This window comes from Streptomyces sp. NPDC093261, assembly GCF_044753645.1.
In the GTDB taxonomy this organism is placed as follows: domain Bacteria; phylum Actinomycetota; class Actinomycetes; order Streptomycetales; family Streptomycetaceae; genus Streptomyces.
The window spans coordinates 514,113-568,485 of sequence record NZ_JBIVNO010000003.1; the positions used below are offsets into that span (position 1 = coordinate 514,113).

Genomic DNA, 54,373 nt, shown 5'->3' on the forward strand with positions numbered 1-54,373 from the left:
AGGATGCCCTGCGCATGGGCCGCCGTCACGAGCCGCCGCACGTCACACACGTCGAGACCCGGGTTCGACGGGGTCTCGATCCACAGCAGCTTCGCGCCCTTGAGGACATCGAGCTGGGCGTCGTCACCGGTCGGCGCGGTGCGCACCTCGATGCCGTACGCGGTCAGCTGCTCGCCCACCAGCGGCAGGACCTGGTAGCCGTCCTCGGGCAGCACCACCGTGTCGCCGGCGCGCAGCTGGGAGAAGAGAACCGCCGAGATCGCGGCCATGCCGGAGGCGAAGGTGAGCGCCTCGACGCCCTCCTCGCCGGGTGCCTCCAGCTCGCCGATGGCGCGCTCCAGATGCGTCCAGGTGGGGTTCTCGTCCCGGCCGTAGGTGTACGGGCCGGTCGGCTCGCCTGGCAGGTGGAAGTGCGCGGCGAAGACCGGGCCCGGCAGGGTCGGCTCGTGCTTGACGGGCTCGGGCAGCCCCGCCCGCACCGCCCGTGTGCCGTCCCCGATCCCCGGACCGGACGTGCCCGCGTCCTGTGTGGTCATGCTGCCCGTCCCTCCGTCTGCTCGCGCACCGCGGCGAGCAGGCCGGGGCTCGCCGCCTCCACCATCTCAAGACACTCCTCGAACCCGTCCATCCCCCCGAAGTACGGGTCGGGCACATCGAGGGCGCCGTCGGCAGCCGGGTCGTAGGAGCGCAGGAGCCTGATCTTGGCAGCGTCCTCAGGTGTGGGGGCGAGACGCCGCAGGGCCTTCAGATGGCCCGAGTCCAGGGCGATCACCAGATCGAGCCGGGAGAACCAGGAGGGCTCAAACCGGCGCGCGGTGTGCTCGCTGCCGTAGCCGTTCTCCTCCAGGACGGCGACGGTGCGCGGGTCCGCCCCCTCCCCCTCGTGCCAGCCGCCCGTGCCCGCGCTGTCGACGTCGACCAGGTCGTCGAGCCCTGCCTCCTCCACGCGGGCGCGGAAGACGGACTCCGCCATCGGTGAGCGGCAGATGTTGCCGGTACAGACGAAACAGATGCGATAGGTCATGCGGCTCTCTCAGTCCTCGTCATCGGGCAGCAGGAGGTGCAGCGCCCAGGAGACGATCGAGATGATCAGACCACCCAGCACGGCGGTCCAGAAGCCCTCGACATGGAAACCCAGATCCAGTTTGCCCGCCACCCACGAGGTGAGCAGGAGCATCAGGGCGTTGACGACCAGGGTTATCAGGCCGAGCGTCAGGATGAACAGGGGGAAGGTCAGTACCTTCACAATCGGCTTGACCAGGAAGTTGACCAGTCCGAAGATCAGCGCGACAACGATCAGCGTGCCGACCTTCTTGCCGGTGCTGGAGCCCGTCAGGGTGATCTTGTTGAGAACCCAGACGGCAACGGCCAGGGCCCCCGCGTTGGCGATCGTCTTGACTACGAAATTCTTCATGTGTCTGATCGTGGCAGACGGGATCAGAAGCGAGTAGCGAGCAAGGGCGGGCAGGAGCGATGAAGGCTTTCCGGCTGGACGAACTGGAGGCGGAGCGCGCTGCCAACGACGGCGCCTATCTGCAGTTCCTGCGGGAGCGGAACATGTCGGTCGGCCTGTACGCGCTCGACGCGGGCGACCTCGACCCGCAGAAGCCGCACCCGCAGGACGAGGTGTACTTCGTCGTCAGCGGCCGCGCCTCGATCACCGTGGGCCTGGAGACCACCCAGATCGCACGCGGAAGCGTCATCTACGTGCCCGCCGGCGTCGCCCACAGGTTCCACCACATCACCGAGGATCTGAGGGTGCTGGTGGTGTTCTCTCCGCCGGAGAGCTGAGCCCCGTCTCGGGGTTCCCTCAGGGGACGATCAGGGGAGGACAAGGGGCGCGAGACCCGCGTTCGGCCTCCGAGCGGTCCTAGCATCGAAGCAGAACGGATGGACCCGGTTGGGGAGCCCCCGAACACGACGCGGGGCAACGGGCGGACAGACAAGGACAAGGGCGATGCGAGAGATCTTCGCGGGTTTGCCGTGGTGGGTGAAGTGGATCGCGGTGCCGGTCATCGCCCTGGTGGTCTTCGGCAGCGTGATAGCGACCGTCGTCGGATTCGTCATTCTGCTGCTGTTCAAGGTGCTGCTCTTCGTCGCCCTGGTGGGCGGGCTGATCTACGTCGTACGGAAGTTCATGTCGAGTTCGTCGTCACGCGGCGACTGGTGAGCCACCCGGAGCGCATCGAGTCGGGTGCGACTCCGGACGGCGGCACGGGGCGGGACCGGCGGTCGGCAAAGGTCCGCCGGTAACAGGAACCTGACGTTCCCTCGGGCGGGGGAAGTTTTCCCGGTGACGCCATCGACGGCCGGTGGGAGGCCGTTAAAGTCCGGAGCCCGGCGCGCGGCAGGACCCGCGCGCGGTGCATCCGCCTCCCGTGTTCTCCCACGGGAGGACCACTTCGTGCTCCGGGAGTGACCTTTGGCCACGGTTGGCACCGCACCCGCACACTCGACCGCCCCGCCCGCGCAGCGGCGCACCTCGCCGGCGGAGGAGGACCTGCCGCCCGCGCCGGCGCAGTCCACCACCCTGATCGGGTCGGTGCAGCGGGCGATGCGGCTGCTGGAAGCCGTCGCCGACCATGAGTACGGTGCCCCCGCCAAGCAGTTGGCCCGGGAGGTCGGCCTGGCGCTTCCCACGGCGTATCACCTTCTGCGCACCCTGACCCACGAGGGGTATCTGCGCCGGGAGAAGGGCCTGTTCTTCCTCGGGGAGGCCGCCGAGCGGCTGAGCGGCAGCGCGACCCAGCAGAAACGTCGCGGCATGGTGCACGACGCGCTCGCACAATGGCGTGATTCGATCGGTGCGCCCGTCTACTACGCGGTCTACCGCGAGGGTGAGATCGAGGTCCTCGGAGTTGCCGACAGTCCGGGCCTCCCGGCGGCCGAGGAGTGGGCCGACTTCCGGGAGACCGGGCACGCCCACGCGCTCGGTCAGTGCCTGTTGTCACAGCTCGACGAGGAGGCCCGGCGGAATCATCTCGACCGCTATCCGGTGCAGCCGATCACCCCGTACACGCTGCGTGACAACCGCAGCCTGCTGCGTCGTCTGGAGCACCTCGAAGGGACGGAACCGGTCGTCGAGCGCCAGGAGTACGCGCTCGGCACGGCCTGCGCCGCGGTGCCCCTCACCACCGGCGCGACCGCGGCCGCAGTGGCCCTCTCCCTGCCCTCCCACCAGGCCGACCGGCTGCTGCCGGCGGCCCGTCGGCTGCAGGCGGAGATCGGCAGGCTGACAGGGACACTCGCCCTCTCTATCAGCATCTGAAAACTCACTCCTTGTGATCTGCTGTGTACGTTCAGCAAACTTCCCCCAGGTGTCAGGGGATCATTCCTGGCCAGTCGACGGCTACTGACGGGGTAGACGATGCGCGAGTCGGTGCAGGCAGAGGTCATGATGAGCTTTCTCGTGTCCGAGGAGCTCTCCTTCCGCATTCCGGTGGAGCTGTGTTACGAGACCTGTGATCCCTATGCGGTGCGGTTGACCTTCCATCTGCCCGGCGACGCCCCCGTGACCTGGGCGTTCGGTCGCGAACTGCTGGTGGACGGGGTGGGCCGGCCGTGCGGCGACGGCGATGTGCACATCGCGCCCGCCGAGCCGGACACCTTCGGCGATGTGCTGATCCGGCTCCAGGTGGGCAGCGACCGGGCGCTGTTCCGGTCGGGCGCGGTGCCCCTGGTCGCGTTCCTCGATCGCACCGACAAACTGGTGCCCCTCGGGCAGGAGGGCTCCCTCGCCGACTTCGACGCCCATCTGGACGAGGCGCTGGACCGGATCCTGGCGGAGGAACAGAGCGCGGGCTGAGACCGCACGGCGCCGTAACGGTTCCTCACGCCGTGACGGTTCCTCGCGGACGGTACCGGCGCGGTGAGATGCCGTAACGCTTCTGCGGAGGTTCTCCGGGAAGTCTCAGTGCTTGCGGCGGCGCCCCCTCCCCCCGCGGGCCGGGACGGGAGCCGGGGCGGCGTCGGCCGTGCTCGAGCGGCGGTCCGCCGAAACGACGGCGGCCGCCAGGACCGTCGTCACCGGCACCGAGGCGACCAGCCCGATCGAGCCGACCAGCGTACGCACGATCTCCTCTGCGACCAGCTCGCTGCCCGCGACCGAGACCACGCTGCTCTGCGCGATCGAGAACAGCAGGAGCAGGGGCAGGGCCGCGCCCGCGTACGCCAGAACGAGCGTGTTGACGACCGAGGCGATGTGGTCGCGGCCGATGCGGATGCCCGCACGGTACAGACCGCGCCAGCCCATCGAGGGGTTGGCCTCGTGCAGCTCCCAGACCGCGGACGTCTGGGTGACGGTCACGTCGTCGAGGACGCCGAGGGAACCGATGATGACCCCGGCGAGCAGCAGACCGCTCATGTCGATGTGCGGGTACAGACCGTGGATCAGTCCGGTGTTGTCGTCCGTGTTGCCGGTCAGCGCGGCCCAGCCGATGAACTTCGAGCCGAGGAGGCCGATCAGCGACAGGGAGACGAGCGTGCCCAGTACCGCCACGGAGGTGCGGGCCGAGAGGCCGTGGCACATATAGAGGGCGATCAGCATGATGGCGCTCGACCCGACCACGGCCACGAGCAGAGGATTCGAGCCCTGGAGGATCGCGGGCAGGATGAAGAGGCTGAGCAGCAGGAAGCTGACGGCCAGCGCGACGAGGGCCATGACGCCGCGCATCCGGCCCACGACCACCACCGCCACGGCGAAGATGCCGGCGAGCAGGGCCATGGGGAACTTGCGGTCCACATCGGTCACGGAGTACTGGAGATCCTTGGGCGCGGAGGGCTCGTACGCGGCCACGACCTTCTCGCCCTCGTGCAACTGCCGTGACTGGTCCGGCTGGACGATCTCCGTGAACGTACGGCCCGTGTCCTTGCCCGTGTCGACACGGACGGTCGCCTTCTTGCAGGTGCCGGCCGCCGTCTGCGGGGTCGATGAGTCGCCGGTGAGGGAGGTGTCGCCGACCGGACCCCCACCCGAGGCGTTCACGGACTTGCAGTCCACCGCCACGACCCTGGTGACCGTGGCCTGCTGGGTCTGCCGGTCGAAGCCGACGCCGGAGCGCTTGTGCGAGGGAACACCCCCGGGCCACAGCACCACGAGACCGACGATGACCGCCGCGGTGAACGGGATGAGGATCGCGGCGATGACCCTGCGCAGATGGCGTGACACGGGGGCCGCGGGGCCGTGGCTGTGACTGTGGGAGTGGCCGTGTCCACCTACGGACCCATCGCCGTGGCCGGCGCCGGGCCCATGGCCATGGCCGTCTCCGGGGCTCTGTTTGTCGCCCGGGCCATGGTGGTGTGGCGGCTCGGACGGTGGGTGCGAGGGGTGATGCTGTGTAGGGGGCACCGCCCGATCATCGCAAGAACGGGTGAGGCCCACTGTTCAGCCCGCCTAATTAGACGCTAGCGTGAAGGGACTTTTGCACGCGCGGGAGCTCGGAGCACCGGGCTGAGAGGGCGCTGACCTCCGCAGACGCGATGTTTCACGTGGAACATCAGCGAGCGGAGACGGCTGCGCCGACCGCTGAACCTGTTACCGGGTAATGCCGGCGTAGGGAGTAGGTCTTATGACCGTCAAGGACGTACGCACGCCTGCCTCCGCTCAAGGGGAAGAGCCTCAGGAGGCCGGGAAGTCCATCGGCTGGCACAAGGCGTATATCGAAGGCTCGCGCCCCGATCTGCGGGTGCCCGTTCGTCAAGTGCATCTCACCAACGGGCAGTCGGTCAGCCTGTACGACACCTCCGGCCCGTACACCGATCCAGTCGCCGAGACCGACGTCCGCCGGGGACTTGCGCCGCTGCGGGAGAACTGGATCATCGCCCGCGGCGACACCGAGGAGTACGCGGGCCGCCCCGTCCGTCCCGAGGACGACGGGATCAGGCACACCTCGCCGCGCGGCGGCCTGCGCAATCTCGACGCGGTGTTCCCGGGGCGCCCGCGTCAGCCGCGCCGCGGGCGTGAGGGCAGCGCGGTGACGCAGCTCGCCTACGCGCGCCGCGGGGAGGTCACGCCGGAGATGGAGTTCGTGGCTCTCCGGGAGAACGTGTCGCCCGAGGTCGTCCGGGAGGAGATCGCGGCGGGCCGCGCGGTGCTGCCGGCCAACGTCAACCACCCGGAGATCGAGCCGATGATCATCGGCAAGCGGTTCCTGGTGAAGGTCAACGCCAATATCGGCAACTCCGCGGTCACCTCCTCCATCGAGGAGGAGGTCGAGAAGATGACCTGGGCGACCCGCTGGGGCGCCGACACGGTCATGGACCTGTCCACCGGCCGCAATATCCACACCACCCGTGAGTGGGTGTTGCGCAACTCCCCCGTACCGATCGGCACGGTGCCGCTCTATCAGGCGCTCGAGAAGGTCGACGGCAAGGCCGAGGAACTGACCTGGGAGATCTACAAGGACACGGTCATCGAGCAGGCCGAACAGGGTGTGGACTACATGACGGTCCACGCGGGCGTGCGCCTGGCGTATGTACCGCTGACGGCGAGCCGCAAGACCGGCATCGTCTCGCGCGGCGGTTCGATCATGGCGGCGTGGTGCCTCGCCCACCACAAGGAGTCGTTCCTGTACGAGAACTTCGAGGAACTCTGCGAGATCCTCGCGGCCTATGACGTCACCTACTCGCTGGGCGACGGTCTGCGGCCCGGTTCGATCGCGGACGCCAACGACGAGGCGCAGTTCGCGGAACTGCGCACCCTCGGGGAACTCGGCCGTGTCGCCAGGCGTTTCCACGTACAGACGATGATCGAGGGCCCGGGACACGTCCCGATGCACAAGATCAAGGAGAACATCGATCTGCAGCAGGAGATCTGCGATGAGGCTCCGTTCTATACGCTCGGTCCGCTGACCACGGACGTCGCGCCGGCCTACGACCACATCACCTCCGGCATCGGTGCCGCCATGATCGCCTGGTGGGGCACGGCCATGCTCTGCTACGTCACACCCAAGGAGCACCTGGGCCTACCCAACCGTGACGACGTCAAGACCGGCGTCATCACCTACAAGATCGCCGCCCACGCGGCCGATCTCGCCAAGGGGCACCCGGGCGCGCAGGAGTGGGACGACGCGCTGTCGGACGCGCGCTTCGAGTTCCGCTGGGAGGACCAGTTCAACCTGGCCCTCGATCCGGACACGGCTCGCGACTTCCACGACGAGACCCTCCCCGCAGAGCCCGCCAAGACGGCCCACTTCTGCTCGATGTGCGGTCCGAAGTTCTGCTCCATGAAGATCAGCCAGGACATCGCGGAGCGGTTCGGCGGTGCGGTGACTGAGGGGGCGACGGCGCAGGAGGTCGCCGAGGGGATGCTCCAGAAGTCGAAGGAGTTCGCGGCGGGCGGGAACCGGGTGTATCTGCCGATCGCGGAGTGACCTTCCCGGGCGTCCTGAGCCCGCACGGCCCGGTGCCGGGGCGGGCCCAGGCGGAGGTTCCGGCCCGCGCTCCTTGGTGAGAGGCGGGCCGGGCTACGACGGGGGTGGTTCGGAGCGTGTCCGCTCCGGGTGAGGGCTCGGAGGCGGCCGCGTCGCCGCTGCTGATCGACTCGGCCGGCGGGCTGCCGGCCGAGTCCGTTACTCCGGCTGGTGGTCCGGGCCCCCGAAGTCCGGGCTGGTGAAGTCCGGGCTGCTGAAGGTGGGGCGCGGGCCGGCGGCAGGACCGCTGTCGGGGCTGCTGAAGCCTGGGCGGTCGTAGCCGAGGTGCGGGATGCGGCTGGGGGTCGGTTCGGGTGCCTTCCGGTTCATCGCGGCCGTGCCCGGTTCGGCGAGGGCCTCGCGGAGGAACGGCAGGATGCCGCGCTCCAGCAGGGCCTCGTGCCAGGCCTCCCGTGCCCGGGTCACCTCCGTGATCAACTTGCTCTGGGCTTCCGCGTTCTGGGCCGATGAGCTGTTGCGCAGGGCGGTGAGCAGCAGACCGGTCGCGGCGACCAGGATCGCCGCCGCGGTCACCGCGCCGAAGACCCACCCGGTGGTCAGGAGGGTCCGGGCGAACGCCTGGTCGGGGTTGACCATCTTGAGGATGTAGCCCACGAGCAGGAAGATCGCCGCCGCGGCACCGGCGAGGAAGGGGGCGAGAACCGCGACCACGGCACCGGCTCCGGCGCTCGCCGCGGCCTCCCCCACTGCGGCGGCGAGCCCCTGGCCGTCCGCCTCCGGTTCCGTGGAGTCGCCGTCGTCGGTGTTTTCCTGGACGGGCGGGGCGGCCGGCGCCGGACGGCGCAGCTCCTCCCGCACCTTCACATAGTGCTGGTATTCGGCGGCTGCCGCCGCGGTGATGAGGGCGGTGGCGTTCAGCGCCATGGTGCGCAGCTGTTCGGAGTTCAGCCGCTGTCCGACAGCGGCCGGATCCGGGTGCTGTGGTGCGGAGCGCAGCGCCTCACCGAGGATCCGCTCGTAGTCCTGGCGGTCCTCGCTCAGCAGGTGCCGCGGAACGCTGTTCATGTGCATCCCCCGATGCTCCGTAGGGCTGGTGGCTCGGCATGCTGACGAGCCGTCGGGCAGAAACGGAGGGGAGCCTGCTACGGATAAGCCGATGGTAGAGCGGCGACGGCACACGGTGACAGGGGGTTTCCGGAAATTGCCCCACGGCCCGGGCACTCCTCGGACGGCCCCCGTCGGGGAATGCCTGCCCGCCGAACGCTCAGCTATCCAGGGGCAGTTGCTGGACCAGCAGCTTTCCGGCCATGGTCACGCCGCCGTCCATCGCGATCGCCAACCCCTCCGCGTAGACATGGGGACCTTCGACGACCGGACCCGCGTCGTCGTCGCCGTCCTCCGAGCCGACCTCGCCGAGCAGATACGGGATGGGGCTGTGGCCGTGGACGATCCGCCTGCCGCCGTAGGTCTCCAGCAGGGACCGCACGGCGTCGGCGCCGCCCTCGTCCCGAAAGGAGAAGCGCTTGGTGAACTTCCGGAAGAGATCCCACACCTCGTCCGCGTCATTGCGCGTGAGCGTCTCGCGGATGGTGTCGTTGACCGCTTCGATGGAGTCGCCGTAGTCGAGGTAGGCGGTGGTGTCCGAGTGGACCAGCAGGTGCCCGTCGACCTCCTCCACCGCGTCGAGACGGGCCATCCACTGGAGGTGGTGGTCCTGGAGGCGGTCCATGTCCGTCTTCTGGCCGCCGTTGAGCAGCCAGGCCGCCTGGAAGGTCGCGGTGCCCGCGCCCGAGTTGACGGGCGTGTCGCCGAACCGCTTGGCGCCGAGCAGCAGCAGCTCGTGGTTGCCCATGAGTGCCTTGCAGTAGCCACCGGCCGCGGCCGCCTCCGCGGACAGCCGCATCACCAGGTCGATCACCCCGATGCCGTCGGGACCGCGGTCGGTGAAGTCCCCGAGGAACCACAGCCGCGCCGTGCCCGCGCACCACTGGCCCTGGGCGTCGATGAGCCCCTTCTCCTGGAGAGCCGCCACGAGCTGGTCGAGATAGCCGTGGACGTCCCCGACCACGAACAGCGGTCCGGGCCCTTCGGCGGGGTGCGGGGCGGGCCCGTCCGCCGGGTCGGCGCTCACCTGGAGCGTGTCGTCGGGGGTGATGACCGGGAGGTCACGCTCGGTGGGCGTGTACGCGTCGGAGTAGCCGGGCGGGTATGCCTCGGGCGGTGTGACGGGTCCGGTGACCTCATCGGGGGGCGTGCTCTGTGTGTACGGACCGGTCTCGTGGACGTACGCGGGCACCCGGAAGTCGCGCAACGTCGCCGCTCGCTCCGCCTCGGGTCCCTGACCGGCCCCCTGAGTCATCGACCCCTCCACCATCGCGCCGCATCTGCACCGCATCGGACTGCCTGGTCGCAGCGGTCCGCGGGTGTCGTGGGCCCATCATAGGAATGCGGATCGCGCCATGTGATGACCCAGGGGTGGTGAATCGGGGAAGGACCCCGGCTCCCCGCGGCTTTCGCCCTGAATGGGCGGGGCTTTTCCCTGCTGCGACCAGGTACGTCTCCCGCCTGTGGGTGACGTGTGCGTCACCCGCCCGTGGGCGGTCCGTCACCCGTGGCATACCGACGGCTTACCCCTGCTCGGGCGACCGGGGCGGGCTGACCGTGGTCCGGGGCGGCCGGCGCTGGGACGAGGTGCGCACGATCAGCTCCGTCGGTATGACCTGCTCGACCGGCTGGTCCGACTCGATGCCCTCGATGGCGTCGATGAGGAGCTGGACCACTGCCGTGCCGATCCGGCGCGGCTTCAGGGACAGCGTGGTGACGGGCGGCTCGGTGTTCGCGTACACGGCGGATTCGCTGCAGCAGACGAGCAGCAGGTCCTCGGGGACGCGCAGCCCGTAGCGGCGGGCGGCGGCGAGCAGATCGGTGCCGTTCGGGTCGAAGAGTCCGTAGACCGCGTCGGGGCGGTCGGGGCGGGCCAGCAGCCGGTCGGCGGCGACGGCGCCCGCGCAGGGGTCGTGGGCGGGATAGGCCTCGTAGACCGGATCCTGCCCGACGCGCTCGCACCAGTTCAGGTAGGCGGTCGTGGACAGATGGGTGTAGGTGTCCGTCGTGGTGCCGGTCAGCAGTCCGATGCGCCGGGCGCCGGCGGCGGCCAGATGGTCGAGGATGCCGAGGACCGCGGCCTCGTGGTCGTTGTCCACCCAGGCGGTGACCGGGAGGGTGCCGGCGGGCCGGCCGTCGGAGACGACCGGTAACCCCTGGCGGACCAACTCGCTGACCACCGGATCCTGGTCGGACGGGTCGATGACGACCGTGCCGTCCAGGGCGACGTTCGACCACACGTCATGGCGTGAGGTGGCGGGCAGGATGACCAGGGCGTAGCCGCGGGCGAGCGCCGCGGAGGTGGCGGCCCGGGCCATCTCCGCGAAGTACGCGAACTCGGTGAAGGTGAAAGGTTCATCCCCGTACGTGGTCACGGTCAGGCCGATGAGGCCCGACTTGCCCGTGCGGAGGGTGCGGGCCGCGGCGGAGGGCCGGTAGCCCAGCCGGTCGGCGACCTCGCGGACATGGCGTCGGGTGGCGTCCGGCAGCCGGCCCTTGCCGTTGAGGGCGTCGGAGACGGTCGTGATGGAGACTCCGGCGGCGGCGGCCACGTCTCTGATGCCCGCCCGGCCCGGCCGGCTGCCTCGGCGGGTGGTCTCCGCCCGGCTCACCTGGTGCTTCCCTGCTGCTGTCATGGCGAGCCGATAGTAGGGCTCATGCGGTGGGGTAGTGCGGACGCATATGCACGGGTTGACAGGCACGTTTCTGCATGGCGAGGAGTGGGGAAAGGCCTTGGAATGTAAGGGGCTTGAACGATCCAAGGGCAGTACGTGACGCGTTGACACGCATGGGCCTGCCAAGGTGGCCATATTTCGAAGAGGTCTCAACTCACCTTCACGAGGGATGCGCGCCACGGCGTGAGCCACCGGCGCGTGCGGCAAAATGCGACGCGCCCCCCGATCTGTACGCCCTTCTGTGGTGATGTGAACGGTTTCGTACGGTGTCGCCGTCCCGGTTTTCGGGACGGCGCGGACGTCGAGCCGGTTGTCCACAACCCATTCGCAGCGGCGCCGAATCCTCATAAGGTGAGAAGCATTGGAAGCCGGTGGCGGTCATGAGCCGGTGCGTGCGCGAGGAGGATAGCGGTGAGCGAGACGAGCCCGAAGCTGCGTGCCGAGCTGGAGGGTATCCCCACCTACAAGCCCGGCAGGCCGGCCGCGTCCGGCGGCCCGACGGCCTACAAGCTGTCCTCGAACGAGAATCCCTACCCGCCCCTGCCGGGCGTGATGGAGAGCGTGGTCGAGGCGGCCGGGTCCTTCAACCGCTACCCCGACATGGCGTGCACGGGGCTGCTGTGCGAGTTGTCCGAGCGTTTCGGTGTGCCGCAGTCCCACCTCGCGACAGGCACCGGCTCGGTCGGTGTCGCCCAGCAACTCCTGCAGGCCACCAGCGGCCCGGGCGACGAGGTCATCTACGCCTGGCGGTCCTTCGAGGCGTACCCGATCATCACGCAGATCAGCGGCGCGACATCGGTCCAGGTGCCGCTGACCCAGGACGAGGTGCACGACCTCGACGCGATGGCGGACGCGATCACGGACCGGACCCGGCTGATCTTCGTCTGCAACCCCAACAACCCGACCGGCACGGTCGTGCGCCGGGCCGAGCTGGAGCGCTTCCTCGACCGGGTGCCGAGTGATGTCCTGGTGGTGCTCGACGAGGCGTACCGGGAGTTCATCCGCGACCCCCAGGTCCCGGACGGCGTGGTGCTGTACCGGGAGCGGCCGAACGTCTGCGTGCTGCGCACCTTCTCCAAGGCGTACGGCCTCGCCGGGCTGCGCGTCGGTTTCGCGATCGCCCATGAGCCGGTGGCGGCGGCGCTGCGCAAGACGGCGGTGCCCTTCGGGGTGAGTCAGCTGGCGCAGGTGGCGGCGATCGCGTCCCTGCGCGCGGAGGACGAACTGCTCGGCCGGGTCGGCTCGTTGGTGTGCGAGCGCACCCGCGTGGTCGACACACTGCGCGCCCAGGGCTGGACGGTCCCCGAGACCCAGGCGAACTTCGTGTGGCTGCGGCTGGGGGAGCGCACGGTCGACTTCGCGGCCGCCTGTGAGCAGGCCGGCGTGGTCGTCCGGCCGTTTCCGGGCGAAGGGGTGCGCGTGACGGTCGGCGAGTCCGAGGCGAACGACGTCTTCGTGAAGGTGGCGGAGAGCTTCCGCCGGGACCTCTAGCCTTTCGGGCATCACGCACCGACGGCTGGCGCGTGCCCCCGTGCCGTGAGAGGGCACGGAGGCGCGCGCCGCCGCGAGGCGGGCCTGTGTGGGACCGCCCTTTTGTCTGCATGTTTGGCATGTCCTCGACGTGATCAGAGGGACGTGGAGCATGGGTTCACGCGCCGTCCCGGCGCCGGGCGCCCGGCCAGCCCCTTAGGGACCCCCCACCCATCGGGCCTCGAACCCATATGCGTCATAATTGCTTGTGAATGTGAACGCGTTCACAAACCCCCTCGCCGGGGGTGGCCCAAACGGGGGCAAGCCGCCGTTTGCGACCACGGCAACGTAAGGAGAGACGACGTGGACCTGGCTTTGGCGCCGGAGACTCTGGCGCGATGGCAGTTCGGCATCACCACCGTCTACCACTTTCTGTTTGTCCCGCTGACGATCTCCCTCGCCGCGCTGACAGCCGGCCTCGAGACCGCCTGGGTGCGCACACAGAAGGAGAAGTACCTCCGGGCGACGAAGTTCTGGGGCAAGCTCTTCCTGATCAACATCGCGATGGGCGTGGTCACAGGCATCGTCCAGGAGTTCCAGTTCGGCATGAACTGGTCCGACTACTCCCGTTTCGTCGGTGACATCTTCGGGGCACCCCTCGCCTTCGAGGCCCTCATCGCCTTCTTCTTCGAGTCGACCTTCATCGGGCTGTGGATCTTCGGCTGGGACAAGCTGCCGAAGAAGCTCCATCTCGCCTGCATCTGGATGGTCTCCATCGGCACGATCCTCTCGGCGTACTTCATCCTCGCGGCCAACTCCTGGATGCAGCACCCCGTCGGCTACCGGATCAACAAGACGAAGGGGCGCGCCGAACTCACCGACTTCTGGCACGTCCTGACCCAGAACACCGCGCTCACTCAGGTCTTCCACACGTTGACCGCGTCTTTCCTCACGGGCGGCGCGTTCATGGTCGGGATCGCCGCCTACCACCTGGCCCGCAAGAAGCACGTCGCTGTGATGAAGACATCGCTGCGGCTGGGCCTGGTCACCGTGGTCATAGCCGGTCTGCTCACCGCGGTCAGCGGTGACCTGCTCGGCAAGGTGATGTTCAAGCAGCAGCCGATGAAGATGGCCGCCGCCGAGGCGCTCTGGGACGGCCAGGACGCCGCGCCGTTCTCGATCTTCGCCTACGGCGATGTGAGCAAGGGCCACAACAGCGTGGAGCTGTCCGTCCCCGGAGTGCTGTCCTTCCTCGCCAACGACGACTTCGGCTCGTATGTCCCCGGCATCAACGACACCAACAAGGCGGAGCAGCAGAAGTACGGCCCCGGCGACTACCGCCCGATCATCCCTGTCACCTTCTGGGGCTTCCGCTGGATGATCGGTTTCGGCATGTCGTCCTTCGCCCTCGGCCTGGTCGGACTCTGGCTCACCCGCAAGAAGTTCCTGCTCCCCTCGCATCTGCGGGTCGGTGAGGACGAGGTGCCGCATCTGGTCCTCTTCAGGAACAAGGCCCTCAGCCCGGTTCTCACCACATGGTTCTGGCGCATCGCGCTGTGGATGCTGGCCTTCCCGCTCATAGCCAACTCCTGGGGCTGGATCTTCACCGAGATGGGCCGCCAGCCGTGGGTCGTCTACGGCGTGCTGCGTACCCGTGACGCGGTCTCCCTCGGTGTCTCCCAGGGTGAGGTCATCACCTCGATGACCGTGTTCACGCTGCTCTACGCGATCCTCGCGGTCATCGAGGTCAAGCTGCTCGCGAAGTACGTCAAGGCCGGACCGCCGGAGCTCACCGAGTCCGATCTCAACCCGCCCACCAGAATCGGCGGCGACTCCCAGGACGCCGACAAGCCGATGGCCTTCTCGTACTAGGCCGAGGGAGCGCTCACATCATGCAACTTCACGACGTCTGGTTCGTCCTCATCGCGGTTCTCTGGACCGGCTACTTCTTCCTGGAGGGCTTCGACTTCGGGGTCGGCATCCTCACCAAGCTGCTGGCCCGCAGCCGGCCCGAGCGACGGGTGCTGATCAACACGATCGGTCCTGTCTGGGACGGCAACGAGGTGTGGCTGCTCAGCGCAGGCGGCGCGACCTTCGCCGCGTTCCCTGAGTGGTACGCGACCCTCTTCTCCGGTTTCTATCTTCCGCTGCTGATCATCCTGGTCTGTCTGATCGTGCGCGGTGTGGCCTTCGAGTACCGGGCCAAGCGGTCCGAGGAGAGCTGGCAGCGCAACTGGGAGACCGCGATCTTCTGGACCTCGTTGATCCCTGCGTTCCTGTGGGGTGTGGCCTTCGGCAACATCGTCCGAGGCGTGAAGATCGACCAGCACTTGGAGTACGTGGGCGGTTTCTGGGATCTGCTGAACCCCTTCGCGCTCCTCGGCGGACTGGTGACCCTGACCCTGTTCACCTTCCACGGAGCGGTGTTCACGACGCTCAAGACCGTCGGGGACATCCGGCAGCGGGCGCAGAGGCTGGCTCTGGGAGTCGGGCTGATGGCGGCCGTGGTGGCGCTGCTCTTCCTCGGCTGGGCTCAGATCGACCAGGGTGACAGCAAGAGCCTGGTCGCGCTGTGGGTGGCGGTCGCCGCTCTCGTCGGGGCGCTCCTGGCCAACCAGGCCAGGCGTGAGGGATGGGCGTTCGCGCTCTCCGGCCTCACCATCGTGGCGGCGGTCGCGATGCTCTTCCTGACGCTCTTCCCGAACGTCATGCCGTCCACGCTCGACCCCGCCTGGAGCCTGACGGTGAGCAACGCCTCGTCGAGCCCCTACACGCTGAAGATCATGACCTGGTGTGCGGGGATCGCCATGCCGATCGTTCTGCTCTACCAGGGCTGGACCTATTGGGTGTTCCGCAAGCGCATCGGAACGCAGCACATCGCCGATGCGGCCGCCGGAGCCGTGCACTGAGTCTGTGGGGTGGGGTGTTTCACGTGAAACACCCCACCCGGACCGAAGGGCATGTTTCACGTGAAACCGATCGATCATCGTCTCCTCCGATACGCCCGTGCCACCCGCCTCTTCCTGGTGGCGGTGGTCGGTCTGGGTGTTGTCGGGGCGTGCCTGGTCGTCGCCCAGGCGATGCTGATCGCCACGGTGGTGGTCGGCGCCTTCCAGCACCATGACTCGGTGGCCGTGCTGCGAATCCCGTTGCTGCTCCTGGTGGCCGTCGCGGTGGGCCGCGCACTGGTGTCGTGGCTCACCGAACTCGCCGCCCACCGGGCCAGTGCAGCCGTGAAGTCCGAACTGCGGGGGCGGTTGCTGGAGCGTGCGGGGGCGCTCGGTCCCGGATGGCTGAGCGCGCAGCGGACCGGCTCGCTGGTCGCTCTGGCCACGCGAGGAGTCGACGCCCTCGATGACTATTTCTCGCGCTATCTCCCTCAGTTGGGACTCGCGGTCGTGGTGCCGACGGCCGTGCTCGCACGGATCGTGACCGAGGACTGGGTGTCCGCGGCCATCATCGTCGGCACACTGCCGCTGATCCCGCTCTTCATGGTGTTCATCGGCTGGGCCACGCGTTCCCAGATGGACCGTCAGTGGCGCCTGCTCTCCCGGCTGTCCGGGCACTTCCTCGACGTGGTCGCCGGGCTCCCGACCCTGAAGGTGTTCGGCCGGGCCAAGGCGCAGGCCGAGTCCATCAAGAGGATCACCGGTGAGTACCGGCAGGCGACCATGCGGACCCTGCGGATCGCCTTTCTGTCGTCCTTCGCCCTCGAGCTGCTGGCCACGATCTCGGTCGCGCTCGTCGCGGTGACCATCGGCATGCGGCTCGTCCACGGCGACATGGACCTGTACATCGGGCTGGTCATCCTTGTGCTCGCACCGGAGGCGTATCTGCCCCTGCGGCAGGTCGGCACGCAGTACCACGCGGCGGCCGAGGGACTCTCCGCGGCCGAGGAGATCTTCACGGTGCTGGAGACACCGGTGCCGGCCTCGGGAACGCGCCGCCTCCCCCACGGGGAGATCGCCTTCGAGGGCCTGACCGTGCGCTACCCGGGGCGGTCGTCCGACGCCGTGTCCTCGATGTCCCTGACGGTCGCACCGGGAGAGACGGTCGCCCTCGTGGGACCCAGCGGCGCCGGCAAGTCGACACTGCTGAACGTTCTGCTCGGGTTTGTCCCGCCGACCCAGGGGCGTGTACGGGTCGGGGGAGTCGATCTCGCCGAGGCCGACCTGGAGGAGTGGCGCTCGCGGATCGCCTGGGTGCCGCAGCGGCCGCATCTGTATGCGGGGACCATCGCCGAGAACGTACGGCTGGCACGGCCCGACGCGGGGGACGCTGCGGTGCGCCGTGCGCTGGCCGACGCCGATGCGCTGGAGTTCGTGGACACACTGCCCGCGGGGATCGACACCCTGCTCGGCGAGGACGGCGCGGGGCTCTCCGCCGGTCAGCGGCAACGGCTGGCCCTGGCCCGGGCCTTCCTCGCCGACCGGCCGGTGCTGCTGCTCGACGAACCGACGGCGTCCCTGGACGGGGCGACCGAGGCGGAGGTCGTGGAGGCAGTGCGTCAGCTGGCAGCCGGGCGGACGGTGCTGCTGGTCGTGCACCGTCCGGCGTTGCTCGGCATCGCCGACCGGATCGTCCGCCTCGACGCGGACGAGCACCCCTCGAACGGTCCGCTGCGTTCCGGTGCCGTGCCGCTGCCCCGTCCCCGGATGCCGGAGACGCCCACGGCCCACGAGCAACAGCCGCCGGTCCCCTCACCGGCAGGGCGCGGGGGCGTGCTCGCACGCGTCCGTGCGATGGCCGGCCCCCACCGGGGGCGGCTGGTGCTCGCCCTGCTGCTGGGCAGCCTCGCGCTCGGAAGTGCCGTCGGTCTGATGGCCACCTCCGGCTGGCTGATCTCGCGTGCCTCTCAGCAGCCGCCGGTGCTGTATCTGATGGTCGCCGTGACGGCCACGCGGACGTTCGGCATCGGACGGGCCGTGTTCCGTTACGCGGAGCGGCTGGTGTCGCACGACGCCGTGCTGCGAATGCTGGCCGACACGCGAGTCGCGGTCTACCGCCGCCTGGAGCGTCTCGCACCGGCCGGGCTGCGCAGGAGCCGGCGCGGCGATCTGCTGTCGCGGCTCGTCGCCGACGTCGACGCCCTGCAGGACTACTGGCTGCGCTGGCTGTTGCCCGTGGGGGCCGCGCTCGTCGTCTCGGCGGGGTCGGTCGCCTTCACCGCCTGGCTGCTGCCGGAGGCCGGAGCGGTCCTCGCCGTGGGGCTGGTGGTGGCTGGAGTGGGCGTACCCCTGGTGACCGCCGCCGTGGCGCGTCGGGCGGAGCGCAGACTGGCGCCGGCCCGGGGCGTGCTGGCGACCCGGGTGACGGATCTGCTCACGGGAACCGCCGAGTTGGCGGTCGCGGGTGCGCTGCCCACGCGGACCGCCGAAGTGCGGCGGGCCGACGGGGTGCTCACGCGGATCGCATCCCGCGCCGCGACCGCCACCGCGCTGGGCGACGGGCTCACCGCGCTCGTCACCGGGCTGACCGTCGCGGCCGCGGCCCTCATGGGTGCGCAGGCCGTGGCCGGCGGACGCCTCGGCGGCGTCACCATGGCCGTGGTGGTGCTCACCCCGCTGGCCGCGTTCGAGGCGGTCCTGGGCCTCCCGCTCGCGGTGCAGCACCGGCAGCGGGTGCGCCGGAGCGCCGAGCGCGTCTACGAAGTGCTGGACACGCCGGAGCCCGTACGCGAGCCGGAACGGCCGTTGCCGCCGCCGTCGTCGCCCTTCCCGCTCGTCCTGGAGGGGCTGACCGCCCGCCATGAAGGGCAGCAGCGCGACGCGCTCACCGGACTCGGACTGACCCTCGAACAGGGCCGCAGGATCGCCGTGGTCGGCCCCTCCGGCGCGGGCAAGACGACGCTCGCGCAGGTGCTGCTGCGGTTCCTGGACCCGGTGGCCGGCACGTACACGCTGGGCGGCACGGACGCCCGCGCGCTGGACGGCGACGAGGTACGGCGCCTGGTCGGACTGTGTGCTCAGGACGCGCATCTCTTCGACAGCTCGGTACGGGAGAACCTGCTGCTCGCGCGGAAGGACGCGAGTGAGGGGCAGGTGCGTGACGCGCTGGCCCGGGCGCGGCTCCTGGACTGGGCCGATGGGCTGCCCGAGGGCCTCGACACGCTGATCGGCGAGCACGGCGCACGGTTGTCCGGCGGCCAGCGCCAGCGGCTGGCGCTCGCCCGTGCCCTGCTCGCCGAGTTCCCCGTCCTCGTCCTCGACGAGCCCGCGGAACACCTCGACCTGCCGACGGCGGACGCGCTCACCCGGGACCTGCTCGCCGCCACGGAGGGCCGTACGACGGTGCTGATCACCCATCGGCTGGCCGGTTTGGACGCGGTCGACGAGGTGATCGTGCTCGCGGACGGCGGGGTGGTCCAGCGCGGTCCGTACGAGGAACTGGCGGCGGTGGATGGACCGTTGCGTGTGATGGTGGAGCGGGAGGCCGAGGGGGATCTGCCGGGCGACCGGGAGGGACACCCGGGTCCGACGGCGCCCGTCTTCGCCGGCGCCTAGCAGCCGGCACCGGCACGGCACAGGGGTCGGCGCGGCGCACCCCCGGCCGGGGGACGCCGCTGGGCCATCCGTGGCCGCCCGTTCCGCCGGCCGTGGGACGTCAACAGGACTGCGGCCGGGACACGGGTCACGATCATTGACATGCCTTCATTTCTCCTTTCCTCCATGCTCGTTCCTCTTCTTCTGGGCACGGTCGCGGTGATCCCGGCCCGGTCCGCCACGGCAGGGGGTGGCAGCGGGGCGGCGGGCGACGGTATGGACACCGGTGCCAGTGCCAGGGTGGCGCGGCTGTACCAGGACGCGGCCGCGGTGACACGGCAGTACGACAGCGGGCGCCGGGAGGCGGACAAGCAGCGCGCCATAGCCGGGCGGGACGAGAAGCTCCTCGCCCGGGAGCACGGCCTGATAGCCGCCCTCCACCAGGATCTCGGCCGGATCGCCCGGGCCCAGTACCGCCAGAGCGGCGGACTCCCGTACACCGCGCAGACACTGCTCCCGGACAGCGCGAAGGAACTGATAGCGAGTCAGAGCACCCTCGCCCGGGTGGACCTCGCGGTCGCGAACGCGGTCATCCGCAGCCGCCTGACGGAGTCCGGTCTGGCGGCGGAGCGGGCACGGGCATCGGCTCAGTGGCGGGCCCTGCAGAAGCGGAACGGGGAACTGGCCGCGCGACAGCAGACCCTCCAGGCCAAGCTGGAGCAGGCGCGATGGACACTGCAGAGCCAGGCCGACGCGTCAGCGGCCTCGGGGATGTGCCGAGGGGCCGTCCGGCTGGACCAACCGAACCGCAAGGCCGGACGCCAGTGGATCGCGCCGGTGGAGGCGTACCGGCTCTCCGCGGGCTTCGGCAGCGGCGGCGACCACTGGTCGCACGGGCACACGGGCCAGGACTTCGCGGTGCCCATCGGGACTCCGGTGCGAGCAGTCGGAGCCGGACAGGTGGCACGGGTGAGATGCGGGGGCGCGTTCGGCATCGAGGTCGTGATCAGGCATCCGGGCGGCTACTGCACGCAGTACGCCCATCTCGCCGCCGTCACCGTCGGCCCGGGCGACCGCGTGGCGACCGGGCAGTTGATCGCCCAGTCGGGCACGACCGGCAACTCGACCGGACCGCATCTGCATTTCGAGGTCCGGTCCACCCCGGAGTGGGGGTCGGGTATCGATCCCGTGCCATGGCTGGCGGCGCACGGCGTGCGGCTGGGAGGCCTCCCGAGGGCTACGACCGGTCCGCGAGGATCTGCTCGATGATGACGGCCACCCCGTCGTCGTTGTTGGCGACCGTCCGCCCGGACGCCGCGGCGACGACGTCCGGATGGGCGTTGCCCATCGCGTACGACCGGCCGGCCCAGGTGAGCATCTCCACGTCGTTCGGCATGTCACCGAAGGCGACGACCTCCTCGTGGGAGATGCCGCGCTCGGCGCAGCACAGCGCGAGCGTGCTCGCCTTGGAGACACCGGGGCCGCTGATCTCCAGCAGTGCGCTGGGGCTGGACCGGGTGATGGTCGCGCGGTCGCCGACGGCGAGGCGGGCCAGGGTGAGGAAGGCGTCCGGGTCCAGCTCCGGGTGGTAGGCGAGGATCTTCAGCACCGGTTCCCGGGCGCCCGGCGCGTCCGGTGCCAGCAGTTCCTCGGCGGGCGCGAGCAGGTCCGGGATCTCCATGTGGAGCTTCGGGTACGCAGGCTCCTGGTGGAAGCCGTAGGTCTGCTCGACCGCGTACACCGTCCCCGGCGCGGAGTCCCTCAGCAGCCGGACGGCGTCGAGCGCGTTCTCCCGGGCCAGCTCCCGGACCTTGACGAACCGGTGTGTGCCGGGGGCGCCGTGCAGGTCCACCACCGCCGCGCCATTGCCACAGATGGCCAGCCCGTGGCCGTGGACGTGGTCGCTGACGACGTCCATCCAGCGGGCCGGGCGGCCGGTGACGAAGAACACGTCGATGCCGGCCTCCTCGGCGGCGGCCAGTGCGGCGACCGTGCGCTCGGAGACCGACTTGTCGTCGCGCAGCAGGGTGCCGTCGAGATCTGTCGCGATCAGCCGGGGCGGAACAGTGGAAGCCGGGGTTTCGGGCTGTCGGGTCGCTGAGGTCACGGGCGTCATTCTCCCGCATATGCCCGCACGGGCGTGCGTGAGTCCGCACACGTGAGTGGTGACGCTCCTCACCAGGGCCGTCACACCACGTCACGCCTCGTCATGCCCGGTCGTGCTCAGCCGAGCTGGGCCGGGGCCTCCATGGCGATCTGCTCGAAGACCTTCTCGTCCGCCGCGAAGTCGGAGTCGGGGATGGGCCAGTGGATCACGATGTCGGTGAAGCCGAGTTCGGCGTGACGTCCGGCGAAGTCGACGAACGCGTCGAGGGACTCCAGCGGCCGCCCGCGGTCCGGGGTGAAGCCGGTGAGCAGGATCTTGTCGAGTTCCGTCACATCGCGGCCGATCGCGGCGCACGCGTCGGCCAGCTTCTCGGTCTGCCCGCGCAGGGCCGTCACCGACTGCTCCGGGGTGCCGGTCTCGTACAGCTTCGGGTCGCCGGTCGTCACCCACGCCTGGCCGTGGCGGGCGGCGAGCTTCAGGCCGCGCGGTCCGGTCGCGGCCACCGCGAAGGGCAGCCGGGGGCGCTGGACGCAGCCGGGGATGTTGCGCGCCTCGTGGGCGGAGTAGTGCTCGCCGTCGTAGGAGACGGAGTCCTCGGTGAGCAGCCGGTCGAGCAGCGGCACGAACTCACCGAACCGGTCGGCGCGCTCGCGCGGCGACCACGGGGCCTGACCGAGCGCGGTGGCGTCGAAGCCGGTGCCGCCTGCACCGATACCCAGCGTGATCCGGCCGCCGGAGATGTCGTCGAGGGAGATCAGCTCCTTGGCGAGGGTGACCGGGTGCCGGAAGTTCGGCGAGGTCACCAGGGTGCCGAGGCGCAGGTGGTCGGTGACGGCCGCGGCGGCCGTCAGGGTCGGCACGGCGCCGAACCAGGGACCGTCCCGGAAGGACCGCCACGACAGGTGGTCGTAGGTGAACGCGGTGTGGAAGCCGAGCTGCTCCGCGCGCTGCCATGCGGAACGCCCGCCCTCGTGCCAGCGGAGATACGGCAGGATCACGGTGCTCAGACGCAGACTCATGCATCGAGCGTAAGCGGAGACGTGGGGCCTTCTTGCCGCGGGCTTGATCGGCCGGCCCTGGACATCGGAGGCGGAGCGTCAGCGAGGCCCCGGAAATCGCAGGTACTGAGGCGGAACGGCCCGGGTGAGCCACACCCCGTTCGCGCTCACATGGAAGACATGGCCGTCGCGCTGCATGGCGCCGGCGTCGACCGTGAGGACGACGGGACGGCCACGGCGGGCCCCGACCCGGGTGGCGGTCTCACGGTCCGGCGACAGATGGACGTCCTGCCGGTTCATGGGCCTGAGGCCCTCCGTCCGGATGGCATCCAGATGGCGCGCCACGGTCCCGTGGTACAGGTACGCGGGCGGGGCCGCCGGGGGCAGTCCCAGATCGACGTCGACGCTGTGTCCCTGGCTGGCGCGGATACGGGTGCCCTCGATCGCGAAGCGCCTCTTGTCGTTGGTGGCGACCACATGATCCAGCTCCGAGCGGGTGATCGGGAAGCCGTGTGAGGCCGCCGCGGCGAGCAGCGTGTCGATCTCCACCCAGCCGCCCTCGTCGAGGACGAGGCCGATTCGCTCTGGCTGGTGCCGCAGGTGTTTCGAGAGGTACTTCGACACCTTTACGGTGCGTCTCTCGTCGTTCCTTTCCGTCATCCTTCCAGCGTGCGGGAGAGACGCGGATCACGCATTTGATTTTGTCCGCATGTTTGATCCACAACCAAGTGCGGTTATCCACACCCGAATTGGCACTGCTGTGGACAACTGGCGTGCGTAGACGACCAGTTCATCAAGCGTGCGTGCCTATAGCCTTTTTAGGGTCTTCGTCAGCAAACGCCCTATGGCTAGCCCAGGTTGATCATCATCCGTCCCGCCCGGCTTGCCGATGGTCGTCAACGCCACGTGCAACCAGCCTCGTTGGCCTTGCGTCAAGGCAGCCAACCCGAGTTGACGTGCACTCAGGCAAGTAGCACATGCCAGTCTCCGACCAACCACCCACGCGTGCCCAAGACATCACAGCCGCAGCTCCCAACGAGCGATCGCGCGCGTCACACTTGGCGCGAAACGTGACATCAGACGGAGCGTGTGCGCCTCCGGAGTCACCGGCACGACAGGCTGGTTGCGTACGACGGCACGCAGGATGGCGTCGGCGACCTTCTCCGGCGGATACCTCCGCAGGCCGTACAGACGCGCCGCCTTCCGCTGCCGGCGTTTCTGCTCCTCCGGGCCCACGCCCGTGAAGCGCGCGGTCGAGGTGATGTTCGTGTGGACGAAACCGGGGCAGATCGCCGATACCCCGATGTCCTGGCCGGCCAGTTCGGCGCGCAGGCACTCGCTGAGCATCAGGACCGCCGCCTTGGAGGTGCTGTACGCGGGCAGTGCCCTGGAGGGTTGATACGCGGCGGCGGACGCGATGTTGACGATGTGGCCGCCCTGGCCTCGCTCGGCCATCCGCTTCCCGAAGAGCCGGCAACTGTGCAGAACACCCCAGAGGTTGACGTCCAGCACCGTGCGCCAGTCCTCGGCGGTCGTGTCGAAGAAGGAGCCCGACAGACCGATCCCCGCGTTGTTCACCAGCAGTCGGTGGTGACCCGCTCGGCGAGCTTCTCCATGGCCTGTTCGTCCGACACGTCGACCTGCTCGGCCCACGCCTCGGGGGCGCCGAGCAGCCGGGCTTGCTCCGCCGTGCCGGCTGCGCCCTGCGGGTCCCGGTCGACGGCCACCACGCGGGCTCCCGCCATGGCGAACGCGAGGGCCGTGGCCCGCCCGATACCGCTGCCCGCGCCCGTGACCAGCACGAGTTGGCCCCCGAACCGGTCCGCGTACCGTCCGTTCGCGGCCGGTGACGGATGCCCGCCCTCGACGGACATCACGAACTCCCCGATCCACGAGGCGACCTGGTCGGGACGGGTGCGCGGCGCCCAGTGCCTCGCCGGCAGCGTGCGCCGCGTCAACTGCGGAACCCACTGCTCCAGTTCGTCGTTGAGCCGCCGCGACAGGAACGGGTCACCGAGGGGGGTGATCAGCTGCACGGGCACGTGCGTGTACGCGTCGGCGCGCGGGCCGCGCAGCCGGGGCCGCACATTGTCGCGGTACAGCCAGGCGCCGTGGGCCGCGTCGATCGGCAGCGACGGGGTCGGGTAGCCGCCGGGAACCTTCTCGGCACGCCGCAGGAGCTCCGGCCAGCGTCTGCCGAGGGGCCCGCGCCACACGAGTTCCGGCAGGGCCGGGGTGTGCAGCAGATACACGTACCAGGACCGGGCGCCCTGACCGAGCAGCTGGCCCACCCGGCGCGGGGTCGGCCGGCGCAGCCGCTGCTTGATCCAGTGCCCGAAGTGGTCCAGGGACGGCCCGCACATCGAGGTGAAGGACGCGATCCGGCCCTCGGTGCGCCGGACGGTGACGAACTCCCAGGCCTGCACCGAGCCCCAGTCGTGCCCCACGAGGTGCACCGGCCGGCTCGGGCTGACCACGTCCACGACGGCCAGGAAGTCGTCCGTCAGTTTCTCCAGGGTGAACCCGCCCCGCAGCGGCCGCGGTGCCGTCGACCGGCCGTGGCCGCGGACGTCGTAGAGCACCACGTGGAACCGGCCGGCCAGCCGGGCGGCCACCTCCGACCAGACCTCCTTGCTGTCCGGATAGCCGTGGACGAGCACCACCGTGGGCCGGCCGGGATCCCCCAGTTCGGCCACGCTCAGCTCGACCCCGCCCGTCCGCACCCGGCGCTCCCGCGCCCCCTCAAGAGTCACTTGCCCTCCGCCCGGCCCCGCGGATCCGGCGGTGCGCCGTCCTCGTGCCGCGACCGCACCGCCGTCCGCTCCGGCCACAGTTGGTGTCCGTCGCGTGACACCGGCGAATGTGGCAGTTGTTAGAGAGCGCGTCAACAGGACCCGATTCATCTGTGGACAACCTCGGCAATGGGGACAACGCGGGCCGATCCGACCGCCCGGTTGTTCGACCTGAGGGTGACCCCTACGGGCTCGTACGACTGGAGGCTGACCCGCAGACAGCTCTGCGGTCTGACGACGGCAGTGGTATGCGTCACTACCGTCGAAGGCGTGACTGTGATCGCGACCGAAAGCCTGAGCAAGCGGTACCCACGGGTGACCGCGCTTGACCGGCTCTCCGTGGATGTCGGACCCGGTGTGACGGGGCTCGTCGGCGCCAACGGAGCCGGCAAGTCCACTCTGATCAAGATCCTGCTGGGTCTGTCCCCCGCCACCGAGGGCCGCGCCGAGGTGCTCGGCCTCGACGTCGCCACCAAGGGCGGCGCCATTCGCGAGCGCGTCGGGTACATGCCGGAGCACGACTGCCTGCCGCCCGACGTGTCGGCCACCGAGTTCGTCGTCCACATGGCGCGGATGTCCGGGCTGCCCCCGGCCGCCGCCCGTGAGCGCACCGCGGACACCCTGCGCCATGTCGGCCTCTACGAGGAGCGCTATCGCCCCATCGGCGGCTACTCGACCGGTATGAAGCAGCGTGTGAAGCTTGCCCAGGCCCTGGTCCACGACCCCCAACTGGTCTTCCTGGACGAGCCGACCAACGGCCTCGACCCGGTCGGGCGCGACGAGATGCTCGGCCTGATCCGCCGCGTGTACACCGACTTCGGCATCTCGGTCCTGGTCACCTCGCATCTGCTGGGCGAACTGGAGCGTACCTGCGACCACGTCGTCATCATCGACGGCGGCAAGCTGCTGCGCTCCAGCTCCACCCGGGACTTCACCCAGACCACCACGACCCTCGCGATCGAGGTCACCGACTCCGACGAGCACCCGGACGGCACCCGCGCGGTGCGCGAGGCGCTCCACGCGCGCGGGGTGACCGCCCACGACGGCGGCGGGCTGCCGGGCGCCGGGCACATCCTGCTGCTGACCGCGGAGGGGGAGCAGACGTACGACCTGGTCCGGGACGTCGTCGCCGACCTGGGTCTCGGCCTGATCCGCATGGAACAGCGCAGGCATCAGATCGCGGAGGTCTTCAAGGACAGCGACGAGCAGCGGAAGGAGGCGGTCGGCCATGGCGGTTGAGCAGCCCACGGCCCGTGAGGCCGAGCAGACCCGGATCCACAACATCGGTTACCGCACCTACGACGGCCCGCGCCTGGGCCGTTCCTACGCCCGCCGCTCGCTGTACTCGCAGTCCCTGCGCGGCGCCTACGGCCTCGGCCGCTCGGTGAAGTCCAAGGTGCTGCCGATGCTGCTCTTCGTGGTGATGTGCACGCCCGCGCTGATCATGGTCGCGGTCGCCGTCGCCACGAAGGCGAAGGACCTGCCCGTCGAGTACACGCGGTACGCGATCATCATGCAGGCCGTCATCGGACTGTACGTCGCCTCCCAGGCCCCGCAGTCCGTCTCCCGGGATCTGCGCTTCAAGACCGTGCCCCTGTACTTCTCGCGCCCCATCGAGACGTCCGACTACGTCCGCGCCAAGTATGCGGCCCTGGCCTCCGCGATGTTCATCCTGACGGCCGCCCCGCTGCTCGTCCTCTATGTAGGGGCGTTGCTCGCCAAGCTGGACTTCGGCCACCAGACGAAGGGATTCTCCGAGGGACTGGTCTCCGTGGCCCTGCTCTCCCTGCTGTTCTCCGGGATCAGCCTGGTCATCGCGGCGGCCACCCCACGGCGCGGCTTCGGCATCGCGGCCGTCATCGCCGTCCTGACCATCTCGTACGGCGCCGTCTCCACCATCCAGGCCATCGCGGACGCGCGGTCGGGCAACTCCACCGCCATCGTCTGGATGGGGTTGTTCTCGCCCGTCACGCTCATCGACGGCGTACAGACCGCCTTCCTGGGCGCGAGCTCCTCCTTCCCCGGCGGGGAAGGGCCCTCGGCCGCCCAGGGAGTCGTCTACCTGCTCGTCGTCCTGGGACTCATCGCGGGCAGCTACGGCCTGCTGATGCGCCGCTACCGAAAGGCCGGACTGTGACCGCCCACCCGTCGCCCACCACCACCCTTCCAAGGAATGGGCTTCGCCCATGAGCACTCTTTCCATCGACCACGTCTCGCGCTGGTTCGGCAACGTGGTCGCCGTCAACGACGTCACGATGACGATCGGGCCCGGCGTCACCGGCCTGCTGGGCCCGAACGGCGCCGGGAAGTCCACCCTCATCAACATGATGGGCGGCTTCCTTGCCCCCTCCACCGGCTCCGTCACCCTCGACGGCCGGCCCGTGTGGCGCAACGAGGACATCTACCGGCAGCTCGGCGTCGTCCCCGAGCGCGAGGCGATGTACGACTTCCTCACCGGACGTGAATTCGTCGTCGCCAACGCGGAGCTGCACGGCCTGGGCGCGAAGGCCGCCCAGCGGGCGCTCGCCACGGTCGAGATGGAGTACGCGCAGGACCGGAAGATCTCCACCTACTCCAAGGGCATGCGCCAGCGTGTGAAGATGGCGTCCGCGCTCGTGCACGATCCGTCCCTGCTGCTGCTCGACGAGCCGTTCAACGGCATGGACCCGCGCCAGCGCATGCAGCTCATGGAGCTGCTGCGGCGCATGGGCGCCGAGGGCCGCACGGTGCTCTTCTCGTCCCACATCCTCGAAGAGGTCGAGCAGCTCGCCTCGCACATCGAGGTGATCGTCGCCGGACGGCACGCGGCGAGCGGCGACTTCCGGAAGATCCGCCGTCTCATGACCGACCGTCCGCACCGCTATCTGGTGCGCTCCAGCGACGACCGGGCCCTCGCGGCCGCGCTGATCGCCGACCCGTCGACGTCGGGTATCGAGGTCGATCTCGCGGAGGGCGCACTGCGTATCCAGGCGGTGGACTTCGGCCGGTTCACGGCCCTGCTGCCGAAGGTCGCGCGTGAGCACGGCATCCGGCTGCTCACGGTCTCGCCGTCCGACGAGTCCCTCGAGTCCGTCTTCTCGTACCTGGTCGCGGCGTAGGAGGCCGAAGATGTACGACCCCACAGTCGCCCGGCTCACCTATCGGGGCCTGCTCGGCCGCCGCCGGGCCCTCATCCTCGGCGCGCTGCCCGCCCTGCTGATCGTGATCTCCGTGGTCGTCCGGGCGCTGACCGGCGTCGACGACCAGGTCGCCCATGACGTGCTCGGCGGCTTCGCGCTCGCCACCATGGTGCCGATCATCGGCGTCATCGCGGGCACCGGCGCTATCGGGCCCGAGATCGACGACGGCTCGGTGGTGTACCTGCTGGCCAAGCCGGTGAAGCGGCCCACGATCATCGTCACCAAGCTGATCGTCGCCATCGCGGTCACCATGGCGTTCTCGGCGCTGCCGACGTTCATCGCGGGCATGATCCTCAACGGCAACGGCCAGCAGATCGCGGTCGCCTACACGGTGGCGGCGCTGGTCGCCTCCATCGCCTACGCCGCGCTGTTCCTGCTGTTCGGCACGGTGAGCCGGCACGCGGTGGTCTTCGGGCTGGTCTACGCGCTGGTCTGGGAGGCGCTCTTCGGCTCGCTGGTCTCCGGGGCGCGCACGCTCAGCATCCAGCAGTGGGCGCTCGCCGTGGCGCACAAGGTCTCCGACAGCTCGCTCGTCACCTCGGACGTCGGACTGCCCACCGCGACGGCGCTGCTGATCGCGGTGACCCTGGCCGCCACCTGGTACGCGGGGCAGAAGCTGCGGACGCTGACCCTGGCGGGCGAGGAGTGACAGACTCCGCGGGCCCCCGGCGGGGCTCGGGTGCGGGTGCGGCCCGGAAGGGGCCGCACCCGCACACGGCTCCGAGGCGGGCCGTGGTTCTTGTCTTTTTCGAATGCGGTTTTGACAGCGGCTTCACATCTGCCTGGGCACACTGGGCAAAGGGGATGCGTTGCGGAAAGGACTGGGGATGACAGCGGAGGCACCAGGGGGCGAAGGGCCGGGCGAGGCCGGGGGCACCTGGGACGGCGCCGTGTTCGACGAGGACTTCATACGGTCCGCGCCGACGAGGGAGCCCTCCGCGCGCGCCCGGATGCTGGCCGCCCGCTGGCGGAACCAGGCGCCCGACCCCCAGCCGTGGCGCTCGGACGAGCCGCCCGCCGGCTGGTTCTTCAGCAAGGCGCGCCGCCGCAGGTGGCGCCGCCGGTAGCGGTCGTGGCTGCCACGAGGCCGAGGCGCTCCAGCCGATGCGCCTCGGTCGGCGTGTTTTCGGTCGGTGTGTTCGGCCGGTGCGTTTTATTCGGTGGCGTCCGATACGGCGGACGGGCACAGTGGAGTCCACGACGCCGGACCGAGCCGGCGCCATGTTCTGGGAGAGGAGCCGGGCGATGTCCCTGCACAGCAGTACGCCCAGCTCCCGACAGGGCAGCCCGCGGCGGGCTCCGGAGTAGTTACCCCTCCGTCGAGCCCGCTCCGCACCGGGAGCTGCCCGGGGCGGCCGCTTCGAGCGCGCGATGGGTTTCGCGCGGGCCGCCCACCCGGAGGATTGGCCGAGAGGTAAGGCACCGGCTTGCTAAGCCGTGGTCGGGGTCAGTCCCCGCGCGCGTTCGATCCGCGCATCCTCCGCACGACACAGGCGCCCTTGCCGACACAGGCGCCGTCTCCGGCACCGGTCGTCCCTTCCGGCACTGGTCGCCCTTTCCGGCACCGGTCGTCCCTTCCGGCACTGGTCGCCCTTGCCGGCGCACAGCACCGCAGCCGCTAGCCCAGCGACCGCTCCAGCACGACCGCGATGCCGTCCTGCTCGTTGGACAGCGTCACCTCGTCCGCGACCGCCTTGAGGTCCTCGTGCGCATTGGCCATGGCCACGCTGTGGCCGGCCCACGCGAACATCGGTATGTCGTTCGGCATGTCTCCGAAGGCGATCGTGTCCGCGGCCTTCATGCCCAGGCGGCGGGCCGCCAGCGACAGACCCGTGGCCTTCGACAGGCCGAGCGGCAGGATCTCCACTATCCCCTCGCCCGCCATGGTCACGCCGACCAGGCCCCCGGCGGCCTGACGCGCCGCCTCGGCCAGCTCGTCGTCGCTCAGGGTCGGGTGCTGGAGATACACCTTGTTCAGCGGCGCCGACCACAGGTCGGCCGCGTCCCGGATCGGCTGGTAGGGCAGCGGCCCCTCATGGACCCGGTAGCCGGGGGCGACCAGGACCTCCCCGTCCAGTCCGTCCCGGCTCGCCGCCAGCAGCAGCGGGCCCACCTCGGCCTCGATCTTCGCCAGCGCGAGACCCGCTATCTGCCGGTCCAGCGTCACCGACGTCAGCAGCCGGTGCTCCCCCGCGTCGTACACCTGTGCCCCCTGGCCGCACACCGCGAGCCCCCGGTAGCCGAGGTCGTCGAGGATGTGACGGGTCCAGGGGACCGCGCGGCCGGTGACGACGATGTGCGCCGCGCCCGCCGCGGTGGCCGCGGCGAGCGCCGCACGTGTGCGTGCGGAGACCGTCTCGTCGGAACGCAGAAGCGTCCCGTCGAGGTCGGTCGCGATCAGCTGGTACGGAAATGGGGCGGACTCGGCCGTGCTCACTTGGCGACGGGCTCCAGCAGCTCCCGGCCGCCCAGGTACGGGCGCAGGATCTCGGGCACCCGCACGGAGCCGTCGGCCAGCTGGTGGTTCTCCAGGATCGCCACGATCGTCCGCGGCACGGCGCACAGCGTGCCGTTCAGCGTCGCCAGTGGCTGCACCTTCTTGCCGTCCCGCATGCGGACCGACAGGCGGCGGGCCTGGAAGCTGTCGCAGTTGGAGGTCGAGGTCAGCTCGCGGTACTTGCCCTGGGTGGGGATCCAGGCCTCGCAGTCGTACTTGCGCGAGGCGGACGCGCCCAGGTCACCCGTCGCCACGTCGATGACCTGGAACGGCAGCTCAAGGGCGTTGAGCCACTCCTTCTCCCACTCCAGGAGCCGCTTGTGCTCGTTCTCGGCGTCCTCGGGGTCGACGTACGAGAACATCTCGACCTTTTCGAACTGGTGCACACGGAAGATGCCCCGCGTGTCCTTGCCGTAGGTGCCTGCCTCGCGGCGGAAGCACGGGGAGAAACCCGCATAGCGCAGCGGCAGCTGGTCCGCGTCGATGATCTCGTCCATGTGGTACGCGGCGAGCGGGACCTCGGAGGTGCCGACCAGGTAGAAGTCGTCCTTCTCCAGGTGGTACACGTTCTCCGCCGCCTGGCCGAGGAAGCCGGTGCCCTCCATGGCGCGCGGGCGGACCAGGGCGGGGGTCAGCATCGGGGTGAACCCGGCCTCCACCGCCTTCGCCATCGCCGCGTTCACGAGCGCCAGCTCCAGCAGGGCACCGATGCCCGTCAGGTAGTAGAAGCGCGAGCCGGAGACCTTCGCGCCGCGCTCGACGTCGATCGCGCCCAGTGCCTCACCGAGTTCGAGGTGGTCCTTGGGCTCGAAGCCCTCGGCGCCGAAGTCGCGGATGGTGCCGTGTGTCTCCAGGACGACGAAGTCCTCCTCGCCGCCGACCGGGACGTCGGGATGCACCAGGTTGCCGAGCTGGAGCAGCAGCCGCTTGGCCTCCTCCTCGGCCTCGTGCTGCTCCGCGTCGGCCGCCTTGACGTCGGCGGCGAGCCGGCCCGCCTTCTCGAGCAGTTCGGCCTTCTCGTCGGCGGAGGCCTTGGGGATCAGCTTGCCGAGCGCCTTCTGCTCGGAACGGAGCTCGTCGAAGCGGACGCCGGACGACCTGCGCCGCTCATCGGCGGAGAGGAGGGCGTCGACGAGCGCGACATCCTCACCACGGGCGCGCTGGGAAGCGCGAACACGGTCGGGGTCCTCACGGAGCAGGCGAAGGTCAATCACCCCTCAAGGCTACCGGTGCGGAGTTCCGGCTTACGACTCCGTTTATCGATCCGTGGCGCATGTTCCGTTGTGCGGCAATTACGTAGCGTGTCAAGAAAAGGGACACTGTCCCCGGAAGGAGGCGCTCCGGGGGTACCGGGTTGACTGGAATTCCTTGTGGCGAGCGGGATTTGAGATCCACTTGTCCACAGTCGTCCACAGGGCCCAGTGAGTTATCCACAGGCTGTGCGGAAGATCTGTGGACTTCGGAGTGGATCATTGTTGATCATTCCGAAGGCCCTCCAGGGGTGGCACATTCCCCGTGCAAACCACCATCACTTGCACTTTCGGGCGTAAAAGGGTCGCCCTAAAGGGGTGATCGAGAGAAACAGGTGGACAACTGCGTCGAACGCGGCGGTAGACGGGCGGAGACTCGTCGGAGAGATTTATCGACCGGAGCGTGCCATGTTGTCGACTTGTCCCCAGATCGAGAAGCCCACCTGTGGATAACTTCTGTGGACAGCGAAAATCCGCAGGTCGTACCGGCCGCTTCCGGAACCGGGCCTCTAGAACCGGCCGTCCTGACAGCGCGCTACCCAGTCCGCGGCCGCCATGAACTCGTCGTCCGACGTCCCCGTCGGCGGGACACGGACGTCGGCCGTGGTGATGCCCGCACGCGGGTACGAGCCGAGGAAGCGCACCTGGAGACAGATCCGCTTCAGGCCCATCAGGGCCTCGGCTACCCGGCGGTCGGAGATATGGCCCTCGGCGTCGATGCAGAAGCAGTAGTTCCCGATGCCCTCTCCCGTCGGGCGGGACTGCAGCAGCATCAGGTTGACACCCCGAACGGCGAACTCGGCCAGCAGGTCGCGCAGACCACCGGGGTGGTCGTCGCGCTGCCACAGAACGACCGAGGTCTTGTCCGCGCCCGTCGGCGCCGCCGGCCGGGCGGGCCTGCCCACCAGCACGAACCGCGTCTGTGCGTTCTCCGCGTCGTGGATGCCGGTCTCCAGCGCCTCCAGGCCGTAGCGCGCGGCAGCGAACTCGCCCGCGAACGCCGCGTCGTAGCGACCCTCCTGGACCAGGCGGGCGCCGTCCGCGTTGGACGCGGCGGACTCCCAGACGGCGTCCGGCAGGTGGGCCTTCAGCCAGTTGCGCACCTGCGGCTGCGCGGCCGGATGCGCGGTGACCGTCTTGATCTCGGAGAGCTTGGTGCCCGGCCGGACCAGCAGCGCGAAGGTGATCGAGAGGAGGACCTCCCGGTAGATCATCAGGGGCTCACCGGCGACCAGCTCGTCGAGCGTGGTCGTGATGCCGCCCTCGACCGAGTTCTCGATCGGCACGAAGGCTGCCTCGGCCTCGCCGTTGCGGACGGCGTCGAGCGCTGCCGGGACCGACACCATCGGGACGAGCTCCCGGGTCGCGGACTCCGGCAGCGTGCGCAGGGCGACCTCGGTGAAGGTGCCTTCGGGACCGAGATACGCATAGCTGGCTGGCATGACCTCACCCTAATCGGCCTCGACGGAACCCGGCTCGAACCTGTGGAAAACGATGGTGGCGTCCCCCGGTCACCGCCGGGTCGCTCCTCTCTCATCCCTCCAGCAGCCGCTGCCCCACGTACTCCCCCTCCGCCGCCCCGCCCGGCACGGCGAACAGGCCGCTCGCCTCATGGCGGATGTACTGCGACAGTGCGTCCCCCCGGTCGAGCTTGCGCTGGACCGGAACGAAGCCGCGCAGCGGGTCCGCCTGCCAGCAGACGAACAGCAGGCCCGCGTCGGGCGTCCCGTCCGGGTCGAAGCCGTCGTGGAAGGAGAACGGGCGGCGCAGCATCGCCGCACCCCCGTTCTGGTCGGGCCGGGTGATCCGCGCGTGTGCGTTCAGGGGCACGACCGGCGTGCCGTCGGCACGGGACTTCTCCAGGTCCATCTCGGTCGTCTCGGTGCCGCCGGTGAGCGGCGCACCCGTGGCCTTGCGGCGCCCGATGACCGCCTCCTGGGCCTGGAGCGAGAGCTTTTCCCAGTCGTCGAGGAGCATACGGATCCGGCGTACGACCGCGTACGAGCCGTTCGCCATCCATGCCGGGTCACCGGAGGAGGGCACGAAGATCCGCTGGTCGAAGTCGGGGTCGGCAGGCTTCGGATTGCGTGTGCCGTCGATCTGGCCCATCAGATTGCGCGCCGTCATGGGGCGAGCGGTGGCGCCCGGGGAGCGGTTGAAGCCGTTCATCTGCCAGCGCAGCCGCGCCGCGCCGCCCGCGTCCTTCTGGATGGCGCGCAGGGCGTGGAAGGCGACGAGTCCGTCATTGGCGCCGATCTGGACCCAGAGATCGCCGTTGCTGCGCGACTTGTCCAGCCGGTCGGAGGAGAAGTCGGGCAGCGGGTCCAGGGCGGACGGGCGTTGCTTCTCCAGGCCCGTACGGGAGAAGAAGCTGTTCCCGAAGCCGAAGGTGATCGTCAGGGCCGAGGGGCCGGCGTCACGGGCGACGTCGGTGTCGTCGTGCGGGGCCGCCTCGCCGGCCATCAGCCGCTCGGCGGTCGCCGACCAGCGGCGCAGCAGCGCGGCGGCCTCCTTGCGACCCGCACCCGCCGCCAGGTCGAAGGCGGCGAGATGGCCATGCGCCTGGGCGGCGTCGGTGATACCGGGCTGATGTTTCCCGTGAAACATCGCCCGATCCGTGCCGATCGAGGTCAGGGGCACGGCCTTCTCGGAGGGCGCCGCCGCGTATCCGGCGGCTCCGCCCACCGCGCCCAGCGCCAGCCCGGTGGCCCCGGCGGTGCCGAGAAGCCGCCGCCGCGAGATCGCGCCCCGGGGGAACGCGTTGCCGGAAACGGCACCCTCATGGGTGCTCGTGCCGGGCCCGGTCTCCGTGGGGGCGCCCTGACCGGAGGCGCTCCCGCGGGAGGCACCGGAGGCGGTCCCCGTGGGGGCGCCGGTGGTGGACCCCTTCGAGGCGCCGGCGGAGGCCCCCTTGGAGGCGCCGGAGTCGGACCTGCCGGCGGCAGTGGCAACGGCCTTCTTGGAGGACCTCTTGGCCGCGGCTCCCTTGGGCGAGCCCTTGGCGGTGGGGCGCCCCGGCGAGGTCTGGGAGGGGATGCCCTCGGAGGACGCCTCTGGGGTGGACTGGTCAGCCATGGTGCGGTTCAGCCGATCTTCGCGTTCTTGTTCACGGTTGTCTGGTCGATGTCGGAGGTCCGGACGGTCACCGCGATCTTCCAGTCGCCCGCCATGGGGATCTGGACGCCGCTCGCCGACCAGTGCCCGGTGGCGATGCGGTCGGGCACGACGGGGAGCGGTCCGATGCTCTTGGCCTCCAGGGTGAAGGCGACCTTGACCTCGGGGACGTCGAAGGCCTTGCCATTGGGGCGCACCACGTAGATGTGCATCTCGTTCTCGCCCACGCGGGCGGGGTCGAGGGTGACCTCCACGGTGCCCTTGCCGTCCTGGCCGCCGGTGTCGAAGGGCATCTTCAGCGACAGGGAGCCGGACGCTTGCGAGGTGGACGTGGTGGCCGCCCTGGCCGCCTCCTCCGTGCGGCCCGGCTCGGTCGTGGTCAGCGCGGTGGCGACGGCGAGGAGGACGACGGCGACGCCCGCCTCGGCCAGCACCGAGCGGCGTAGCCCCGCACGGACCGGGTCGGCCTCGCGGGCGCGCCGGACCCGGGCCGCGGCCACGGCGGCCTGCTGCCGGGCCAGCTGCGCGGCACGCTCGGAACGGGCGGCGCCTTTCTGCGCGTCCCCCTTCGCCGACGCCTTCCCCGACGCCTTCCCCGACGCCTTCGCCGGTGGCCGGGCCGATGCCGTAGCCGATGCCGTAGCCGATGCCTGAGCCGACGCCTTCGCCGCCACGGTCGCCCGCTTCTTCCCCTCCGTGCGTTTCGTGCCCACCGTGTGGAACGCGTCATCCCGCACATCCGTCAGCCGCGCCGTCCAACGCCGCGAGATCCAGGCGATGCCCACCAGAACGGCGACCAGTGCGACCTTCACGAGCAGGAGTTGTCCGTACGACGTCCCGGTCAGGGCGGACCACGAGCCCAGCTGCCGCCACGCCTGGTAGACCCCGGTCGCGGTCAGCGCCACCACGCTCCCGAACGCGAGGCGTGAGAAGCGCCTGACGGCCGCCGCCTGGATCGAGGGAGCCCGGTACAACGCCACGAGCAGCGCTGTGAGCCCGCCCAGCCAGACGGCGACGGCCAGCAGATGCAGGACGTCGACCGGCATCGCGAGCCCGGTCTGGATGCCGGTCGAGGCGTGCTCGGCCATCGCCCAGGTCGCCGCGAGCCCCGCCGCCACCACGGTCCCGCCGAGGGCGAGCCCGAAGGTGAGGTCCCGCTTCTCGGCGTCCCGGGCGGCGGTCTCGTCCAAGGAGTCGCCATCGGAGGTGCCCTGCCCGCCACGGTGGTCGTCGACGTCCGCGGAACCGTCCGCGTCCCGTCGTACGTAGGCCCCGAACAGCACCGCGATGAACAGCGCCCCCGCCGCGAGCAGCAGCAGCCGGGAGACCAGTGCCGCCCCGGCCTTGGTCTGGAGCACCTGGCCGATCAGGGACAGGTCGAAGATGTCCGCGACCTTCCCCGAGCCGGTGTACGAACCGCGCAGGAGCAGCAGCGCGAGCGTCGCCGAGGTGAGGGCCACCCATCCGGAGACCACGAGCCGCTGCACCGCCCGGACGCCGGCGCCCCGCTGCCAGCAGGCCAGCACGAAGGCGGCGCCGCCGACCAGGACGATGTACCCGGCGTAGGAGACATACCGTGCGATCCCGTAGAGCCAGCCGACGACCCCGCCGCCCACGGTCGGCCCGGAGGCCGAGACCGTGGTCGCGGACGGCGCGCCGACGGAGAAGGTGAAGGCGCCGGAGACGGGGTGGCTGTCCGCGGACACCACCTGGTAGGTGACGGTGTACGTGCCCTTGGGCAGCCCCGCGCGCACCGCCACCCCGTACATCGTCCCGCTCAGATGGGACGGCTTGCCGGTGTCGACGCGCCGTCCGCGCGGATCGAGGACCTTCAGCGAGCCGTCGGAGAGCGCCACCTGCTCGGAGAAGGTGAGCGTGACCTGGGTGGGCGCCTTGTCGACCACCGTTCCCTGCGCGGGGTCGCTGCCGAGCAGCGCGGCGTGCGCGGAGGCGGGCGCGACGCCGCCGAAGAGCACCCCCATGGCGGCGAGCAGCAGCGTCAGCAGCGCGGGGAGCGCCCGGAGACGGCGCCCGCACGGGCGTGCCCTGCGGATGTCTCCCCGGACGTGCGCTTCGGGAGCGATGGCCTGCGTCACGGTGATCCTCTCTCAGTGCCCGGTCATCGGGTTGTACGTCGCGGACTTCACCGGCATCTCGACCGTGACCGTTCCGGACTTGGCAAAGTGCAGCCGCACGGGCACCTTGTCGCCCTGCTTCGGCTTGTGGGCGAGGTTCTCGAACATGAGGTGGTTGCCGCCGCTCGCGAAGTCGAGTCTGCCGTCCGCGGGTATGGCGAACGACTTCTCCTCCTCCATCGCGCCGTCCTTGGTGGAGTGCAGTGTCACGTCGCCGGCGAGGCTGCTCGTGACGGAGGTCAGGGTGTCGGCGCCGCCGGAGTTGGTGACGGTGAAGAAGCCGGCTGCCATGTCCCCGGTGACGGGCGCGGGCATATAGGCGCCGGTGATCTTCAGCTCGGGGCGGGCCGAGGACGAGCCGCCCGAGCCACCGCAGCCGGCGAGCACCAGACCCGCCGCCGTCAGCGCGGCGATCCGGCCGAGACGGAGGTTCACGGGTTCTCCCCCTTGATGATCTTGGGAAGGTCCTTGGTGTAGTCGTCGACGGTGGCGTTCCGGCCGTAGAGCAGATAACCCCCGTTGGTCTTCGGGGAGAACGCGATGACCTGGGTGCCGTGGGTGGAGACGATCTTGCCGTCCTTCTCCTTCCTGGGCGGTTCGATGCTGATGCCCAGGCTGCGGGCCCCGGCCTGGATCGTGGAGAAGTCGCCGGTCAGGCCCACGATGTCGGGGTCGATGCCCTGGAGCCACTTGCCGAGCGCGGAAGGGGTGTCCCGCTCGGGGTCGGTGGTGACGAACACGATCCGCAGCGAGTCCTTCTGCGCCTGGGTCAGCTCCTTGCTCTTCTCCACCTCCTTCTTGGCGACGGCGAGGTTGTTCATGGTGAGCGGGCAGACGTCGGGGCAGTGGGTGTAGCCGAAGTAGATCAGCGTCGGCTTGTCCTTGGTCTGCGCGCGCAGGTCGTACTTCTTGCCGTGGGTGTCGGTGAGGACGAGGTCCGGCTTCGCGAACGGCTGGTCGAGTACGGTGCCGACCTTGTCCGAGCCGGACTCGGCGGAGACCACGGCGACCGGCTTGCTGCCGCTGTCGCCGGATCCGCAGGCGGAGAGGGTGAGCGCGGCGGCGGCGAGGAGGGTGGCCGCGGCGAGCTTCTTCTTCTTGCGCATAGAGAAATGTCCCAGATGGAGGTGGTTCGGTGGGCGCCGGGGCCGTACGGGGCGCGTCACGGCGATGCCGTACGACCCCGGCGCGCGTCCGGGGGTGAGCGGGGCCTCAGGCCTGGTGGGTGCGCCGGCGGCCGGCCAGAACGCCGTACGCCACGCCTGCCGCACCGACCACGATGCCCACGACCCCGAGGACGCGGGCGGTGGTGTCACTGGTGCCGGTGGAGGCTTCGGACGCGGTGTCCTTGGCGCCCGACGAGGCGGAGGCGCCCTCGGCGGTGGCGCCGTGTGGCCCGGAGGAGGCGGCGCTCAGCCGGAGCACCGGGGCCGGGTTCTCGGGCTCCTCCTGGCCTTCCTTCTGCGGCTCGATCCAGCGCACGACCTCCTTGTTGGAGTACGTCTGGAGGGCCTTGAAGACGAGGTGGTCGGTGTCCTCGGGGAGCTGGCCGACGGAGAGCGGGAACTTCTGGAAGTAGCCCGGTTCGATGCCCTTGCCGGTGGCGGTCCAGGTGACCTTGGTGACCGCCTCGTCGATCTGCCGCCCGTGCACGGTGAGCGGCTTGGCGAGCTTGGACTTGGTGACCTGCACCTTCCAGCCGTCGAGGGGTTGCGGCATCACCGAGGCGAGCGGATGGTCGGCCGGGAAGGCGACCTCGAGCTTGGTGGTCGAGGCGTTGTCGCGCTCGTTCGGGACCTTGAAGTCGACGACCGCGTAGTCGCCCTTGGCGGCCGCGCCCTCCGGCTGCACGGTGACGTGTGCGAACGCGGGGACGGACAGGAACAGGACGGCCGACGCGGCGGCGGCGCCGGTGACGGCGAGACGGGACGCCTTCAGGGAACCCTTGATGGCCTTCATGACGTGAGAAACACTCCACTCCGAGTGAGAGTCCGTTGACGAGGAAAGGCGCGTGCGCGGGGATCACCACGGTGGTGGCGCCGCACGGGCACGCGCGCGTGCCGCGCGACGGCGGCTCCTCGCGCAAGGACGGGGGAGCGGCGCGTCGCGTCAGACCGCGAGAACGCAGGGAGCGGGGGAGGGCGGTCCGCGCCGGATCACCGCGTGCCGCAGCGCGGTCGTCCGGGGCTTCGGCGGCAGGAGGAACGCGGTGCGCCGGGTGGGCACGCCCGCACCGGGAGTCGTGGGAAGCCCGGCCACCAGGGCGCGCACCAGGGCGAGCGACGAGCGCAGGGACCGTACGAGCGCCCCTTCCGCGACCCCATGCGCGGACAGGCGCATGAGCCGCAGCAGCGCCCTGTCCCCGTGGCGCAGCACCCACCCGGCGGCGACGGCCGCGAGGACGTGGCCGAGCAGCATGGGCACCGACGGCAGCACCGACCACCAGGAACCGGCCGCGGTGGACATCGCGTCCGCGGGGTGGTGCATGGCGGCCATGTCCGTCCCCGTGCCGAGTCGCGCGTCGGTGAGGATCTTCTGAGCCTGCGCCGGGGAGATCGCCGCCGCGGTGGTGCCGCACAGCAGGTGCGCGGCCCGTGCCACGAGCGTGGCATCGGCCGTGGCCGTCGCGTTCGAGGTCATCGAGCCCATGGACGCCATCGACGCGGCACCGAAGTGCCCGAGCCCGAACAGGGTGTGCAGCACGGTCTGGCCCACCACGAGGAATCCCGCGATGCCGGGCAGCGAACGCTCCCGCCCGGTGAACAGGGCCGTGACGGCGAACACACCGAGGAACCCGGCGCCCAGCGTCCACAGCGGCACCGTGGCGCAGGACGCGAGAGCGTGCCCGGCCCCGGCCAGCACGACGCAGACCGCGGCGAACACCGCGGCCCTCAGGATGCGCAGATCGCATCCGGTGCGCGCCGTGCGCTGGTGGAGGGCACTCATGGCGGCCTCATCATCCCACTGACCGTCCCGGGCCCGTGCGGCAGGTCCGCAAGGTGGCCTTCGCCGCGGTATGCGGACCGGTGACCGGAAGATCACACTCCGGCGATGCGCGCCGCGTGCATACACCCGTTCCCGGCTTCGGCGCATCCGCCGTACGGGCGGGATCTTCTCGCCCGGGTGATTGCGGTAGCGCACCCGCGGCAATACGTAACGGTATGTCGAGCCGCGGCCAGGAGGCTGGAGCATGAGCATCTGGTGGTCACTCCATCTGCGGCGCGAAGCTGCGAGCGTGCCGCTCGCCCGGCGGCTCCTGATGGGAACGATGGAGACCGCGGGCGTCGACCCGGACATTTCCTACGACCTCTCCGTCGCTCTGAGCGAGGCCTGCGCCAACGCGGTCGAGCACGGCGGCGGCAGCGCCCACGGCGGTATGTCGGAGGCGTACCGGGTCACGGCGTATCTCGACGGTGAGACGTGCCGCATCGAAGTCGCCGACTCGGGCCCGGGCTTCCCGGTCGGCAGATCCCGTCCCCACACCCTGCCGAGCCGTGCCGACGCCGAGCACGGCCGGGGCCTGTGCCTCATCGAGGAACTCGCCGACCACGTCCACATCGGCAACACGCCGGGGCACGGCGGGGCAGTGGTGAGCTTCGACAAGATCCTGAAGTGGAAGCAGACCGCCCCGCTGGCGGCCGTGTAGCGCCCGTCGCGTCTGCCACGCTTGCCGCGCTTTCGGTCAAGTCCCCCGCACGGGCGCCGCGTTCGGCGACGGCGGCGGACAGGGGAAGGGCCGGGCACCCATCGCTCCACGGTGGCCCGGCCCTTCACATCACGTCAGCCCGTCAGGGACGTCCGTATCCGCCCCTCGGGGACGTCCTCGTCAGCCCTTGAGGGACGCCATCCACGCCTCGACCTCGTCGGAGCGCCGCGGGAGGCCCGCCGAAAGGTTTCGGTTGCCGTCCTCCGTGACCAGGATGTCGTCCTCGATGCGGACGCCGATGCCGCGGTACTCCTCCGGGACGGTCAGGTCGTCCGCCTGGAAGTACAGGCCCGGCTCGACCGTGAGCACCATGCCCGCCTCGAGCGTGCCGTCCACATACGTCTCCGTGCGGGCGGCCGCGCAGTCGTGGACGTCCATGCCGAGCATGTGGCCCGTGCCGTGCAGGGTCCAGCGGCGCTGGAGGCCCAGTTCGAGTACGCGCTCCACCGGGCCCTCGACCAGGCCCCACTCGACCAGCCGCTCGGCCAGCACCCGCTGGGCGGCGTCGTGGAAGTCGCGGTACTTGGCGCCCGGCTTCACCGCCGCGATGCCGGCCTCCTGGGCGTCGTACACGGCGTCGTAGATCTTCTTCTGGATCTCGCTGTAGGTGCCGTTGACCGGCAGCGTGCGGGTGACGTCCGCCGTGTAGTACGTGTGCGTCTCCACGCCCGCGTCCAGCAGAAGCAGGTCCCCGGAGCGGACCGGACCGTCGTTGCGCACCCAGTGCAGCGTGCAGGCGTGCGGGCCCGACGCGCAGATGGAGCCATAGCCGACGTCGTTGCCCTCCACCCGGGCGCGCAGGAAGAACGTTCCCTCGATGTACCGCTCGGAGGTGGCCTCCGCCCTGTCGAGGACCTTCACGACGTCCTCGAAGCCGCGCACGGTCGAGTCGACGGCCTTCTGGAGCTCGCCGATCTCGAAGTCGTCCTTGACCAGACGGGCCTCGGAGAGGAAGACGCGCAGTTCCTCGTCGCGCTCGGCCGTGACCTTGTCGTGCAGCGCGGCCTCGATGCCCGCGTCGTAGCCCCGGACGACCCGGACCGAACCGGTGGCCTCCTTCAGCTTCTCGGGCAGCTCGCGCACGTCCGACGCCGGGATGCCGTACAGCCGCCCGGCCTCGGCGAGCGAGTGGCGGCGGCCGACCCACAGCTCCCCCTGGCCGGAGAGCCAGAACTCGCCGTTCTCACGGTTGGAACGCGGCAGCAGATAGAGGGTCGCGGTGTGACCGTCCGCCGTCGGCTCGAGGACGAGGACGCCGTCCTCGGTCTGGTTGCCGGTGAGGTACGCGTACTCCACGGAGGCGCGGAAGGGGTACTCCGTGTCGTTCGAGCGGGTCTTCAGGTTGCCCGCGGGGATCACCAGGCGCTCGCCGGGGAAGCGCGCGGAGAGCGCGGCGCGGCGGGCGGCGGTCTCGGCGGTCTGGGCGATCGGCCGCAGGTCGTGCAGCTCGGTGTCGGCCCAGCCGGACTTCATGTTCTCGGCCAGCTCGTCGGAAACGCCCGGGTACAGGCCGTTCTTGCGCTGCTTGATCGGCTCTTCGGTCTCGTCCGGGCCCGCTGCGTCGGCAGCAGGATCCGATACGGCCGGAATGAGCTGGTCCGCCACGGTCATCCTCCTTTGATACGGCACTGGGCCCCCACCATCGTACGGTCGTACGGAAGGGGGCCCAGGGCCGGAGCGCCTCTTACCGAAGGCGCTGGGTCACCGAGGCCGGAGGGGGCACCGGGGGCAGCCGGGCCCTCACTCGAACCGCGCCGCCAGCAGCACCACGTCCTCCGTGCTGTCCGCCTGGTCCAGGCAGTCGGGCAGCACCGTGCGCAGCACGTGGTCGGCGACCGCTCCCGGGTCGGTGCGCAGCGGCCTCGGCACACCGGCGGCCGCCGCGTGCAGCCGGGCGAAGGCGCGGTCCAGGGAGTCCCCGGTGCGGTGCAGCAGCCCGTCGGTGTACAGCAGGACGGTTTCGCCGGGCTCCGCGGTCAGCTCGATGCTCGGCGCCTCCCAGCAGGCCAGCATCCCGAGGGGAGCCGACAGCGAGGTCTCGACGAACTCCGTGCGCCGCGGGCCGATCACGAGCGGCGGGCTGTGCCCGGCACCGGCGAGGGTGAGCCTGCGCAGCGCGGGCTCGCAGTACGCGAACAAGGCGGTGGCGGAACGGGCGGGCTCGGTGAGCCTCAGCAGCAGCTCCAGATCGGAGAGAACCGCCACCGGGTCCTCGCCCTCCATCACGGCGTAGGCGCGCAGGGAGGCCCGCAGCCGTCCCATCGCGGCGACCGCGCCGGGCCCGGACCCGGTCACCGAACCGACGGCCAGGCCGAGCGCGGCGTCGGGCAGCGGCAGCGCGTCGTACCAGTCGCCGCCTCCGCGCGGGCCGCTGCGGCGCCGCGCGGCGAGCTGGACGCCGGCGGCCCGGGGCAGCCGGGTGGGCAACAGCTCCTCGGAGATCGTCTTCATGCACGCACGCGTGCGCTCGATCTCGACCATGCGCGCCACATGCTCGGTCGCGTAGCGGGCGTAGAGGCCGACGAGGTGGCGCTGGCGCTCGACCGGCTCGGCGGGTTCGTCGTAGAGCCACACGGCGGCGCCGAGACGGCCGGCCGTCTCGCTGGACAGGGGGAGTGCGTAGCTCGCGGCGTAGCCGAGCCGGGCGGCCACCTCGCGGTGGCGGGGGTCGAGGCCGTCCTCGGAGAACAGATCCGGCTGGGCGATCCCGCGCTCGCCGCCGGGCAGTCCGTCGAGAATCCTGCCGTACGACAGCGAACTGCGCGGCACGGTCTCGATGTGCCCGAGGTCGGCGCGGGCGAGGCCGAGGCCGATCGTGGCCTCGGGGCCGAGGCCGTCACGGGGCTCCAGTACGACAAGACCGCGCCGGGCGCCCACGAGGGCGGCACCGGCGCGCAGCAGTTCCTGGAGCGCGTCGGCGAGTGAACCTGTGCGCGCCAGGCGCTCGGTGAGTTCATGCAGGGTCGTCAGATCGGAGACCCAGCCGGCGAGCCGGTCCTGGAGAACGGCTCCGGGGCCGACGGGCGCGGCGGGGACGGCCGAGGGAGTGACACCCGTGCCGGCAGACGTCGGCGCGACAGTGTGTGCGGGCGGAGGAACCGTGGAGTCGATTCCAGCCACTTTCGGAGGGTGAGGGGCGTTCATGGTGTCCGGCTTTCGAACCGGTGCGTATTGCTCGATAGCATCGCAAACCCCCATGTCAATCTGCGCCGCTAGCGGTATCTCCACATGTACACGCACTCGTAAGGGGATGTCCAGCATTGTCCTGCTGGGATTCCTGGTGTCCGTGGGGCGTTCTTACTCTCTTGCGAGGAAGCAAAGTTGGCTTAAAACCGCCTCGGGTATCACCCCATTGCGGTCGACTGGCCTCGTTCGACAGAGCGTCACAGCGGTCGTGATGGGTACGTACTCGGTGAAGGCCAGGGGTGGTTGGGGACCACCCGGAACCTGGCGCCGGACCCGGGCGTCTTAACCACCGACGACCGAGCCCCATCCTCCCGTGGCGGAGGCGGCGAGTAAGAGCGGGACGGCAAATCGCCAGGCGCCGCCACCCCACGCCATGCCCATGCTTGTGATGGGCGCAGTATGGACGCGGACGCAGCCAACGCTCGGCCCATAGGGGTTCCCCCTGTCCATGACAGGGGTGTGATGCGCCAGTAGGTACGCACAGTGAAGTGATCGACACATGGTGTGATGTGGTCCTCGGTGTTGCCAGGCGTGCAACGGAAAGGAACGAGCGCTCATGCGCGAGATCCTCGGAAGGCGACGCAGGCTCCTGTCCGGCCGGAACGACGGGAAGCCTGAGCTGATCGGCGCGGCCCTGACCTTCGCGACCGAATGGCAGTGGCCCGTTCTCCCGGGTGTGGCACCCGACCCGCAGGGACGTGCCGGCTGCGGATGCCCCGACCCGGAGTGCACGGTGCCCGGGGCGCACCCCTTCGACCCGGGGCTGCTCGCGGCCACCACCGACGAGCGCATGGTGCGCTGGTGGTGGACCAACCGGCCCTCCGCACCGATCGTGCTGGCCACCGGGGGCGGGGCGCCCTGCGCGGTGAGCCTGCCCGCCCTCGCGGCCTCGCGTTCCCTGGCCGCGCTCGACCGGAAGGGCATGCGCCTCGGCCCGGTCGTGGCCGGGCCGCACCGGTGGGCGATCCTCGTGGCGCCGTACTCCATGGAGCAACTGGGCGACCTGCTCTACGCCCAGGACTTCGTCCCCGGCTCGCTGCGCTTCCACGGCGAGGGCGGCTATCTGGCGCTTCCCCCGTCCGAGACCGGTCACGGGCCCATCCGCTGGGAACGCGCTCCGCTGCCCGGCTCCGCCACGCCCTGGGTCCCCGATGTGGAGGCCGTCGTGGACGCGGCCGTGGAGGCCCTCACTCGTAAGGGTGTGAGCGCGCCCGAGTTGTAGGGGTGTCGGGCGCGCGCCGATCCGGGCGCCCGTGATCGGCGGATATCTTCGCCCCCATGGTGATGCGTCCTGGGGGGCACGGGAAGCGGGGGCTCGGCCTCACGGAGGACATGCCGGGGCCCGGCCGACCCGACCCCCGTGGAATCCGGCTGCTCGCGCTCCTGGGTGTGGTCGCGGCCATGGCCGCCCTGCCGCTCACGGTGGCCTCCGCCGGACCGGTCGGCGAAGCGGATCGCGGCGCGTTCCGCCCGCCCGCGCACGATGACGCGAAGCGGCCGGTCTCCGGGCGCTCCCCGCTGCTGTCGGGCCCGGCTGCCGCCACCGCCGTCCGCTGCGGCCCCCAACTCTCCTCGGGCGAAGGCATCGAGGCGCAGACCTGCGTGCTGACGCGGGGGCCGGACATCTGGGCGCGCACGTACTACCGCAACGCCGGCGGCGAGGAACTGAGTTCCGTCCTGAACCTCATGGCGCCCGACGGCCGCACCGTCGAGATGCGCTGCGCCGTCGTCGCCGCGGACGACCCGGAGACCTGCGAGACGCCCCGACAGCATGTGTCGGGCGACCCGGGGGCGTATGCGGCGATCGCGGAGTTCGCCCGGCGCGATGGGGGCGGACCGCTGCTGCTGCGCTCCGGAAGCGAACGGCCCCAGTCGAACGAGCGGTAAACCGGCCGCCATTCAAGTAAGTTGCCCCCGCGCCGACGGGATGCGCGCACGTTGATATGGAAAGACCCGGTTGCTGGCGACGGGGGATGCACCAGCAACCGGGCTACTGGAACGGTAACAAGAGATCGGCGGTTCGCAAATTCGATCTCGGCTATTCGGACACGGATTTAACTGTCACAGCGGCGACTTGTGACAGGAGTCACCCGTGGGAGGCTCCCCGGTCCGCCTGACCGGTCGGTCAGGCGGAGGCGGTGTGTCAGCTGAGCGTCACCTGCCGGTTGGTCAGCCCGCCGCGCGCCCGGCGCTCGTCCGTGGTGAGCGGTGCGTCCGACGCCAGGGCGGCCGCGAGGCGCTCCGCGAACTCGGCCGCGGGCTTCTCGACATCCTCGGCGCGCACGTCGCTCGGCAGGTCCCAGACCGGCACCGTGAGCCCGTGCGCACGGAAGGAGCCGACCAGGCGGGTGCCTTCGCCGAGGGTCGACTGCCCGGCCGCGTGCAACCGCGCGAGAGCGTCCAGAAGCCGCTCCTCGGAGTGCGGCATGACCCACCGCAGGTGGTTCTTCTCGGGGGTCTCGCACCAGTAGGCGGCGTCGACGCCCTGGAGCTTCACGGTCGGGATGGCGGCGGCGTTGGCACGCTCCAGGGAGGCGGCCACCTCCGGCGTCGCGTTCTCCGCGTCCGGGACCCAGAACTCGAAACCGCTGTGGACGACCGGCTCGAAGGCGCCTTCGGGGTCGAGCAGGTCCTGAAGCCGCGGTCCGTCGGCGGGCGCGCGGCGGCCCTGGACCGCTGTGCCCGGCTCGGCGGTCAGGGCGCGCTGGAGGGTGTCCGCGAGGTCGCGGCTGATGTCGCCCGATGCCGTGTCGTTCTGCAGGCCGAGCAGGACCGAGCCGTCGTCGCGGCGCAGGGCAGGCCACGCCATCGGCAGTACCGTCACGAGCGTGACCGAGGGGACGTCCTCGGGGAGCTCGTCTCTGAGCTTCAGCTCGACGGTCGCCGCCGGCACCAGCTCGCGCAGCGCGATCCAGTCGCACTCGCCCGGAAGTCCCTCGAACGGACGCTGTACCAGCTCGGTCGCCGCGTGCGCGGCGGCCCGGCCGTGGCAGGCCTTGTAGCGGCGGCCGCTGCCGCAGGGGCAGGGCTCACGGGCGCCGACGACCGGGATCTCAGCATCCGTGAGCTGCGGGCGCTTGGCCTGGGTCTGGGGTCGCTTCTTGGCCATCGTGGGTGTCTCCCGGTTACGGCTCGTTTCGTACGGGCGCGAGCCTAGCCGTTCGCAGGACGCCCGACGGGATCCTGTGGACAACGCACCGAGGCGTCCTCGAAGCGGTGCTCCGTTCCAGGTCGGAAGGCGCCGGCCGGGCAGGTGCCGGCCGCCCGGCCCCCGGCCCGGCCGGCGACCGGGCGACGGGCTCGCCGGCCGTTCGGAACCCGGGCGACGGCTGTCAGTCCAGATCGTCGAACGCGTCCGCGAAGTCCAGGCCGGGCAGCTCCGAGACGGAGGGGGCCGTGACGCGCGTAGCGAAATCATCGCGCCGGTGTGCCGGGCCGATGTCTTCCTGGACGACGACCCAGACCGTGACCTCGCCGTGGACGTTGTCCCGGACGCCCCAGTCCTTGGCCAGCGCCGTGATGATGTTCAGCCCGCGGCCGCCGTGCGCGGTGACCGAGGGGGTCGCGGGGACCGGGCGGGTGGGGCCACCGCCGTCCGTCACCTCGACCGTGAGCCGCCCGGAGGCGTCGACGCGCCAAGCGGCGCGTACGTCCCCGTCCCCATGCAGGCTGTCACCCAGTGGTCTGCCGTGGCGACACGCATTACTGAGCAGTTCCGAAAGGATCAGTACGGCATCGTCGATGACCGATTCCGCCACGCCACCGGTTCGCAGTTGATCGCGCATCCGATGTCTTGCTTCCCCCACGCCCGCAGGACCATGGGGTACGGCCATGCTCGACGACGTGGGCACCTCCTGTGCCACCACCAACGCCACCCCCGAGACCTCCTTCGCCCCACGCCACGGTGTGAATGCCCCATGGCAATGGCGCGGAAACCGGACGGTGTCGCTACGCTGACGCATTGCTAACGAACGAACACGCAGCGAACGCGCCGGTGCACACCCCGTCATTACTTGGCCGGTTTCCATCCCTTATGCGACAGGATCCATAGCGCTATGTGAACGGGATCATCCGGCGATGTGAGCGGGATCGGCCGGCGATGCGGGCCGGATCTCCCACGGTGTGAACGGGATCGCCCGGGCGACGTGACGGACCCCGGCACCGGGCGGTGGAGCCGCTCAGCGGTCCGGCCGACGCAGGCGCCTCAGTGTCCGTACCCCGCGCACGCCGCTCGGTGGCCGTTCCCGCGCACGCCGCTCGGTGGCCGTACCCGCGCACCTCGCTCGGTGTCCGTACTCGCGGACGCCGCGCACCTCGCTCGGTGGCCGTTCCCGCGCACGCCGCTCGGTGGCCGTGTCGGCGCACGTCCCTCGGCGGGCGGGTCGGCGGACAACCCTCAGCGGCCGTGCGGCGCACGCCGCTCAGCGGCCCAGCTGGTGCAGAACGGCGCGCGGGCGGTTGGTGATGATGGCGTCCACACCCAGCTCGAGGCAGAGGTCGACGTCCTCGGGCTCGTTCACGGTCCATACGTGCACCTGGTGGCCGACCAGCTTCAGCCGCTGGATGTACGCGGGGTAACTGCGCACGATCCGTATCGAGGGGCCCGCGATCCGGACGCCCGCGGGCAGTCGTCCGTCCCGCAGCCGGGGCGAGAGGAACTGCAGCAGATAGACCGTCGGCAGGTTCGGGGACGCGGCCCGTACCCGGTGAAGCGAGCGCGCCGAGAAGCTCATGATGCGCACCGAGGATTCGGCCGGGGACGCCGGGGCGTCCAAGCCGAATCGCTTCAGCAGATGCAGCAGCCGCTCCTCGACCTGCCCCGCCCAACGCGTGGGGTGCTTGGTCTCGATAGCCAGGTCGATGGGGCGCCCGGCATCGGCGACGAGTTCGAGCAGGCGCTCCAGGGTGAGGACGGAGGTGTCCTCGGGGTCCTGCGGGCGGTGCTCCCAGTCGGGCTCCTCGTCGCTCCTCTTCCAGGAGCCGAAATCCAGCGCGGCGAGGTCGGCCAGCTCCAGGGCGGAGACCGCGCCGCGGCCGTTGGACGTGCGGTTGATGCGTCGGTCGTGGACGCAGACGAGGTGTCCGTCCGCGGTCAGCCGGATGTCGCACTCGAGGGCGTCCGCACCGTCCTCGATCGCCTTCTTGTACGCGGCCAGGGTGTGCTCGGGGGCCTCCTCGGAGGCTCCCCGGTGGGCGACGACCTGGACCAGGTGCTGTCGTGCGTGGGTCACCGCGTCATGGTGCCACCATCGAGGGGAAGGTGTGGTATCGGAAGGCGACGTGACGGTATCGGCGAGGCGTCGGGGATGCAGATTTTTGTTCGGACAGGTCCGATATAAAGAGAGGACACGGACCCACAGCCGCCGCTTATGGTGCCCTGACGTCCCGTGGGAAAAGCTTGACGACGTACAAAAGACTTGCACAGCTGTAACGCGCCCAGCGCCGCGCAGGGTGAGCGAAGGCGGCCGAGTGCGACCCATTGGAACAGCCGTGGAACGAGGAGAAGAGCTGTGAGCACCGAGAACGAGGGCACTGCGGTCCCTCCGGCCCCGTCTGCACCTCCCGTGCCGGTGGACGCTCCCGCTTCCGCGCCGGGCGCGGCTCCCCAGGGGCACGCGCCGTCCGCGGCGACGTCCGGTCCGGTCGCGGGCAGCACTCCGCCCCCGGAGGGTGCTCCGTACCCGCAGGGCGCCGCCCAGCCGGAGGGCGCGCCGACCACCCAGTTCCCGCCGGTGCCTCCGGGGCAGCCCGGCGCCCCCTCGGCCGCCGGGGCGGGCTGGCCGCCGCCTCCGCCGGGGGTCCCCTCCCATGCGGGCGGCGGCGGTGGTGCGAGCGGCGTCTGGGGTGCCGCGTACCAGGAGCCGGCTCCGAAGCCGAGGAAGGGCCGCGGCGGCCTGGTCGCCGCGGTCCTCGTGGCCGCGCTGGTCGCGGGCGGCGTGGGTGGCGGCATCGGCTACCAGCTGGCCAGGAACGACGACTCGACGGGCTCGACGACCGTGTCCGCCGCCACCGGCGGCGGTGACGTCAAGCACGACAACGGCTCGGTCGCGGCCGTGGCCGCCAAGGACCTGCCGAGCACGGTGACCATCGAGGCCGAGAGCACCAGCGGCCAGGGCGGCACCGGCACGGGCTTCGTCTTCGACAAGCAGGGCCACATCGTCACCAACAACCACGTGGTCGCGGACGCGGTGGACGGCGGAAAGCTCACGGCGACCTTCCCGAACGGCAAGAGGTACGACGCCGAGATCATCGGGCACGCCCAGGGCTACGACGTCGCCGTGATCAAGCTCAAGAACGCCCCGTCGGACCTCAATCCGCTCCCGCTCGGCGACTCCGACAGGGTGGCGGTCGGCGACGCGACGATCGCCATCGGCGCCCCCTTCGGTCTGTCGAACACGGTGACCACGGGCATCATCAGCGCGAAGAACCGCCCGGTGGCCTCCAGCGACGGCAGCTCCTCCAGCAAGGCGTCCTACATGAGCGCCCTGCAGACGGACGCCTCGATCAACCCGGGCAACTCCGGCGGCCCCCTGCTGGACGCGCAGGGCGCGGTCATCGGCATCAACTCGGCGATCCAGTCCACGGGCAGCAGCGGCCTCGGCAGCAGCGGCCAGTCCGGTTCGATCGGCCTGGGCTTCGCGATCCCGATCAACCAGGCCAAGTACGTCGCCCAGCAGCTGATCAAGACGGGCAAGCCGGTCTACGCCAAGATCGGTGCGTCCGTCTCGCTGGAGGACGGCAGCAGCGGGGCGAAGATCACCGACCAGGGGGCGGCCGGTGCCGCCGCGGTCGAGTCGGGCGGTCCGGCGGACAAGGCGGGCCTCAAGCCGGGTGACGTGATCACCAAGCTCGACGACTCGGTGATCGACAGCGGCCCGACCCTGATCGGCGAGATCTGGACCCACAAGCCGGGTGACAAGGTCACGATCACCTACGAGCGCGACGGGAAGTCCCACACCGTCGACCTGACCCTGGGCGCCCGCGTCGGCGACAGCTGAGCCGTAGCTCCTGCGTACGGGGCACCGCTCCTACGTACGGAAGGGGTGCCGCTCACCGAGCGGCACCCCTTCCGTGGACCAAAGCGTCAGCCGTTCAGCGGCCGTCGCCTGGCCTGAGGCTTGCGGCGGAGCCACCGCAAGGGCGTGCGCCGCGCCGGGCGAGCCACGATGTCACCACCGGTCGACCTTCCGGACAGCACCAAGCGCAGTCGTACGGGAGTATCCGGGTCGGTGGCCGGAGGGACCTTGATGTCGCCGCGGCTGTAGGTGACGTCGTCGGCGTCGACCACGATCCCCGGCCCGGTGATCAGGGTCAGATTTCCGCCGATGCGCAGGTTCATATCGATGTACAGGGTGTCGTGGGTGATCACGGCCTCGGTGAAGTCGAGCTTCAGATCGCTGAACATCAGCCGGATCTCCATCCGGTGTGGAACCAGCCAGCGACCCGTGCGCCTGCCCTCTCCGAAGCGCTGGTCGATCCGGATCACCTCGCGGGCCTGCTGCGGCATCCCCTCCAGCGGCAGGTCCGCGGTCAGCGCCGCGAGATCGGAGGCGGTGCGTGCCGCCAGCGCCGCCTCGACGCGCTCGTCCAGCTCGGTGGCCGTCAGCCGGCCGTCCCCGGCCGCGACCCGGAGGATCTCCACGGCCTGATCCCGGTCTCGATGAGACACCCGCTGCTCGGACACCGGGCGTTGGGGTGAGGAATCATCTGCTCTGGAGATGTCGCCTGGCATGGATTCAGTGTGCTGGCGGGCTCAGGGGACCGGCAACGCCCGGTCGGGGAAAATGGGGGATGACCCTGACGGATCTCAGGGGACGACCGGACCCGCGGTGGACCACGCCCCCGCGAAACGCGCGAGGCCGGTACGCTGTACCCGCCCCGCCCCAGGTGGGCGGCGCACGGGTGGGTTGCCCGAGCGGCCTAAGGGAACGGTCTTGAAAACCGTCGTGGCGCAAGCCACCGTGGGTTCAAATCCCACACCCACCGCTCCGCAGGTCAGAAGCTTGCAGGTCAGAAGGGGTGCCACTCTCAGGAGCGGCACCCCTTCCGCATGCACCCTGTCTCACTCTGATCCGGCGGTATCCCACCTCTGACCAGCCCGTGCGGCCAACCTGCGGCCAGGATTCACGGGCCCTCAGACTTGCTCTCCTGCTCCGCCAACCCCTGCTCGATCAGCGCGTTCATCCTCGCCTCTTCCCCATCCAGAACCTTGGCGTAGTAGCGCTGAAGAACAGCGACACTCTGTCCCGCGCGGCGGGCCGTCTCCGCGAGGCTCACCCCGGAGCGGAGCCAGAACGAGACGCAGGCATGCCGCAGGTCGTACGGGATCGCAGCCAGCGGAGAGGCGACCTGCGCCGGGGTGAGCGCCTTCCGCCGGGCCTCCTTCCATACAGCGCCATACTCCTGCGACCGAACCGGGCCACCGCGTACAGCGCTGAACAGCCGACCTTCTGCCGTAGTCCCGAACGTGTCGATGTGCTCTCGCAGGATGGTGACCAGGACCGGCGGAATGGGCACGGGCCGCACCGCACGCCGAGCCCGGTGCTTCAGTTGCCGCTCCTCGTAGGGCTTGCCGTCATCGGTCCATACGGAGCCCACCTGTGGACGGGCGCCGGCGAGCATGAGCCGTCCCCACCCCTTCTCTGGTAGTTCGCACTGGTCAGCGCTCAGCATGGAGACCTCTTCAGGTCGCTTTGCGGCGTAGTACATGCACGCGAAGAACGCCACCAGGTGGGCACCGCGCGGACCTTGCGCACGGACCGCATCCAGCAGCGCCCGCGCTTGCGCTGGCGTGGCGACGCTGCGGACGTCCAGCTCTTCCACCGCCTTGGAGGTCTCCCAGTGCACGCGGTGCATGGGGTTGCCGGGCAGCAACTCGTGCTCGACGGCGAGGCGCAGGCAGTTGCTCAGCACGGCGCGGCGCCGCCGGAAGGTGTTCGCTGCGGCTGGCTTGCTTGCGCGCGTGGCACCGCAAGCCGTGGATATGGGTGGACCTCACAGCACCCGAGCACGGCGAAGGCTGACCGTGCCCCCGGCGTGCCCGATGGGGCAGTAACCGACGGGAACAGCGGGGAACCACGGCGCGCAGCCCGGAAACGCGCAGGTCAGCGTTTTGCCAGCTCAGGCCACATCCGCATACGCGATCTTCCAAACTGGGGCTCTAGGCGCCGACAATCAGCCGGGCTGGAGCTTTCCCGTCGCGGTGAGGGTGACCGACGCTGTCCACCAGTCGCGTGATCCACACGGATCATGCGTGGTGTGGTGCACGAGCCGCACCAAGGTGTTGGTCCGGAGCACCTGCTGTCCGGCCTGGTCCGCGGTGAGGGTGATTGGCACTATGCGGCGTGGGTCGGTGCCGGGTGAAGTCGGGACGTGCAGGTGCGCTCCGACAACCCCGCCTGGGTACGAAACGCAGTGAGTGCCGGCGCAGGCTCGCATTGTCGCCTGCGGGTGCGATCGCGTCCAAGCCGAGACGTTTAGTTGGACGGAGGGAAACGCATATACCGCCGAGGCCGCACATACTGTCGGCTGGGTCGTGCACCCAGCAAGCACACCGATCATGACCGTGCTGGCCCCAAGCAGGCGGACCATGCTGACATGTGTCGCACCCGGCACCGTGAAACGAGGGCTCATATCCATGAGACCTTGCTGCACCGATTTTGGTTGCCGCGGACGGCCCAACTTGCATCAGGCGCTTGTGAGCGCTGGGCCGTCTGTGGGCCGTCCGGGGGCGGCCGACGACGACCAACGCTGACAACCACCGACGGTTAGTCGCAGGTCGCAGCGTTGATCGATTGCACGGCCGCAGGTCAGAGACCCGGCCCGTCACTTCTTCGGCTACTGATCCACGTCGAAACAGACGGCGCCGACCAGGCATCATGAGGGGGTGACCGTGCCATTCGTCAACAACCATGGGGTGCCGGAGATCGGCACGGAGCCTTGCCCATGCTGTCGCCACATGACGCTCACTCATCGCGGCGGGTTCGAAATGTGCGAAGTGTGCGGATGGGAGGACGACGGACAGGACGATCAGGATGCGGACGCCATCCGCGGTGGCCCCAACGGCTCGATGAGCCTGACCGAAGCCCGTCGAAGGTTCCAGAGCCGTCAATCCTGCGATACCAGGTGTTCACCTTGTCGGTGAACGGACCAGTGCAGTTGAACCGCTCCGGGATCGGTGGAGGCTCTATGCGTTGACCCCAGCGGCCGGTTGGGGCTGGGGTTGAGCGTAGTGGTTGGTCTCGTGCTCGTGGGGCGGGATGTCGCCGATCGCTGTGTGGAGGCGCTGGTTGTTGAACCAGTCGACCC

The 54,373-nt window shown here is 70.2% G+C and carries 46 protein-coding genes, 2 tRNA genes, 1 pseudogene and 1 riboswitch (1 of these 50 running past the window's edge); of the genes and pseudogenes, 22 read left to right on the plus strand and 27 right to left on the minus strand.

All coding sequences use genetic code 11. The features are described 5' to 3' along the window. The 3 genes in view from ACIP94_RS11420 to ACIP94_RS11430 are tightly spaced (at most 9 nt apart) and all read right to left on the minus strand, a layout consistent with a single transcriptional unit that may run on beyond the window. On the minus strand, nt 1–536 hold the start of the coding sequence (locus tag ACIP94_RS11420; protein ID WP_402422898.1) for a cystathionine gamma-lyase. 619 nt of this gene lie to the left of the window's left edge; only the first 536 of its 1,155 coding nucleotides appear in the window; it begins with the start codon at nt 534–536; the stop codon falls past the left edge of the window. Next, nucleotides 533–1,024, minus strand: a complete 492-nt coding sequence (locus tag ACIP94_RS11425) for a low molecular weight protein-tyrosine-phosphatase (RefSeq protein WP_402422901.1) — start codon at nt 1,022–1,024, stop codon at nt 533–535. Before ACIP94_RS11425 ends, ACIP94_RS11420 begins: the two co-directional genes overlap by 4 nt. 9 nt (nt 1,025–1,033) lie before the next feature. Further along, nucleotides 1,034–1,414, minus strand: coding sequence for a phage holin family protein (locus ACIP94_RS11430; RefSeq protein ID WP_402422904.1), 381 nt, complete (start codon nt 1,412–1,414; stop codon nt 1,034–1,036). 59 nt (nt 1,415–1,473) lie between these two features. Here ACIP94_RS11430 and ACIP94_RS11435 point away from each other — a divergent pair, with 59 nt between their 5' ends. The 4 genes from ACIP94_RS11435 to ACIP94_RS11450 all read left to right on the plus strand — a co-directional run bounded on the left by ACIP94_RS11435 (nt 1,474) and on the right by ACIP94_RS11450 (nt 3,805). After that, nucleotides 1,474–1,791 (plus strand): cupin domain-containing protein, encoded by a 318-nt coding sequence (locus ACIP94_RS11435; protein WP_402422907.1) that lies wholly within the window; start codon nt 1,474–1,476, stop codon nt 1,789–1,791. Nucleotides 1,792–1,957: 166 nt separating this feature from the next. Continuing rightward, complete coding sequence (locus ACIP94_RS11440; RefSeq protein ID WP_402422910.1) at nt 1,958–2,170, plus strand: DUF5326 family protein; 213 nt, start codon at nt 1,958–1,960, stop codon at nt 2,168–2,170. A 252-nt stretch (nt 2,171–2,422) separates the two neighbouring features. Next, nucleotides 2,423–3,268, plus strand: a complete 846-nt coding sequence (locus ACIP94_RS11445) for an IclR family transcriptional regulator (protein WP_402422913.1) — start codon at nt 2,423–2,425, stop codon at nt 3,266–3,268. 99 nt (nt 3,269–3,367) lie between these two features. Continuing rightward, nucleotides 3,368–3,805 (plus strand): SsgA family sporulation/cell division regulator, encoded by a 438-nt coding sequence (locus ACIP94_RS11450; RefSeq protein ID WP_402422916.1) that lies wholly within the window; start codon nt 3,368–3,370, stop codon nt 3,803–3,805. Nucleotides 3,806–3,910: 105 nt separating this feature from the next. On the opposite strand, the gene ACIP94_RS11455 is transcribed toward ACIP94_RS11450, so the two are convergent. Continuing rightward, a complete protein-coding gene (locus ACIP94_RS11455; RefSeq protein ID WP_402422919.1) occupies nt 3,911–5,380 on the minus strand; it encodes a YibE/F family protein in 1,470 nt (489 codons plus the stop codon). Between the two features lie 38 nt (nt 5,381–5,418). Then, nucleotides 5,419–5,575: riboswitch (TPP riboswitch) on the plus strand. On the opposite strand from ACIP94_RS11455, the gene thiC reads away from it, so the two are divergent. Further along, entirely contained in the window at nt 5,568–7,370 is a 1,803-nt protein-coding gene (gene thiC / locus ACIP94_RS11460) for a phosphomethylpyrimidine synthase ThiC (RefSeq protein ID WP_402422922.1), read from the plus strand. It overlaps the preceding riboswitch by 8 nt. A 198-nt stretch (nt 7,371–7,568) precedes the next feature. Here the strand turns inward: thiC and ACIP94_RS11465 are convergent, their stop codons facing one another. The 3 genes from ACIP94_RS11465 to ACIP94_RS11475 form a co-directional block, all read right to left on the minus strand. Then, on the minus strand, nt 7,569–8,441 hold the full coding sequence (locus ACIP94_RS11465; protein WP_402422925.1) for a hypothetical protein: 873 nt from the start codon (nt 8,439–8,441) through the stop codon (nt 7,569–7,571). A gap of 193 nt (nt 8,442–8,634) precedes the next feature. Continuing rightward, nucleotides 8,635–9,744 carry a metallophosphoesterase gene (locus tag ACIP94_RS11470; protein ID WP_402422928.1) on the minus strand — a complete coding sequence of 370 codons (1,110 nt, stop codon included), beginning with the start codon at nt 9,742–9,744 and terminating at the stop codon, nt 8,635–8,637. 253 nt (nt 9,745–9,997) lie between these two features. Next, nucleotides 9,998–11,110: a LacI family DNA-binding transcriptional regulator gene (locus ACIP94_RS11475; protein WP_402422931.1), complete on the minus strand. Its 1,113-nt coding sequence runs from the start codon at nt 11,108–11,110 to the stop codon at nt 9,998–10,000. 450 nt (nt 11,111–11,560) lie between these two features. On the opposite strand from ACIP94_RS11475, the gene hisC reads away from it, so the two are divergent. The 5 genes from hisC to ACIP94_RS11500 all read left to right on the plus strand — a co-directional run bounded on the left by hisC (nt 11,561) and on the right by ACIP94_RS11500 (nt 20,370). Next, nucleotides 11,561–12,640 (plus strand): histidinol-phosphate transaminase, encoded by a 1,080-nt coding sequence (hisC, locus tag ACIP94_RS11480; protein ID WP_402422934.1) that lies wholly within the window; start codon nt 11,561–11,563, stop codon nt 12,638–12,640. Between the two features lie 342 nt (nt 12,641–12,982). After that, nucleotides 12,983–14,491, plus strand: a complete 1,509-nt coding sequence (locus ACIP94_RS11485; protein WP_402422936.1) for a cytochrome ubiquinol oxidase subunit I — start codon at nt 12,983–12,985, stop codon at nt 14,489–14,491. Nucleotides 14,492–14,511: 20 nt separating this feature from the next. Beyond that, nucleotides 14,512–15,528 (plus strand): cytochrome d ubiquinol oxidase subunit II, encoded by a 1,017-nt coding sequence (cydB, locus tag ACIP94_RS11490; RefSeq protein ID WP_402422939.1) that lies wholly within the window; start codon nt 14,512–14,514, stop codon nt 15,526–15,528. A 51-nt stretch (nt 15,529–15,579) separates the two neighbouring features. Continuing rightward, nucleotides 15,580–19,122 (plus strand): thiol reductant ABC exporter subunit CydD, encoded by a 3,543-nt coding sequence (cydD, locus tag ACIP94_RS11495; protein WP_402422942.1) that lies wholly within the window; start codon nt 15,580–15,582, stop codon nt 19,120–19,122. A gap of 141 nt (nt 19,123–19,263) precedes the next feature. Then, entirely contained in the window at nt 19,264–20,370 is a 1,107-nt protein-coding gene (locus tag ACIP94_RS11500; RefSeq protein WP_402422945.1) for a peptidoglycan DD-metalloendopeptidase family protein, read from the plus strand. On the opposite strand, the gene ACIP94_RS11505 is transcribed toward ACIP94_RS11500, so the two are convergent. From ACIP94_RS11505 to ACIP94_RS11520, 4 genes and pseudogenes are all read right to left on the minus strand, one after another. Next, complete coding sequence (locus tag ACIP94_RS11505; protein ID WP_402422948.1) at nt 20,339–21,208, minus strand: HAD hydrolase family protein; 870 nt, start codon at nt 21,206–21,208, stop codon at nt 20,339–20,341. The genes ACIP94_RS11500 and ACIP94_RS11505 overlap by 32 nt on opposite strands. Before the next feature lie 116 nt (nt 21,209–21,324). Beyond that, entirely contained in the window at nt 21,325–22,227 is a 903-nt protein-coding gene (locus tag ACIP94_RS11510; RefSeq protein WP_402422951.1) for an LLM class flavin-dependent oxidoreductase, read from the minus strand. Between the two features lie 78 nt (nt 22,228–22,305). Then, nucleotides 22,306–22,866 (minus strand): RNA 2'-phosphotransferase, encoded by a 561-nt coding sequence (locus tag ACIP94_RS11515; RefSeq protein WP_402422954.1) that lies wholly within the window; start codon nt 22,864–22,866, stop codon nt 22,306–22,308. Nucleotides 22,867–23,223: 357 nt separating this feature from the next. Further along, nucleotides 23,224–24,959 (minus strand): annotated as a pseudogene (locus ACIP94_RS11520) (SDR family oxidoreductase). A 315-nt stretch (nt 24,960–25,274) separates the two neighbouring features. Here ACIP94_RS11520 and ACIP94_RS11525 point away from each other — a divergent pair. The 6 genes from ACIP94_RS11525 to ACIP94_RS11550 all read left to right on the plus strand — a co-directional run bounded on the left by ACIP94_RS11525 (nt 25,275) and on the right by ACIP94_RS11550 (nt 29,660). After that, nucleotides 25,275–26,237 (plus strand): ABC transporter ATP-binding protein, encoded by a 963-nt coding sequence (locus ACIP94_RS11525; protein ID WP_402423083.1) that lies wholly within the window; start codon nt 25,275–25,277, stop codon nt 26,235–26,237. Beyond that, entirely contained in the window at nt 26,227–27,135 is a 909-nt protein-coding gene (locus ACIP94_RS11530) for an ABC transporter permease (protein ID WP_402422957.1), read from the plus strand. Before ACIP94_RS11525 ends, ACIP94_RS11530 begins: the two co-directional genes overlap by 11 nt. Before the next feature lie 49 nt (nt 27,136–27,184). Next, entirely contained in the window at nt 27,185–28,096 is a 912-nt protein-coding gene (locus ACIP94_RS11535; RefSeq protein ID WP_402422959.1) for an ABC transporter ATP-binding protein, read from the plus strand. Between the two features lie 10 nt (nt 28,097–28,106). Beyond that, on the plus strand, nt 28,107–28,826 hold the full coding sequence (locus ACIP94_RS11540) for an ABC transporter permease (protein WP_402422962.1): 720 nt from the start codon (nt 28,107–28,109) through the stop codon (nt 28,824–28,826). Between the two features lie 178 nt (nt 28,827–29,004). Continuing rightward, nucleotides 29,005–29,244 (plus strand): hypothetical protein, encoded by a 240-nt coding sequence (locus ACIP94_RS11545; RefSeq protein WP_402422965.1) that lies wholly within the window; start codon nt 29,005–29,007, stop codon nt 29,242–29,244. 330 nt (nt 29,245–29,574) lie between these two features. Continuing rightward, nucleotides 29,575–29,660: transfer RNA gene (locus ACIP94_RS11550), tRNA-Ser, on the plus strand. Between the two features lie 135 nt (nt 29,661–29,795). Here ACIP94_RS11550 and ACIP94_RS11555 read toward each other — a convergent pair. From ACIP94_RS11555 to ACIP94_RS11595, 9 genes are all read right to left on the minus strand, one after another. Continuing rightward, complete coding sequence (locus ACIP94_RS11555; protein ID WP_402422968.1) at nt 29,796–30,614, minus strand: HAD family hydrolase; 819 nt, start codon at nt 30,612–30,614, stop codon at nt 29,796–29,798. After that, nucleotides 30,611–31,888, minus strand: a complete 1,278-nt coding sequence (serS, locus tag ACIP94_RS11560; RefSeq protein ID WP_402422971.1) for a serine--tRNA ligase — start codon at nt 31,886–31,888, stop codon at nt 30,611–30,613. Before serS ends, ACIP94_RS11555 begins: the two co-directional genes overlap by 4 nt. A 545-nt stretch (nt 31,889–32,433) precedes the next feature. After that, nucleotides 32,434–33,366, minus strand: coding sequence for a prephenate dehydratase (pheA, locus tag ACIP94_RS11565; RefSeq protein WP_402422974.1), 933 nt, complete (start codon nt 33,364–33,366; stop codon nt 32,434–32,436). A 91-nt stretch (nt 33,367–33,457) separates the two neighbouring features. Further along, a complete protein-coding gene (gene efeB / locus ACIP94_RS11570; RefSeq protein WP_402422977.1) occupies nt 33,458–34,999 on the minus strand; it encodes an iron uptake transporter deferrochelatase/peroxidase subunit in 1,542 nt (513 codons plus the stop codon). A gap of 8 nt (nt 35,000–35,007) precedes the next feature. Continuing rightward, nucleotides 35,008–37,020 carry a copper resistance CopC/CopD family protein gene (locus ACIP94_RS11575; RefSeq protein ID WP_402423086.1) on the minus strand — a complete coding sequence of 671 codons (2,013 nt, stop codon included), beginning with the start codon at nt 37,018–37,020 and terminating at the stop codon, nt 35,008–35,010. Between the two features lie 126 nt (nt 37,021–37,146). Continuing rightward, the gene (locus ACIP94_RS11580; RefSeq protein WP_402422979.1) at nt 37,147–37,608 is read right to left on the minus strand and encodes a copper chaperone PCu(A)C; all 462 of its coding nucleotides are present in this window, start codon (nt 37,606–37,608) and stop codon (nt 37,147–37,149) included. After that, entirely contained in the window at nt 37,605–38,279 is a 675-nt protein-coding gene (locus ACIP94_RS11585; RefSeq protein WP_402422982.1) for an SCO family protein, read from the minus strand. Before ACIP94_RS11585 ends, ACIP94_RS11580 begins: the two co-directional genes overlap by 4 nt. A gap of 106 nt (nt 38,280–38,385) precedes the next feature. After that, nucleotides 38,386–39,132, minus strand: a complete 747-nt coding sequence (locus ACIP94_RS11590) for a YcnI family protein (protein ID WP_402422985.1) — start codon at nt 39,130–39,132, stop codon at nt 38,386–38,388. Between the two features lie 150 nt (nt 39,133–39,282). Beyond that, entirely contained in the window at nt 39,283–40,119 is an 837-nt protein-coding gene (locus tag ACIP94_RS11595) for a hypothetical protein (RefSeq protein WP_402422988.1), read from the minus strand. Nucleotides 40,120–40,363: 244 nt separating this feature from the next. Between ACIP94_RS11595 and ACIP94_RS11600 the strand changes: the two genes are divergently transcribed. Further along, on the plus strand, nt 40,364–40,819 hold the full coding sequence (locus ACIP94_RS11600) for an ATP-binding protein (protein ID WP_402422991.1): 456 nt from the start codon (nt 40,364–40,366) through the stop codon (nt 40,817–40,819). Nucleotides 40,820–40,999: 180 nt separating this feature from the next. On the opposite strand, the gene ACIP94_RS11605 is transcribed toward ACIP94_RS11600, so the two are convergent. Continuing rightward, nucleotides 41,000–42,490, minus strand: coding sequence for an aminopeptidase P family protein (locus ACIP94_RS11605; protein WP_402422994.1), 1,491 nt, complete (start codon nt 42,488–42,490; stop codon nt 41,000–41,002). Nucleotides 42,491–42,619: 129 nt separating this feature from the next. Next, complete coding sequence (locus tag ACIP94_RS11610) at nt 42,620–44,140, minus strand: PP2C family protein-serine/threonine phosphatase (RefSeq protein WP_402422997.1); 1,521 nt, start codon at nt 44,138–44,140, stop codon at nt 42,620–42,622. Between the two features lie 481 nt (nt 44,141–44,621). Between ACIP94_RS11610 and ACIP94_RS11615 the strand changes: the two genes are divergently transcribed. Continuing rightward, the gene (locus ACIP94_RS11615) at nt 44,622–45,287 is read left to right on the plus strand and encodes a bifunctional DNA primase/polymerase (RefSeq protein ID WP_402423000.1); all 666 of its coding nucleotides are present in this window, start codon (nt 44,622–44,624) and stop codon (nt 45,285–45,287) included. 110 nt (nt 45,288–45,397) lie between these two features. After that, nucleotides 45,398–45,952 carry a hypothetical protein gene (locus tag ACIP94_RS11620; RefSeq protein WP_402423089.1) on the plus strand — a complete coding sequence of 185 codons (555 nt, stop codon included), beginning with the start codon at nt 45,398–45,400 and terminating at the stop codon, nt 45,950–45,952. A 256-nt stretch (nt 45,953–46,208) separates the two neighbouring features. Here the strand turns inward: ACIP94_RS11620 and ACIP94_RS11625 are convergent, their stop codons facing one another. From ACIP94_RS11625 to ACIP94_RS11635, 3 genes are all read right to left on the minus strand, one after another. Further along, entirely contained in the window at nt 46,209–47,174 is a 966-nt protein-coding gene (locus ACIP94_RS11625; RefSeq protein ID WP_402423002.1) for a DUF5926 family protein, read from the minus strand. Nucleotides 47,175–47,397: 223 nt separating this feature from the next. Beyond that, nucleotides 47,398–48,027: an ATP-binding protein gene (locus ACIP94_RS11630; protein ID WP_402423092.1), complete on the minus strand. Its 630-nt coding sequence runs from the start codon at nt 48,025–48,027 to the stop codon at nt 47,398–47,400. A gap of 459 nt (nt 48,028–48,486) precedes the next feature. Next, nucleotides 48,487–49,296, minus strand: coding sequence for a glycerophosphodiester phosphodiesterase (locus ACIP94_RS11635; protein WP_402423005.1), 810 nt, complete (start codon nt 49,294–49,296; stop codon nt 48,487–48,489). A 279-nt stretch (nt 49,297–49,575) separates the two neighbouring features. On the opposite strand from ACIP94_RS11635, the gene ACIP94_RS11640 reads away from it, so the two are divergent. Next, nucleotides 49,576–51,063: a S1C family serine protease gene (locus ACIP94_RS11640; protein ID WP_402423008.1), complete on the plus strand. Its 1,488-nt coding sequence runs from the start codon at nt 49,576–49,578 to the stop codon at nt 51,061–51,063. Between the two features lie 86 nt (nt 51,064–51,149). On the opposite strand, the gene ACIP94_RS11645 is transcribed toward ACIP94_RS11640, so the two are convergent. Beyond that, nucleotides 51,150–51,797 (minus strand): DUF1707 domain-containing protein, encoded by a 648-nt coding sequence (locus tag ACIP94_RS11645; protein WP_402423010.1) that lies wholly within the window; start codon nt 51,795–51,797, stop codon nt 51,150–51,152. 169 nt (nt 51,798–51,966) lie between these two features. Between ACIP94_RS11645 and ACIP94_RS11650 the strand changes: the two genes are divergently transcribed. Then, nucleotides 51,967–52,051: transfer RNA gene (locus tag ACIP94_RS11650), tRNA-Ser, on the plus strand. Nucleotides 52,052–52,189: 138 nt separating this feature from the next. On the opposite strand, the gene ACIP94_RS11655 is transcribed toward ACIP94_RS11650, so the two are convergent. Further along, a complete protein-coding gene (locus ACIP94_RS11655) occupies nt 52,190–52,978 on the minus strand; it encodes a tyrosine-type recombinase/integrase (protein ID WP_402423013.1) in 789 nt (262 codons plus the stop codon). Nucleotides 52,979–53,981: 1,003 nt separating this feature from the next. Here ACIP94_RS11655 and ACIP94_RS11660 point away from each other — a divergent pair. After that, on the plus strand, nt 53,982–54,209 hold the full coding sequence (locus ACIP94_RS11660; protein ID WP_402423094.1) for a CPCC family cysteine-rich protein: 228 nt from the start codon (nt 53,982–53,984) through the stop codon (nt 54,207–54,209). Nucleotides 54,210–54,373 lie beyond the last annotated feature (164 nt).

Bases quoted from the DNA above. Each gene is read 5' to 3' on its own strand.
- ACIP94_RS11425 (WP_402422901.1), bottom strand. From the start codon at position 1,024: ATGACCTATCGCATCTGTTTCGTCTGTACCGGCAACATCTGCCGCTCA.
- cydB (WP_402422939.1), top strand. From the start codon at position 14,512: ATGCAACTTCACGACGTCTGGTTCGTCCTCATCGCGGTTCTCTGGACC.
- ACIP94_RS11470 (WP_402422928.1), bottom strand. From the start codon at position 9,744: ATGGTGGAGGGGTCGATGACTCAGGGGGCCGGTCAGGGACCCGAGGCG.
- ACIP94_RS11645 (WP_402423010.1), bottom strand. From the start codon at position 51,797: ATGCCAGGCGACATCTCCAGAGCAGATGATTCCTCACCCCAACGCCCG.
- ACIP94_RS11630 (WP_402423092.1), bottom strand. From the start codon at position 48,027: ATGCGTCAGCGTAGCGACACCGTCCGGTTTCCGCGCCATTGCCATGGG.
- ACIP94_RS11610 (WP_402422997.1), bottom strand. From the start codon at position 44,140: ATGCTGGACATCCCCTTACGAGTGCGTGTACATGTGGAGATACCGCTA.
- ACIP94_RS11625 (WP_402423002.1), bottom strand. From the start codon at position 47,174: ATGGCCAAGAAGCGACCCCAGACCCAGGCCAAGCGCCCGCAGCTCACG.
- ACIP94_RS11435 (WP_402422907.1), top strand. From the start codon at position 1,474: ATGAAGGCTTTCCGGCTGGACGAACTGGAGGCGGAGCGCGCTGCCAAC.
- ACIP94_RS11535 (WP_402422959.1), top strand. From the start codon at position 27,185: ATGAGCACTCTTTCCATCGACCACGTCTCGCGCTGGTTCGGCAACGTG.
- ACIP94_RS11540 (WP_402422962.1), top strand. From the start codon at position 28,107: ATGTACGACCCCACAGTCGCCCGGCTCACCTATCGGGGCCTGCTCGGC.
- ACIP94_RS11510 (WP_402422951.1), bottom strand. From the start codon at position 22,227: ATGAGTCTGCGTCTGAGCACCGTGATCCTGCCGTATCTCCGCTGGCAC.
- ACIP94_RS11595 (WP_402422988.1), bottom strand. From the start codon at position 40,119: ATGAGTGCCCTCCACCAGCGCACGGCGCGCACCGGATGCGATCTGCGC.
- cydD (WP_402422942.1), top strand. From the start codon at position 15,580: ATGTTTCACGTGAAACCGATCGATCATCGTCTCCTCCGATACGCCCGT.
- ACIP94_RS11515 (WP_402422954.1), bottom strand. From the start codon at position 22,866: ATGACGGAAAGGAACGACGAGAGACGCACCGTAAAGGTGTCGAAGTAC.
- ACIP94_RS11605 (WP_402422994.1), bottom strand. From the start codon at position 42,490: ATGACCGTGGCGGACCAGCTCATTCCGGCCGTATCGGATCCTGCTGCC.
- efeB (WP_402422977.1), bottom strand. From the start codon at position 34,999: ATGGCTGACCAGTCCACCCCAGAGGCGTCCTCCGAGGGCATCCCCTCC.
- ACIP94_RS11430 (WP_402422904.1), bottom strand. From the start codon at position 1,414: ATGAAGAATTTCGTAGTCAAGACGATCGCCAACGCGGGGGCCCTGGCC.
- thiC (WP_402422922.1), top strand. From the start codon at position 5,568: ATGACCGTCAAGGACGTACGCACGCCTGCCTCCGCTCAAGGGGAAGAG.
- ACIP94_RS11615 (WP_402423000.1), top strand. From the start codon at position 44,622: ATGCGCGAGATCCTCGGAAGGCGACGCAGGCTCCTGTCCGGCCGGAAC.
- ACIP94_RS11575 (WP_402423086.1), bottom strand. From the start codon at position 37,020: ATGGGGGTGCTCTTCGGCGGCGTCGCGCCCGCCTCCGCGCACGCCGCG.
- ACIP94_RS11500 (WP_402422945.1), top strand. From the start codon at position 19,264: ATGCCTTCATTTCTCCTTTCCTCCATGCTCGTTCCTCTTCTTCTGGGC.
- ACIP94_RS11530 (WP_402422957.1), top strand. From the start codon at position 26,227: ATGGCGGTTGAGCAGCCCACGGCCCGTGAGGCCGAGCAGACCCGGATC.
- ACIP94_RS11590 (WP_402422985.1), bottom strand. From the start codon at position 39,132: ATGAAGGCCATCAAGGGTTCCCTGAAGGCGTCCCGTCTCGCCGTCACC.
- ACIP94_RS11585 (WP_402422982.1), bottom strand. From the start codon at position 38,279: ATGCGCAAGAAGAAGAAGCTCGCCGCGGCCACCCTCCTCGCCGCCGCC.
- ACIP94_RS11545 (WP_402422965.1), top strand. From the start codon at position 29,005: ATGACAGCGGAGGCACCAGGGGGCGAAGGGCCGGGCGAGGCCGGGGGC.
- ACIP94_RS11440 (WP_402422910.1), top strand. From the start codon at position 1,958: ATGCGAGAGATCTTCGCGGGTTTGCCGTGGTGGGTGAAGTGGATCGCG.
- ACIP94_RS11465 (WP_402422925.1), bottom strand. From the start codon at position 8,441: ATGCACATGAACAGCGTTCCGCGGCACCTGCTGAGCGAGGACCGCCAG.
- ACIP94_RS11475 (WP_402422931.1), bottom strand. From the start codon at position 11,110: ATGACAGCAGCAGGGAAGCACCAGGTGAGCCGGGCGGAGACCACCCGC.
- ACIP94_RS11620 (WP_402423089.1), top strand. From the start codon at position 45,398: ATGCCGGGGCCCGGCCGACCCGACCCCCGTGGAATCCGGCTGCTCGCG.
- pheA (WP_402422974.1), bottom strand. From the start codon at position 33,366: ATGCCAGCCAGCTATGCGTATCTCGGTCCCGAAGGCACCTTCACCGAG.
- ACIP94_RS11450 (WP_402422916.1), top strand. From the start codon at position 3,368: ATGCGCGAGTCGGTGCAGGCAGAGGTCATGATGAGCTTTCTCGTGTCC.
- ACIP94_RS11600 (WP_402422991.1), top strand. From the start codon at position 40,364: ATGAGCATCTGGTGGTCACTCCATCTGCGGCGCGAAGCTGCGAGCGTG.